Genomic DNA, 55,811 nt, shown 5'->3' with positions numbered 1-55,811 from the left:
GACAACCGCGGCATCGACGGGCTGGTCAATACCGTCGCCGCGGCCATCGGCGGGTTGTCGGCGCGCGCCCGGCGCGTGCAGACCGGATTCGTCCGGTCCTACGCCCTGTCCATGTTCACCGGCGCGGCGCTGGTCGCCGCCGCACTCTTGGCGGTGAGGATCTGGTGAGCGGATACGCGCAGTCCTTCGGCGCCTGCCGGTGGTACGGGGTTCCGGCCGAACATCGTTTCGGGGCACCGCAACCCGGGGCGCACCTCGTCGGGGTGGCCGGGATCGCTCCCCCGAATCCCGCCACGACCCGCGGGCGACGCCTGCGTGACGCCGTGGCGCGCCACCGCCCGGCCCGCGTGCGGAAAGTGTCCATGTTCACCGGCGCGGCCCTGGTGGTCGCGGCCCTGCTGGTGGTGAGGATGTCGTGAGCTCATACCCCTGGTTGACCACGCTGTGGCTGCTGCCCGTCGTCGGCGCGGTGGCCGTGCTCGCGGTGCCCGCCGCGCACAAGACGGTGGCGCGCGGGCTCGCGCTCACCGTGTCGGCGGCGGTACTGGCGCTCGGACTGGTGATCGCGACGCGGTTCGATCCGGGCGGCGCGCAATTCCAGCTCGTCGAATCCCACGAGTGGATCCCCGCTTTCGGCGCCGGGTACACCCTCGGCGTAGACGGCATCGCCATGGTGCTGGTGCTGCTCACCGCCGCGCTGGTACCGCTGCTGATCCTGGCGGGCTGGCACGACGACCGCGAGGTCGGCACCGGCAAGCGCGTCGCGCACACCTACATGGCGCTGATCCTGCTGGTCGAGGCCATGGTGCTGATGTCGTTCCTCGCGCTCGACATCCTGCTGTTCTACGTGTTCTTCGAGGCGATGCTCATCCCGATGTATTTCCTCATCGGCGGATTCGGGCCGCGCACGGTGGACGCGCAAGTGCGCCAACAACGTTCGCGGGCCGCGGTGAAGTTCCTGCTGTACAACCTGTTCGGCGGCCTGATCATGCTCGCCGCCGTGATCGGTCTGTACGTGATCACCGCGCGCGACGGACTCGGCACCGACGGGGCGGGCACCTTCGACTTCCGGACCGTCGTCGCGGCCGCCAACGCGGGCGAGCTGGGTGCGACACCGGCGGTGCTCAACGCGCTGTTCCTCGGATTCATGTTCGCGTTCGCGGTGAAAGCGCCGCTGTGGCCGCTGCATACCTGGCTGCCCGACGCGGCCGTGGCCGCCAGCCCGTCGAGCGCGGTGCTGATGATGGCGGTGGTCGACAAGGTCGGCACCTTCGCCATGCTGCGCTACTGCCTGCTGCTGTTTCCCGACGCGTCGTCCACCTACGCGCCGCTGGTGGTGACGCTCGCCGTCATCGGCATCATCTACGGCGCGCTGCTCGCGATCGGCCAGACCGACGTGATGCGCCTGATCGCCTACACCTCGATCTCGCACTTCGGGTTCATCATCCTCGGCATCTTCGCCATGACCAGCCAGGGCCAGTCCGGCGCCACGCTCTACATGGTGAACCACGGAATCTCCACGGCCGCACTGTTCTTGGTCGCCGGATTCCTGGTGTCGCGGCGCGGCACCCGGGTGATCGCCGAATACGGCGGCGTGCAGAAGGTGGCGCCCGTGCTGGCGGGCACGTTCTTCATCGCGGGTCTGGCGACGCTCTCGCTGCCCGGCCTCGCGCCGTTCGTCAGTGAATTCCTGGTGCTGGTCGGTACGTTCAGCCGCTACCAGGTGGCCGCGATCGTCGCGACGGCCGCGCTGGTGCTGGCCGCGGTCTACGTGCTGTGGCTGTATCAGCGGATGATGACCGGTCCGGTGAAGAAGGGCAGCGAGCACATCTACGACCTGGTGCCGCGCGAGATGGTGGTGGTCGCTCCCCTCATCGCGGCGCTGCTGTTCTTCGGCGTGTATCCGAAACCGGTGCTGGACTTCATCAATCCCGCCGTGGACCAGACGCTGACCACCATCGGCGTCGAGGACCCGGCTCCCACGGTGCCCGCTCCCGAAGCGGGCGCGGCCGACCTCCAGGAAGGAGGGCACAAGTGAGCGCCACCTCGCTTCCGCTCGCCGCGACGGTGCCCGCGCCGAGCATCGAGTACGGGATGCTCTCGCCGATGCTGATCGTGTTCGGCGTGGGTGTGGCCGGTGTGCTGGTGGAGGCGTTCGTCGCCCGCCGCCACCGCTACGGCACCCAGGTCGTGCTGAGCCTGGTCGGTCTCGGCGCCGCGCTGGCCGCCGTGATCGCCTTGGCCGGAACCGAATCCACCGCCATCTCCGGGGCGGTATCGATCGACGGCGTCACACTGTTCCTCCAGGGCACGATCCTCGTGGTGTCGATTCTCGGGGTGCTGTTCATCGCCGAGCGCGGCGCGGTGCCGCCGGTGCGGTCCGGGCCCGGCACCTGGAGTGTCGCGGCGGCGACCGTGGGCCGGGGTGTCGACGCGTTCACGCCGCAGGCGTCGGCGGTGCCGGGCAGCGCCGATGAGGCGGCCGCCTCGCGGGCGGGGATCGTCACGACGGAGGTGTATCCGCTCACGCTGCTCGCGGTCGGCGGCATGATGCTGTTCCCCGCGTCGAATGACCTGCTGACGATGTTCATCGCGCTGGAAGTGCTGTCGCTGCCGCTGTACCTGCTGTGCGGATTGGCGCGGCGCAAGCGGCTGCTCTCGCAGGAGGCGGCGCTGAAATACTTCCTGCTGGGCGCGTTTTCATCCGCGTTCTTCCTCTACGGTGTCGCACTGCTTTACGGGCAGGCCGGCACGGTGCGGTTGTCCGGGATCGCCGACGCCATCGCCCGGCAGCCCGGCGACGCCACCCTGGCGCTGCTCGGCATCGCGATGCTCGCGGTCGGGCTGCTGTTCAAGATCGGCGCGGTGCCGTTCCAGGCGTGGGTGCCCGACGTGTATCAGGGCGCGCCGACGCCGATCACGGCGTTCATGGCGGCGGCCACCAAGATCGCGGCGATCGGTGCGCTGTTGCGCATCCTGCACGTCGCCGTGCCGGGACTGTCCGACGACTGGCGGCCCGTCCTCGCCGCGATCGCCATCGCCACCATGGGTGTGGGCGCGGTGCTCGCCATCACCCAGACCGATGTGAAGCGCATGCTCGCGTATTCGTCGGTGGCGCACGCGGGTTTCCTGCTCGTCGGCCTGGTCGCGGCCAACGACGAGGGCGTCTCCGCGACGCTGTTCTATTTGGCCGCTTACGGTCTCGGCACGATCGGCGCCTTCGCCGTGGTGAGCCTGATCCGCGATGCCGATGGTGACGAGGCCACCGCGCTCCCTCGCTGGGCCGGGCTCGGCCGCCGATCCCCTTGGCTCGCCACGGTTTTCGCGCTCTTCCTGCTCTCCTTCGCGGGGTTGCCGCTGACCAGCGGGTTCGTCGCCAAGTTCGCCGTGTTCGGCGCGGCGGCCGCGGGTGATGCGACGTTCCTGGTGATCATCGGCGTTGTTTGCAGTGCCATCGCCGCGTTCTTCTATCTGCGGGTGATCGTGCTGATGTTCTTCACCGATCCGCCCGAGGATCCGCCGGTGATCGTCGCGCCGCCGTTGACGGGGGCGTTGGTGCTGCTGACAGCCGCGGCGACTGTGGTTTTGGGTGTGTTTCCGCAGCCTGTTCTCGATTTGGCCAATCAGGCGGCGAGTTTCGTGAGCTGAGTGGGATCGGCGCGGTGTTTTGTTTCTTCGGGCCGATTCACGTCGGTGAGAAGGATTCTCGGGACGATCACCGATGACCTGCCAGGTGGTGATCAGATCACCCACCGCGGTGAGGTCGATCGCGTCCACGCGCCTGCGCAGCTCCTCGACGCTCTCGTCTTCCCACACGTCCTTGTCGAGCACGACGCGCGGATGGAAATCCCCTTCGAAACCCACGCCGGCGGCTTTGTCCCGGACATCGGCCCGCTGCTGGTTGTACTCGCCTTGCACATCGCCGGGGCGCGTGCCCGGATCCAGCTCCTCGCCGGCGATCGCGTCGGTCAGGTTCCGCAGCATGGCCGAGCCGAGATCGCCGACGCTCCAGCCGAACATGCCACCGGTCGGACCGGTCATTGCTGATCCCCCACAGTATCGATGATGGCGTTGACGGACTCCGCGGTGGAGTAGTCCTGGCCGGTGAGGCGCGCGATCGAGATGGCCATGATCTCGCGCATATCGCGGACTACTTGCTTGTCTTTCTCGATGATCCTCGGCCTCGTGCTCCAGGTAACTCCGCGTGAGGTTCTTGACGAACACCCCGACGACCGCCACCATCAACCCGCGCATCTCCGCGGTCAGCGTCAGCCGCGCACGATCCTCGCCGAGAGGATCAACCCGATGCCCCGCCACACTGGTGACTCCCCCACTCTTCTGCGCCAACTCGAACGAGACCGGCATGTCCCACGCGGCGACCGACCACACCCCTTCCGGGAGCTTGGGCTGCCGCAGTCGCACGCTGCTCCCGACGCCGAGAGGCGGCGGCGTCAACACCTCGGCCTCCTCCACCGTCTCGACAATCCCCGCCTACCCCTCGATATCGCTCAACACTTCCCACACCCGCTGCGCCGACGCCTCGACCTCCACTGACTTCTCGAACCGCATCCCGAACCTCCTCGGCCGTGAACCACGCACCCCTGAGTGCACCGACTGTACTGCGCCACCACTCCCAACTCGCCGCTCCGCGCACCTCGTCGTTCCAGCCCGGCGATCTCCGCCGACACCACGCGGGCGACGCGCCGGTGCGGTCGAATTTGCCTCGAGTTCTATGGTGGGCTGGGCTCGGGCTCGCATGCGGACCGTGCAGAGCGGCCCCCACGCAGAAGGGATGCCCGAGCCGATGGGCGCGCACTCCCGGCAATAGGGCGAAGTGTGGACCTGGCTCGGATTCCCCTGGCGAAACTCGCTCGCGCCGCATAATGGGCCCATGAAGTACGTGCTGCTGATCTGTGACGACGAGCAGGTCTCACCGAGCAACGAAGAGTTGGCGGCCGACCCCGGCATCCGCGCGTACGAGGCGGAACTGGCGCGGCGGGGCGCGACCCTCGTGGGCGGGGCACGGCTGCGGCCGGTCGCGGACGCCACCACGGTGCGGGTTCGGGGTGGGGAGACGCTGATCTCCGACGGTCCGTTCGCGGAGACGAAGGATTTCGTCGGCGGCATCGACATCATCGACTGCGCGGATCTGGACGAGGCGATCGCCCTCGCGGCCGCGCACCCCTACGCGGGCTGGGGTTCCATCGAGGTCCGCCCCGTGTGGGAGTGACCACGCCGGACGCTGTGCGCACCGCCGTCGACCGCGCCTACCGCGACGAGTGGGGGCAGGTGGTCGCGACGCTGATCGGGCTCACCGGTGACTGGGATCTGGCGGAGGACTGCGCACAGGACGCCTTCGCCACCGCACTGGTGACGTGGCCGCGCGACGGCGTCCCGCCCCGTCCGGGCGCCTGGCTCATGACGACCGCGCGCAACCGCGCAACCGACAAACTGCGCCGCGATACGGCGGGCAAGGCGAAGTTGCGCCAGCTCGCGGTGCTCGCGCGGGATCCGGAACCGCCACGGGCACAAGAGATTCCCGACGAGCGATTGCAGTTGATCTTCACGTGCTGCCATCCCGCACTGCCCTTTCCGGCGCGGGTAGCCCTCACGCTGCGTACGCTGGCGGGGCTGACCACCGCCGAGATCGCCAAGGCGTTCCTGACCGGCGAGGCCACGATGGCGCAGCGCCTGGTGCGCGCCAAACGCAAGATCGTGGAGGCCGGCATCCCCTTTCGTGTTCCTCCTGCGGAGCTGCTGCCGGAACGCCTGGCCGCGGTCCTCGCGGTGCTCTACCTGATCTTCAATGAGGGGTACGACGAGCAAGGCGAACGCCGCGGACTCTCGGCCGAGGCGATCTATCTGGCCCGCGTGCTGGTCCGGCTGCTGCCGGGTGAGCCCGAGGCGCGCGGACTGTTGGCGTTACTGCTGTTGCTGGAGGCCCGCCGGAGCACCCGTACTGAAGACGGCGTGCTGGTCACACTGGAGAACCAGGACCGTTCCCGGTGGGATCGCGCGCTGATCGCCGAAGGGGTGGAGGTGCTCGACACCGCGCTGGCCGAGCGGCGTGCCGGGCCGTATCAGGTGCAGGCCGCCATCGCCGCCTGTCACGCGACCGCACCCGACGCCGCCGGGACCGACTGGCGCCAGATCGCCGCCCTCTACACCGAATTGGCGCGCCTGACGCCCTCGCCGGTGGTCGAGCTCAACCGCGCGGTGGCGGTGGCGATGGCCGACGGCATCCCCGCCGGCCTCGCCCTGGTCGAGGAACTCGCCGCGTCGGGCCGTCTCGACGGCTACTACCTGCTGCCCGCGACTCGCGCCGATCTCCTCCGCCGCGCCGATCGCCGCACCGAAGCCAGGGCGGCCTACGAGGAGGCCCTGGCGTTGGCCCCGACCGAGGCCGAACGCCGCTACCTGACCAGCCGCCTCCACGAGCTCTGAGAAATTTCTACGCCCGATGTCGATTCGGGGCGGGCTCCTTCGTAGGTGGAGTGAATTCACCCGACAGAAGGAGACGAGAACCATGTCGCACACCGACTACCTGACCGCCACGATGTCCGTCGACCGGTCCCCCGAGGAGGTCTTCGCCGCCGTCACCGACGTGCGCGGATGGTGGAACGAGAACATCATCGGCGACACCGCCGCCCTGCACGACGAGTTCGTCTTCACCGACGACAGCGCGTACGCGGGCGAGGCCGCCCACACCAAGGACGGCATCCGCTTCTGCCGCTTCCGGATCACCGAGGTCGTGCCGGGCGAGCGGATGGTCTGGCACGTCGTCGATGCCGACCTCACCTTCATCGCCGACCACGACGAATGGACCGGCACCGACGTCGTCTTCGATCTCACCCCCACCGCCGACGGCACCACCCTCCGCCTCACGCACGAAGGTCTGACCGCCTCCGCATCGGAGTGCTTCGACGCCTGCTCCAAGGGCTGGACCTTCTACGTCACCAAGAGCCTCCCTCAACTGATCACCACCGGCACCGGCCAGCCGATCCAGGGCTACCGGCGCTGACGTCACTCACGTCCGGATTCCGACGGATCGGTTCGCACCTCACGCGGTGAGACGCCGAACCGGTCCCGGAATGCTGTGCTGAACGCGCTCGCCGAGCGGAATCCGACGTCATGGGCGAGGTCGGAGATGGGGCGGTGGGCGTACGCGGGATGGCGAAGGCGGGTGTGCGCGAGCTGTAGTCGTTCCTCACGGATCAGTTCGCGCGGCGTGGTTCCCGCATGATGGAGCACGAGCTGGATCTGTCGCAGCGACCAGCCCAGCGCGTGCGCGATGGTGGTTCCGTTCAGATCCGGTGCGCCCGCGTTGGCCCGAACGTATTGCCGGATGGCGGATTCCACTTCGGTCAGGTGCCCGGGTGCGGTCGGTCGATCGTCTCCGGTCACCAGCAGGCAGAGCAATTCGACGGCGCGCTGCGCGACGGCGTCGAATTGCCGATGGGTGAGATGGCAACGCTCGCGGAACAGTCCCGCGACGAGATCGCCGACCACCCTCCCGAGCCCCACGGTCAGGTCGACGGAGTGCACGGCGGGCGCGGAACCCATTCCGCAGCGGTCGAACTCGGCCCGCGGCACAGTCAGCACCAAGGCGCGGGTGCCGTGGTTCTGACCGAACACGAACGGGGTGTCCATCGTCATCACGCAGCCGGCTCCCGGCCGGACGGTGATCGGATCAGCATGCCCGCGCAGGGTGACCTGGCCCTCCGCGACCAACAGCAGCCGGTAGTCGGGGTCGGAATCGGCTCGGACGTGTCCCGGGGTGCGGCGGTAGGTGACGGCGTCGGATTGCCAGCCCACCAGCTGGTAGGCGCCCGTGCGCCGTCGCGCCGTGCGCCCGTGGAAATCGCCCTGCCGGTCGAAACCGAAATCCATCCGGCGGTGATAGGAGCTCACCAGCTCGCTCCAGTACTCGGTGCGTTCCTCGGGAGCGACGTCGGACGTGCTCACCGACTCGACGACAACGGCCGCTCGCTCCACTGTCACTTCTCCCACCTGCCGCGTCAAAGGTCATCCGGGTTCAGCCTAGATCCGTTCGGCGTCGCGAGCGCACCCCTTTCGGTACAGCCGCAGACATCTCTGCGCGTTCCGCGAAGTTTCCTGCGCGTGGGCGAAACCGCGGCACCCCGCGCGTCACTAGCTTCGCTGGTAGTCACGCCGGAGCGGCGGGACGGCCGAAGGAGGACAGTGGTGAACCTGACGATGTCGTGCGCTCTCAACACCTCGCTGGAGAGCCCGGAACACGCGCGGATCGCCGAGGACCTGGGCTATAGCCGTGCTTGGTTCTACGATTCGCCCGCCATCTGCGCCGACGTCTGGATGCAGTTGGCCCGCGCCGCCGACCGCACCGAGCGCATCGGACTGGGCACCGGCGTGCTGGTGCCCGCGCTGCGCCATCCCATGGTGACCGCGACCGCCATCGCCGGATTGGTCGCGCAAGTGGGAACCGAGCGTGTCACCGTCGGTTTCGGCACCGGTTTCACCGGGCGGCTCACCCTCGGTCAACGGCCGAGTCGCTGGGCGTATGTCGCCCACTATGCCGAAGTGGTCAAGCGCCTGCTGCGCGGCGAGACCGTCGAGTGGGAAGGCGCGCCGATCCAGATGCTGCACCACGGCGGGTTCGCCGCCGTGCGCCCGATCGAGGTGCCGTGGGTGGCCGCCGCGATCGGGCCGAAAGGGTTGGCGGTGGCGCGGGAACAGGACGGTGTCTTCAGCGTTCCGGACCCACTGCCCGGATTCGACTGGTGCGTGAATCTCACGCTGGGCACCGTTTTGGACGACGGCGAGGACCCCGGCAGCGACCGCGCGATCGCCGCGGCCGGGCACGCGGCGAGCCTGTGGTTCCACTTCGCGATGGAGTTCGGCGGCCTCGACAACGTTCCCGACGGCGAACGGTGGGCCGCCGCCTACGCCGAGGTGCCGGCCGAGACCCGCCATCTGGAGCTGCACGACGGACACCTGTGGTCGGTCAGCGAACGGGATCGCCCGTTCGTCGACGGCAGGGTCCTCGCCGCGAGCGGAGCGGCCATGAGTGCGGCCGCTTGGCGCGATCGGCTGGCGGAGCTGGCGAGCAACGGCGCCACCGAGATCGCCTACCAGCCCGCCGGGCCCGATGTTCCTCGTGAACTCGAGGCGTTCGCCACGGCGATGCGCGGCTGACCATCCGGCACGGACCACGACGAAGGAGTCGGCAATGCGAAGAATAGTCATGGGGCACAACGGTTCCGGTCGCGCCACCGTCCTCGCGGACGGCATCGTCGACCCGATCACGGTGGCGATGCTGCCCGGCGTCCAGGTGCATCGGATGTGGGAGCTGGACGAGGCGCCCACGCTTCCGGTGGACAGCCCTCCCGGCCCGCCCACCGGCACGTTCTTCCCCGGGAACGGTGGCATTCGGTTCGGGTTCATCACTATTCCGCCCGGCCTCAGCTACGAGATGCCCGCCGACCTGCCCGCGGAGGCGGTCGAGGCCGCGCTGGCCGAGGCGGAGGCCGAGCTGCCCGGTATGGCCGCGACGTTCGACCCGGACCGTCCCGGTGTCCACACCACACGCACGGTGGACTACGTGGTCGCGATATCCGGGACCGGACGGATGCGCACCGATGACGATGTCGATGTCGTGCTGGGCCCGGGTGACTGTTTGATCCAGAACGGGACCGCGCACGCCTGGTTCAACGACGGGGATGTGCCTCTCGTCCTCGCCTACACCCTCTACGGTGCGCGATGAACCACGCGGGTACCGGGCCGGCGGCGGTGATCGAGATCTCGGAGGCTGCGAACACCGTGCCGAAACTTGTTGCCCACCAAGTGGAGAAGTACGGGGAGCGGACGGCGTTGCGGTGGCGCTCCGAAGACCTCTGGTGCGCTTGGACATGGCGTGACTACGCCGACCACGCGTCCCGCCTGGCCGCGGTGCTGGCTGCGCGAGGCATCCATCGCGGCGACACCGTGGCGATGATGATGCGCAATGGGGCCGAGTTCCACGCCGCCGACCTCGGCGTGCTGCTGGTCGGCGCGACTCCGTTCTCGGTGTACAACACGTCATCGGTCGAGCAGATCGTCTATCTGCTCGGGCACGCCGGGGCCCGGATCGCGATCGTCGCGAACGAGTTCGCCGAGCGTGTGCGCGCGGCGCGCGCCGCGTTGCCCGCGCTCGAGGAAGTTCTCGTGGTGGCCGACGAACCGCACGGCGTGTCGGGACTCCATGCCCTGACAAGTGCCGTCGAACCGGTCGACTTCCGGCATGCCGCACAGACCGCCGAACCCGGCGATCTGGTGACTCTCGTCTACACGTCGGGCACCACCGGGCCACCGAAAGGTGTCGCGCTGACCCATGGCAACGTCTGCTGGATGGTGGAGTCGCTCGCCACCGTGATCGGCGAGCTGCCCCCGGGGACGCGCATGGTCTCGTATCTGCCGATGGCGCACATGCTCGAGCGCATGCTCACCCACTATCTGGCGGCGCGCATCGGCGCGGACGTCACTTGCTGCCCGGACGCGGCGGCGGTGGCCGAGTATCTCCCGCTGGTGCGCCCGGAACTGTTCGTCGCCCCGCCGAGAGTATGGGAGAAACTGCGTTCGGCCTTGCTCGCCGACGCCGTCGCACCCGGGCGGGCCGCAGCCACCATCGGATTGGACGCGTGCCGGGTGGGGCTGGTCGGTTCCGCGCCCACGCCACCGGGCCTGATCGACTTCTTCCGCGGGATCGGGGTGCCGCTGACCGAGGCCTACGGAATGACCGAGACGAGTGGATTGCTCACCGCGGAGACGGCGCGTCCGCGCCCGGGGTCGGTCGGCCGGGCGGCCCCGGGGTGCGAGATCAAAGTCCTTCAAGACGGTGAGATCTGCTGTCGCGGCGGCAACGTCTTCTCCGGCTACCTGCGTGATCCGGAACGGACCGCGGAGACGTTCGACAGCGAAGGGTGGCTGCGTACCGGTGATATCGGGGCTCTCGACGAGGACGGCTACCTGTGGTTGCTCGACCGCAAGAAGGAGTTGATCATCACCGCCTCGGGGAAGAACATATCCCCCGCCAACATCGAGGCCGCGCTCAAAGAGATCCCGCTCGTGGGGCAGGCGTGCGTGATCGGTGAAGGGCGTCCCTACTTGACGGCGCTCCTGGTGCTCGACGCACCCGCCTGCCGCGCCTGGGCGGAGGAAAACGACTGCGCCGCAATGACGGCCGACGAGCTCGCCGAGTACCCGGCCGTGCGCGAGAGCGTGGCCGCCGGGTTGGCGGAAGTGAACTCGCGCCTGTCCCATCCCGAGCAGATCAGGAAGTTCCACCTGATCGGCACCGAATGGCTACCGGATTCGGAGTGCCTGACGCCGAAGATGTCCCTCAAACGCCGCGGGGTGCACCAGCGTTACGCCGGCGAGATCGCGACGCTGTACGGCGAGCCGGTGGGCGGGTCTCGATGAGCCTGCTGGACAGCTTCCGCCTGGATGGTTCGGTCGCCATCGTGACCGGGGCGTCGTCGGGTCTCGGTGTCGACATCGCGCGCGGACTCGCCGAGGCGGGCGCCGATGTCGCGCTCGGTGCGCGCCGCGCCGAGCGGCTCGCCGACACGGCGGCGCTGATCGAAGAGGTCGGGCGAACGGCGGTGTGTGTCGCCACCGATGTGACCGACCCTGGCCAGTGCCGGCGCTTGGCCGCCGCCGCCGGCGAACTGGGGCAGGTGCGCGTCCTCGTCAATAACGCGGGCGCCGCGTCCGCGGTGCCCGCATCCCGCGAGACCCCCGACCAGTTCCGCTCCCTCGTCGAGGTCAATTTGCTGGGTGCGTACTGGATGAGTCAGGCGGCTGCGGCCGTCATGTCCGGCGGTGGTGCCATCGTCAATGTGTCGAGCGTGCTCGCCCTGGTCACCGCCGGGCTACCCCAGGCCGCTTACGCTTCCTCCAAAGCGGGCCTGCTCGGCCTCACCCGCGACCTCGCGGCGCAGTGGAGCGGCCGCAAAGGCATTCGCGTGAATGCCGTTGCGCCGGGCTACTTCCCTACCGACATGGGTTCGGCATATCCACCGGGATACGTGGATCGTCTCCTCTCCGACCGCCCACTCCCCCGCCCCGGCACCGGACCCGAACTCGCCGCCGCCGTCTTGTTCCTGGCCTCCCCCGCCTCCGGATATGTGACCGGTGTGACACTGCCGGTCGACGGCGGATTGACGATCAGCTGAATCCGGCCGCCAGCAGCAAACTGGTCGGCATTCATCGTGCGTGGCAAGGTGCCCGCACCGGTTCGGGCCTGTCCTCCTGCGCGCCGGCTGGTGCGGGCAGGTCGCTGCGTGCCTTGACTGTGTCGCTACGGCACAGTTGAGACTGGGGTGGGTGGCGTGGATGCGTCGCCGGTGCGAGGAGGTTGTCATGGCGTGGAGTACCCGTCAGCTCGCCGAGCTCGCGGGCACCAGTCTGCGGACGGTGCGGCACTATCACGAGGTCGGGCTGTTGGCGGAGCCGGAGCGGTCGTCCAACGGGTACAAGAAGTACGGGGTGGGGCATCTGGTGCGGCTGCTGCGGATCAAGCGGTTGACGGATCTGGGGTTCTCGCTGGGGCAGATCGCCGAGATGGGTGACGCCGACGAGCATCCGCACGCCGCCCTCCGAACTCTGGACGCCGAGCTGGCCGCGACGATCGAGCGTTTGCAGCGGGCGCGGGCCGAACTGGCGGTGATCCTGCGGCACTCGGCCCCGACCGATCTGCCGCCCGATCTGGCGTCCGCCGTCACCGCGTCCGGAGCCTCCGAGAACGATCGCCGGTTCATGGTGGTGCTGTCGCGGGTGATGACCGCGTCGGCGATCGACGCCTACACCGAGGCCATGCGGAACACCGACTTCCTGCCGTCCAGCGCCGATTTCGACAGGCTGCCCGCCGATGCGGACGAACGTACCCGCGCCGCACTCGCCGCCCGCCTCCTTCCCGAAGTCCTCGAGCTCTACGCCGACTACCCCGCGCTCGCGAACGCCGCTTCGGCACTGGACCCGGAACGCACCGCCCAGGCCATCGGCACCGCCGTGACCGAGCTCTACAACCCCGCCCAGATCGACGTGATGCGCCGGCTGGGCGAGGCCTACCACCGAGCACGGACCGGAACCGACGCCGACCCGGCGTAAGCAACCCGCTCTCGCGCCGGCTCACGCAATTGCGGGCCGACAGCTGGGTCTCCGCGCACCGCGGAAGCCACCACCGCCCATTCGCCGACACCAGCCGCCGGAGTGACTGCCGAGCATAGAGAACGGCGAAGTATGACGGTGCGCGCGACCAGGCGCGTCGAACACACCGCCTCGGCGGGCGGCAACCTGTGCAGCCGCACTACTGACAGCGATCCGGACCAGCAGCGGCTCAGGAAATCCCCGGCACCACCTCGGCCAGCGAACGCTCCCCTCGCGCTACCGCGATCGCACTGCCCAGATCGAGGTGGAGTTCCGGGGCCGGGTCGGGTGCGGGACCGTCGTGGTGGGTGATCCCGTTCTCGTCGACGACCACGTGGAAGACGGTGTCGCCGATACGCACGGTGACCGTCCCCTTGTCGTAGCGCTCGGCGATGGCGCGGCCGAGAGGTAGCGCGAACCAGTGGGCGCGCACGGCGTCGGTGGGGCGACGTCCGCCGAGATGTGTTGTCCCCCAGGTCGACAGCGCCTCGAGCACGGGCCGCAGCGCCGCGCCTTCCGGGGTGAGTTCGTAGACCGTGGTGGTGGCGCGCGGCCCGGTGCGGTGACGGGTGAGGATGCCGTCCCGCTCCAGATCCTTGAGCCTGCTCGCCAGCACATCGGTGCTGATGCCGGGCAGATCGGCGAACAGATCGCTGTATCGGCGCGGGCCCGAACACAATTCGCGCACCACCAGCAGGCTCCACCGGTCCCCGACGACGTCGAGGGCCCGGCTGGCGGCGCAGTAGTGGTCGTAGCTTCGGCGTGGCACGTCCCCCACTGTAGGCGAACGCTTGGAAATTCCAAGTGCAAACTTGGAAAAACCAAGTAGAGTGGTCCGCATTCGCCGTGAGAAGGGACGTTCATGCAGGTCAAGCAGTCGAGCAAGCTGGCGGGTGTGTCGTACGAGATCCGCGGGCCGGTCGCCGAGCACGCGGCCCGGCTGGAGGCCGAGGGGCATCACGTGGTGAAGCTCAACACCGGCAACCCGCTGCTGTTCGGGTTCGAGGCGCCGCCGGAGATTCTGCAGGACATCGTCCGCAACCTGCCGCAGTCGAGCGGGTACTCCTCGTCCAAGGGCCTGCTGTCGGCGCGGCGCGCGGTGGTGCAGTACTACGAGACGCTCGGCGTCGCCGATCTCGACGTCGAGCGCGTCTTCCTCGGCAACGGCGTCTCCGAACTGGTCATGATGGCGATCACCGCCCTGCTGGAGAACGGTGACGAAATCCTGGTCCCCGCACCGGATTTCCCGCTGTGGACCGCCGCCACCGCGCTCAACGGCGGCCGCCCGGTGCACTACCTCTGCGACGAGGCGGCGGGCTGGTACCCGGACCTGGCCGATATCGAGGCCAAGATCACCGACCGCACGCGCGGCTTGGTGATCATCAACCCGAACAACCCGACCGGCGCCGTCTATCCGCCGGAGGTCCTGCGCGAACTGCTCGAGATCGCGCGCCGCCACAATCTTGTGGTGTTCTCCGACGAGATCTACGACAAGATCCGCTACGACGACTCCGAGCACGTCGCGACGGCCTCGCTCGCCCCCGACGTGCTGTGCCTGACGTTCTCGGGCCTGTCGAAGTCCTACCGCAGCGCGGGTTTCCGTTCCGGCTGGCTCGCGGTGTCGGGCCCGACGCAGCACGCCGAGAACTACCTCGAGGGCCTGACCATGCTCGCCGGCCTGCGCCTGTGCGCGAATGTGCCCGCGCAGCAAGCGATTCAGGCCGCGCTCGGCGGGCACCAGAGCATCTACGATCTCACCCTGCCGGGCGGGCGCTTGCGTGAACAGCGCGACCGGGCGTGGGACGCACTCAACGCGATTCCCGGCGTCTCCTGCGTGAAGCCGGAGGGTGCGCTCTACGCGTTCCCGAAGATCGATCTGGACATGTATCCGATCCACGACGACGAACAGTTCGTGCTCGACCTGCTGCTCCAGGAGAAGCTGCACATCGTGCAGGGCACCGGATTCAACTGGCCGCGCCCCGACCACTTCCGCATCGTCACCCTCCCGCACGCCGACGAGCTGGAGGCGATCATCGAGCGCATCGGCCGGTTCCTGGCGACGTACAAGCAGTAGCCGATGAATTCCGGGCGCTCGCCGGGTCTGCACCGGTAACGACCCTGGAGGAGCGCCATGACGATCGACACCATCAACCTCGACCACTACGGGCAGCCGCCGCTGCCCTGGGAGCGGGCGCGCGCGGCGCTGGAGGGTTTCGCCGCCGCACCGGACAAGCCCTCCTACCTCAGCACCGGTGATCCCGACGGCCGCCCGCACACCACCGGCATCGGGGCGTTCTGGGGTGACGGCGGCATCTACTTCACCAGCGGCCTCTCCACCCGCAAGTCCCGCAACCTCGCCGCCAACCCCTTCTGCACGATCGCCATCCCGCTGAGCGGCATCGATCTCGTGCTCGAGGGCACGGCCGCGGTGGTGACCGATCCGGAGCGCCTCGAGCACATCGCGGCTACGGCCCGGGCGGGCGGCTGGCCCGCGGAGGTGACCGGTGACGCGCTGACCGCGCCGTTCAGCGCGCCGAGCGCCGGCCCACCGCCGTGGCACCTGTACTTCGTGACGCTCGAATCCGCCGTGGGCGTCGCGACCGAGCCGCCGGACGGGGCCACCCGCTGGCGCTTCCACTGAGAAACGCCGCGAGACCCGGACAGCCTGCCGCCCGGGTCCGCGTAGTTCACCCGATGGCGACGGCTCCGGACACGATGTCCTGCTTCACCTTCTCCATCGCGGCGGTGATCTCCGGAGTGGTCTCGCACAGGACGATGTCGGTGGCTCCGGTGGGCGAGGCGAGCCCGAACGGCACCTGCGCCGCCTCGAAGGTGCCGTCGATCACCGCGCGCACGGCGTATTCGAGTTCGGCGCCGGTATCGCTCTTGACGTAGCCGACATAGCCGGGCTCGGATCCGCACGGCTTCACCAGCGGACCGCCGACCAGCGTGGCGTTGCCTTCCCTGGCGGCCTGGGCCAAGCCCTGTTTGCCGAGGTTGAGCTGCTGGCCGAACGAGCCCGCGCCCGCGCCGATATCGGCCTGGGTGGCCTGTTTGGCCTTGGCGACGTCGTTGAAATCGCCCACGTACTGCGGGGCCAGCACGGTCACCTCGGGCCGGACGTGTTTGGCACCTTGTTCGAAGGCCTTGGCGGTCTTGACGATCGCGGGCAGTTCCATGCCACCGATGAAGCCGACCTTGCCGGTGCCGGTGACCAGGGCGGCGTAGGCGCCGGCGAGGAAGCCGCCGTCGGCCTGGACCGGGTCATAGTAGGCGAGATTGGGCAGCGGGACGGCGTCGGCGGGGCCGCCGATCTCGACGAACTTCACGTCGGGGAACGAGGGCGCCACCTGGCGCAGCACCGAATCGGTCTGGCCGCCGAAGGAGACCACCAGATCCGAGCCGGTGGCCAGGCGGGTCAGCACCTGCTGGTAGTCGGCGGCGGGGACCTGCTCCACCTTCGTGAGCGCGACCTCGTCGGCGAGGTCGCGTTCGATGCGCTGGTAGCCCTCGTAGCCGGATTGCATGAATCCGTCGTCGGAGAGCGAGCCGGGGAACATGACGCCGACCCTGATCTTGCCATCGGCGTCGGCATCGGAGCCTCCGCAGGCGGTGAGCAGGCCGGCCGCGAGGCTGAGCAGAGCGGCGGCAGCGAGTTTCTTCATGGGTATTCCTTGTCGAACGGGAGGGATAAGGGGGGCCAAGGGATTTCAGGCGGATATCACGGCGCGACCACCTTTCCGGCGTGCATCACCAGCGCGCGCTCGCCGCAGGTGACCACCGCTTCGGCCGCGGTCGCGCCCGGCACGGCGACGAGGTCGGCGACGTCGCCTTCGCGCAGTCCGTAGCCGGAGTGACCGAGCGCGATCGCGCCGCCGAAAGTAGCCGCGCGCAGGGCGACATCGATCTCATCGTCGGCGTGGCAGTCGGCGCGATACGCGAGTTGCCTGGCGCGCGTGAGCATGTCGCCGTCGCCGTAGGGCGACCAGAGGTCGCGGATGCCGTCGCTGCCGGCGGCGAGGTTCGCGCCCGCCGCGCCCATGGCGTGCAAGGGCGGCAGCGGGTCGCTGTGGGCGGCGCAGGTGGCGATACTGATGCCCGCTTCGGCGAGTCCGGCGACCAGGTCGGCCTGGCGGGCGGGCTCGACGTCGCCGAGGGCGTAGGCGTGGCCGACGGTGACGCGCCCGTGCATGCCGGTCGCGCGGGCGCGCTCGATGATCAGCTCGAGCTGCCAGGCGCCGAGGGTTCCTCGGTCGTGCAGGTGCAGGTCGACGGGGGCGGCGTGGGTGGTGGCGAGGCCGAACACGGCGTCGAGGTGGCGCACCGGGTCGCGGTCCACGCCCGCCGGGTCGATCCCACCGACCACCTGCGCCAGACCGGTGCGCAGTGCGCGGTCCATCAGCTCGAGCGTTCCGGGGTTCGTGAGGAGACCGAATTGCGGAAAGGCGGCCTGCTGCACGGTGATTCGGTCGGCGACCTGTTCGGCGGCCTCGCGAACCGCGTGGCAGCCGTCGAGGCCGAGGTGGGGCGCCACGTCGGTATGGGTGCGCACGCGGGTGGTGCCGCGCGAGGACATGTGGCGCAGGAGTGCCGCGACGCGATCGGCGGACGGCACGCCGAACTCGACGCCTCGGCGCCGGACGTAGTCGATCTTGTCGGCCAGGCGCGGCCCGGCGGTGTTGGGCACCCAACGCGCGCCCCAGAGGGTCTTGTCGAGGTGGCAGTGCGCGTCGATCAGTCCCGGGAAGACCTGCGCGCCCGCCAGATCGATCACCCGGTCCGGCTCCCCCGCCGCGACGAATCGCCCGTTACGGATGTAGAGTTCGGTCGGTGTGCCTGTGCCCCAAGGGTTTCCGTCGCGCAACAGGGTGAGTTCGCCCATCTCACGCCCCCAGATCTATCTCGGTGCCGATCCCCTGTTTCCGCGCGGCGTCGACGAGCAGCCGGGCCGCCGCGAGGTCCTGCAGCCCGACGCCGAGGGAGTTGTAGAGGGTGATCTGGTCGGCGCCGGTGCGACCGGGTTTCGTGCCGGCGACGACCTCACCGATCTCGGTGTCGATATCGGCGTGCGCGATCGCGCCCTCCCGCAAGGGGATCAGCACGTCCCCGGATTCGCTCAGCGCCGTCAGCCTGCTGTCGACCACGACCTTCGCCCGCCGGATGCCCTCGGTGTCGATTTCGCGATGATCCGGCCGAGGCGGCGCGCCCACCGCGTTCACGTGCAGGCCGAGCTCGAACCACTTCCCTTGCACCACAGGTTCTTTCGCCGGGGTGAGCGTGCACAGCACGTCGGCGGTGCGGACCACCTGTTCCACGGAGTCCGCGACGTCGACGCCGGTGCCGGTCGCGAAGGCCCGCGCGGTCACCGTGCTGCGACTCCACACCAACACCTTGTCGAAATCGTGCACCGCGCGCAGCGCCTCGAGGTGGGTGTGGGCCAGCGCGCCGGCACCGACCAGGCCGAGCACCCGACTGTCGGGACGCGCGAGTTCGGCGGTGGCGACCGCCGAGGCGGCGGCGGTGCGGAACCGGGTGACGGCCGCGCCGTCGATGAGCGCGTCGCAGGACCCGTCGTCGGTGGCGACGGTGAGGATCGCGGAACGCTGTGCGGGCAGGCCGTATTCGCGGTTGCCCGGCATATCGGCGAGCAGTTTCACCGCGGCGAGCCCGGCGCGGCGGGACAGCGCGGCCATGGCCAGGAAGCGGGAATCCGTGCCGGTCAGCCGCATCGCCGGCGGGGCGGGCAGCACCGCGTCGCCGCGTGCCAGGTCGGCGTGCGCGTGCCGCACCGCGTCGATCACCTCGGGCAGCACGAGCAGGGCGAGCACCTCGGAGCGGGTGAGGATCAGGGTCATCGGGCCTTGGCCTCTCGGAGGAAGGGGACGGTGAGGGTGGCGGGGGCACGGCTCGCGCCAACCAGACCGCTCACGGCGAGCACCGCCAGCAGGTAGGGGGACATGACCAGCACGGCCGTCGGCAGGTGCAGTCCGAACGACGGCGCGGCGAACTGCAAGGCCTGGGCCAGCCCGAAGAACAGCGCGGCGGCCAGCGTGGGCCAGGCGCGCCACCGGCCGGCGATCACCGCGACCACGGCGAGGTAGCCCGCGCCCGCGGTGAGGTTGTCGGTGAACGCGTGCACGTCGGCCAGCGCCAGGTGCGCGCCCGCCAGGCCGGCGGTGAGGCCGGTGAGCAGGACGACGCCGTAGCGGATCATCCGCACGGGCAAGCCGGAGCGGTCGGCGGTGAGGGCGTCCTCACCGACGGCGCTCACCGCCAGCCCGAGCCCGGTGCGGTGGCTGAACAGCACCGCGAGCAGCACGGTGACGGCGATGGCGAGGTAGCCGAGCGCGGTCTGGCCGAACAGGGCCGGGCCGAGCAGCGGAATGTCGTGCAGGAGTGGGATTTCCAGTTTGTCGAAGCCGGGAACGCCACGGCCTTCGGTGAAGTAGAGGCGCGCGCCGTAGGTGGTCGCGCCGAGGGCCAAAGCGTTGGCGGCGATGCCGGTGACGATCTGGTCGGCGCGCAGGGTCACGCTCAGCACCGCCTGCAACACCGCGACCAGCAGCGCCGCCGCGGCCGCGCACAGCACCCCGCCCGCCGCGCTGCCGCTGGTGTGCGCGCCGATGGCCCCGGCGAACGCCCCGGTGAGCATCATCGCTTCGACGCTCAGGTTCAGGACGCCGGCGCGTTCGCTGATCAGTTCGCCCGCCGAGGCCAGAGCCAGCGGGATGGCCAGCCGCACACCGCCGTCGAGGAGTTCGCCGAGCGCGCTCATCGGGTGCCCTCCCCGCGCAGCAGGATCGCCGCGCCGGCGACCAGGATGATGAGCAGGCTCTGCACCACCTGCACGCTCGACGCCGGAACTCCCGCCGCCAGTTGCAGATTGATCCCGCCCGAGGACAGCAGGCCGAAGGCGAGGGCGACACCGCAGACGGCCGTGAGCGATCCACGTGCCAGCAGTCCGACGACGAGCCCGGCGAAGCCGTATCCCGAGGTGAAGTGCTCGGCCAGGATGAAGGGCACGGTCGCGACCAGGCCCGCCCCCGCGACGCCGGCCAGCCCGCCCGCGACGGACAGCGACCCGAACCGCAGCTTCCCGACCGGTAGGCCGAGCCGGGCCGCGGCCGGTTCCGAGTGCCCGACGGCGGTGAGGCGCGTGCCGGTTGCTGTGCGCCGCAACACGATCGCGGTGATCACCGCCGCGGCCACCGCGACGATCACCGCGACGGTCGCGGGCGATCCGGGTGTGCCGAGCAGTGGCAACCGAGCGCCTTCGACCAAAGGCGGTGACTGCGGGAGAGTTTCGGCCGAGGTGACCGGCTGGCGTAGCAGCCCTTCCTCGTGCACGACCAGCAGGACCAGGCCGAGTCCGACGAAATTGAGCAGCAGCGTGGTGATCACCTCGCTGGTGCCCCGCCACACGGTGAGCCAAGCCGCGATCCCCGCCCACGCCGCGCCCGCCGCGAACCCGGCGAGCAACACCATCGGCACCCCGACAGCGGTGGGGGTGTTCGCGGGCAGGTGGATGCCGACGGCGGTGGCGGCGATACCGCCCAGTGCCAGTTGGCCTTCCGCGCCGACATTCACCAGTCCGGCGCGCTTGGCGATGGTGAAGCCGGTGCCGATGAGGGCGAGCACGGCGGCCGCGTTGAGCGCGCTGCCGAATCCGTAGGGGGAGCCGAACATCCCCGCCCACAGCGCGTCGGCGGCGGTGACAGGGTCCGCGCCGCTGAGCACTACGAGCCCGAGTCCGGCCAGCAGGGCTATGAGCACCGCGCCGCCGTAGACGGCGAGGTCGCGCAGGGTGCCGGGGGAAGGTGTGCGGCGGAGGTCGAGCCGTGGCGCGGTGCGTGGCGGGTCGGTGGTGAGGGTGGTGGTCATGATCGGGTTCCGAACGTGTCAGGGCGTACTGGGGTGTCTGCGGGAGGTGTCTCGCTGGATGGCAATTGGCCGGAGCGCCACAGGAATTCGTGGTACTTCGGGTCGAGGGCTGAGCACGCCGAGGCGGTGGAGATCCCGCGCGAGCTGAGCGGTGGGCGCGCGCCGGCGGAGTGGACCGAGCGCTTCGCCACCCTGGCCGGGTTGTGGGCGCCGGATTCCCAGTAGGTGCTCGCCGACGCCCAGACCGAGGCGATGCCCTCTAGCGGCGGGGATGGATCGTCCGCCGGGTATGCGCGGGCCTGTGTGGCACGGCTGGACGGCCGCCGCATCTGGAGACCCCTGCCCGGTGTCCGCCGCGCTGTGCTCGCCCGAGCCGCGCGCTCTGTGCTCATGACGCGGTGCCCAGCATGAGGTGGGCGATGATGTCGGGCGCGCCGGGGTCGGTGGGATCGACCGGGCCGTGCAGGCGGCCGCGATAGGCGACAAGGATGCGGTCGCAGAGGGTCAACAGCTCCGGCACTTCGTGGGAGATGACCAGCACCGCCGCACCGGACGCCGCCGCGGCGCGCAGACGGCGCAGCACACTGTCCACCGCGCCGAGATCCAGTCCGCGCGTGGGGTGCGCGGCAACGAGGCAGCGCAGCGGATCGAGCGCGAGTTCGCGCGCGACCACCACCTTCTGCTGGTTGCCGCCGGAGAGCGTGCGCATCGGCGCGCGGGGGCCGGGCGCGGTGATGCCGTGGTGTTCGATCGTGCGGGCGGCGGCGGTGCGCAGGGCGCGCCGGTCGAGCAGACCGCGGCGGCGAAAGTCGGAAAGCCTGCCCAGATAGAGGTTTTCGGCGACGCTCATGGCGGGGATGCAGCCCTCGTGGTGCCGGTCCTCCGGGATGACACCGAGTCCGCGCGCGGTGCGCCGGGCCGGAGGGGCGTGCGTGATGTCGACGCCGTCGAGGGTGATGCTGCCGCCGCCGGGGCGTCGCGCGCCGCCGAGTACCACGACGAGTTCGCTCTGCCCGTTGCCCTCGACGCCCGCGATGCCGGTGATCTCCCCCGGTCGCAAGGTCAGATCCAGGTCGTCGAGGGCGCGGCCGCCGTCGCCGCGATCCAGCCGGAGGCCGGAGATGCGCAGCACCGGTTCGCCTTTCGGCATCGCGCGCGGCGCTCGGGCGGTGACCACGCCGGTGGTGAGCGCCGAGTCCAGCGCGCCCGCCTCGCGTCCGATCATCAACTCCACCAGCGTGTTCCGGCCGAGTTCGCGCAGCGGGCCCGATCCCGTCACCCGGCCGCCGCGCAATACCGTCGCGCGATCGCCGGCCCGCTCGATCTCGCCGAGTTTGTGGGTGACCAGCACGACGGCGCGATCGTCGGCAGCGATGCGGCGGCAGGTGTCGAGCAGCGCGTCCACCTCGGCGGGCGCGAGCACGGCGGTCGGCTCGTCCAGCAGCAGCAGTTCCGGTTCGCGCAGCAGGCATTTCACGATCTCGACCCGCTGGCGCTCCCCCACGCCGAGCGCGCCCGCGCGGGCGTCGAGATCGACGCGCAAGCCGTAGCGGTCACCGAGCGCGGCGGCGCGGGCGGCGAGTTCGCGGCGCGGCAGGCGCAGCCGCAGGCCCTCGCCGAGCAACAGGTTCTCCGCGACGGTGAGGTTCGGGACCAGGCTGAAATGCTGATGCACCATGGCGATTCCCGCACGCAGCGCGTCGGCGGGGCGGCGCGGCGCGTAGGGGCGGCCGCGCAGGCGCATGCTCCCTTCGTCCAGGGTCGCGCCGCCGTAGACCAGGTTGCACAGCGTGGATTTGCCCGCGCCGTTCTCGCCCAGCACGCAGTGCACTTCACCGGTGTGCGCGGTCAGGTCGACGCCGGCCAGCGCGCGCACCGCGCCGTAGGTCTTGCCGACGCCGGTCAGCTCCAGGGCAGCGACCACGAGCACCTCCTTATTGGTATACCGTTAAGTTGCCCTGCCGGTGTGGCGGACGGATTCCGTCCGTGTTTCGGCCACGAAAACCCGTCGCGGAGGTGGCTAATGTGGAATCCCGTGACCGCTCCCGCCTCCCTGCGCGACCGCGCCTACCAGACCCTCAAGCGCCGTATCGTCGAGGTGGACCTGCGCCCTGGGACCCGGCTCGTGGAGCGGGATCTGGCCGCCGACCTGGAGGTCTCACGGATTCCGCTGCGGGAGGCGCTGCGCATGCTGGCCGCCGACGGACTGGTGCTGCTGGTCCCGTCCAAGGGCGCGCTGGTCGCCACCTTCTCCCCCGCCGACGTCGCCGATCTCTTCGACGTCCGGGAAGCACTCGAATCACTGGCGGCTCGGCTGGCCGCCCAGCGCGCGACCGCGGTCGGGGTGTCGGCGCTCGCGCGGCGACTGGACGAGGCGCGCGCGGCGACGGCGGCTGGTGACCGTCCGCGCATCGCGGCGGCGAACGCGGCCTTTCACGCGGAGATCATCGAGATGGCGGCCAATCCCCTGCTCACCACGCTGACGGCGCCGCTGGCCGCGCGCACGGAGTGGTTGTTCCACCTCACGGCGTCGCGCGATCCGGGTGAGCAGTGCTCCGAGCACGAGCACCTGTTCGACCTGATCGCGGCCGGTGATGCCGAGGGCGCGGCCGCGTGCGCGTTCACCCACGTCACGGCCGGGCGCGAGCTGAGCGTCGCGCTGGCCGAATCCTGGTCGGACCCCGAGTTCGACCCGGTGCTGCTGGCCAGTGGCCGGCGTCGCACCCGCAAAGGCTGAGGCCGGCGTGGCACGATCACCCGATGACCACCTTCCTGAGCCCGGAGGATCTCGCCCGCCGCACCGCCGCCGCGGTGGACGCGGCCGTCGGCGCGGGGCGTGACCTGGGGCTCGAGGTCACCGACGCGGCCGTGCTGCACGACGTGTTCTCCGTCGTCGTGCATCTCGCGCCGGCGACCGTGGTGGCGCGGATCCCGACCGTGCTGCCGCCGTCCACGGATCCGGCGGCGCTGGCGCGGCGTCAGCGGGCCGAGTTGGCGGTGGCGCGGTGGCTCGCCGAGCGGGGCACGCCCGTGATCCCGCCCAGTTCGCTCGTGCCGCGGGAACCCGTGCGGCGCGGCGGGTTCTCGATGACGTTCTGGGAGTTCGTCGCCGAGGATCGCACTGTGACGCCCGACTACACGGCCAATTCCGACCTCACCGCCGAACTGCACGCCGCCCTGCGCCAGTATCCGGGTCCGCTGACGTTCCTATCCTCGGCCGAGCCCGAGTTCGTCACGGAAAGCCTTGCGGCGCTGGCGGATTTCCCCGACCTCATCGGTGCGGACGATCTGGATCGGGCGCGTCGCGAGTGGCAGATCCTGGAGCCGCTCGTGCGCTCGCGCGCCGCGTTCGAGAACGCTTTCCCGGGCGTCGATCTCCAACCGATCCACGGTGATTCCCCGCCCGCCAACGTGTTTCAGGGTGTGGACGGGTATCGCTTCTCCGATTTCGAGCTGGTGACGCTGGGTCCCGTCGAGTGGGATCTCGCGGGGCTGGGTCCCGAGCTCGAAGCGGCCTACAACCGTGGCGCCGAACACCGCGGACTGCGCACGCTGCGCGAGGATGTCCTCGGCTTCGCCAACGCGGTCGGCATGCTCCGCGCGATCGCCGTGCTCACCCTCGCGCCGCAGCTCCCGGCGATCATCGAGTACGTGAAACCCGCCCTCGACCAATGGCGGGCCATGCCGTTCGCCGGTGGGGTGCGCTGAGCCGCCGGGTCGTGGCCCCGCGCACGACGGCCTGATCCGGCAGGACGGTCGCCGCCGTCGCGAGCGTGGCCACCTTCGTCACCACCATGACGATGTTGATCGCCGTCGGTGTGCGGGTGTCGTTGTAGGCGTAGAACACTCGCATCTGCAACATCACCGGCGAACGGAGCGAGCCCGAACGCCGAGCAGGCTACCGCCAGGCCGATCAGCCGGGCGGCGTCGTCGTCGACCCGGCCGACGACGACGCCGATCTGGCTGATCACCGCGTATCCCAGGAGCCAGCCCAGGACCGGTATCCCCGATCGCACGGGACGCCACGTGTACGGCACGGGGCGCACCCGCCAACTCCATCGGAAGCCGTTGCGCCGTAACGCCGCGACCAACCAGACCGTTTGCCCCGCGATGCCGGCGGTGGTGCCGATACCGAGGGTAGTCGGGCACCACATCCCCTCGCTCGCGAACCGGACCCGCCCAGCCTGCGGATCGAGTCGCGGTGTGGTTCGGGCCGGAAACGCTGAATCGCTGCTCTCTCACTCTTTCCTCGCGTGGGCGGGTGCGGGTGTGCGCCATGGCGGCCGTTGGAGGTAGGTGGCGGCGCGGAGGAGCCATTCGATGGGGCCGTAGCGGTGGCGAGTCAACCACCAAGTGCTGAGGAGGAGCTGGGTGGCGTAGGTGAGGAGGGCGAGGGCCAGGACGCCGGCGGGTGGGATGGTGTCGGCGAGGGCGAAGCCGTAGCCGGTGTAGAGGACCATGAGGACGAGGGACTGGCCGATGTAGTTGGTGGCCGCCATGCGGCCGGCGGGGGCGAGCCAGGCGGTGGCCGACGCGTAGCGCGCCGCGCGCGCCAGCAGGATGATGCCCGCGATGTAGGCGAATGTCATGAGCGGGTTCACGAGTTGCTGGATCCCGAACCAGAATCCGGGGGCGTCCAGCCAGTCGACCTTGTCGGCGAAGGTGATCGCCGAGACGGGCAGGCCGACACCGAGGCCGAGGGCGAGCACGCGCGGGGCGAGCCGGTCAGTCGTCTCCCGATCCTGGAACAGTCCGCGCTTGCCCGCCGCCATGCCGAGCAGGAACATGGCGAGGCTGGTGACGCCCTGGCTGAACCAGATCAGCAGCAGGAACAGCGGCGCGGTCTCGAGCTGGACCTGCAGTGTGTCGGTGAAACTGCCCAGATATCGGTCACCGATCGCGGGCAGGTCCATGATCTCGCCGAACCCCTTCACGTCGGAGCCGGTGTCGGACGCGAAACCCCACAGCGACCACACCGCGTACAGCACCACACCGGTGATCACGGCCGTGCGCGGCCGCATCTTGCGCATCGTGATGAGCAGCAGGCACAGCACCGCGTAGAGCGTGAGGATGTCGCCCACCCACAGGAAGAACACGTGCGCGAGCCCGACCGCCAGCAAGGCCGCGCACCGGCGCAGCAGCCGCGCGTTGGCCGAGGCGCCCGCGCGCTGCGCCGCCGCGATCTGCAAGGTGAACGAGTAGCCGAACAGGAACGCGAACAGCAGGTAGAACCGCCCGGAGAACAGGGCGTCGACCACACCGATCACCGCGTTGTCGATCGGCCCCTGGAAGGTGGGCACCGGATGCTCGCGGGTCCCCTGGAAGGACCAGAGCGAGGTGGCCACGATGACGTTGGTGACGAGGATGCCGAACAGCGCGAACCCGCGCAGCATGTCGAGCTCGTCGATCCGCCGACCGGCGGAAGTGGCTGCGGGCAGCACGGATTCGGACATGGACCGACCGTAACGACGCCCGCCGCGCCGCCGCGTCCCCCACCGGAGCTATTTCGCGCACCGCGTGCACGTGCGCGTGTACTCCTCGAGAGGTAGCCCGCGTAGCCGAAAAGAGTGATCCGTCAGCTCAGATCGCCGACTTCCAGATGGATCTGCCGCTCGACCTCGAACTCGGCGAGCAGACCGCGCTGCCCGTCCGCGTCGGCCCGGAACGCCGCGACCACCACTTCCCCGGTGCGCAACCGCTGCCCGTGGAATTCGCGCTGCCCGAGGATCACCGGCTGCGCCACCGCGAAACCGCCGGCGAACACCTCGTCCGAGCGCGGTTCGCCGAGCAGATCGGTGACGCCGCCCGGCACCCGCCGGACCGCCGCGATCTGGTCGAAACTGGGCCGCCGCCCGATCCGATGCGCCAGGTACCAGTGGCCCGGCCGCCCGAAGCACAGGTGGGTGGGCCGTCCCGCGAGTCCGAACGGCTCCAGCCGGGCGGCGAAGACCACCGACCGCACGGTCGCCAGCACACCCGTGGCGATCATCGGACATCCCCGGCGCGGGTCACCGCGGAACAGGGTGCCGCGCAACTCGGTCACGGGCCGTTCGGATGCTGGGTCGAGGTCGGCGGGCACGAAACCGTCCCCGACGAAGGTGTGATTGCCGAGGTAACCGACGCGCAGATCGGCGCCGAGCGCGCCGCGTCCGCGTTCGTCCAGGTCGACCGACACGATCGCCTGCACGTCGGAGGGCGGTTCGAACGACGGGAGGTGCGAGAGGTAGCAGTCGGTACCGGTGCCGAACACCACCATCGCGGGCGCGACGGTGGTGGTGGACGCGGCGGGCGGCCGGGCGCGATCGTGGGTGTGCAGTCCGAACATGCGTGGCTCCTAGCGGCCGGTGACGATCCCTCTCATACGGGGGTGATCGTCACCGGCGGCCGGAACGCAACATTTCGGCTATCAGTTCAGGGTTTGGGTGACTCCGTCGAGCAGCCGGTCCTGCGTCTCGAGGGTGGGCGGGTCGATCACGTCGATCAGGTCGGCGGGCGCGGCCACACCCTGGGCGGCGGCGACGCGGGCGAACTCGGCGGTGTCGCCGGTGCGGAAGCCGTGTTCGGCCGCCAGGCGGCGCAGTTCCGGGTCGGTGGAGAGCAGGCGTCCGAGCCGGTCGCCCGCTTCGTCCAGCGGGACCAGGGTGTGCGTGGACAGGATCGTCGGTGACGGGTAGGTCAGGACCATGTCGGGCGTGATGCGTCCGTCGGCGGCGGCCTCGATGAACTGCGCTTCGTAGATCATCACCAGCGGCGAGGGACCCATGCCTCCCGACAGGTACTGCTCGAAGGGCCCCGCGCTGGAGTTCTCCGCGAACCCCTGCCCGGTGAACAGGCGCGCCATCAGCGGCAGTACCCGCTGCTCGGCCTCGGGCCCCTGCACGTTCGCGTGGTCATTGGCGACGAACGCGGCGATGGCCAGGTACATGGCGGCCGAGTTGGACGTGCGCGGATCGGTGGTGGAGACCAGGATGTTCTTGCGCACCGGGTAGGTGGTGTTGGCGGGCAGGTGCGCCCATTCGGTGTTGCGTCCGGCCAGCTCGAGGTAGCGCGCCATGTCGAAGGTGGGCGCCGGGCCGGGGCGCAGCACACCGGCGGCGGTGAGCAGGTCGGCGATCGGCCGGAAGGTCGCGATCGCCATGGGCGAGGAGAACGGCGTGTGCTTGGCGGTGAGGCCGCGCTCGCGCAGGATCCGTTCGGCGGCGGGCGCGCTGGCGGGGAACGCGAACCCGTAGCCGTCCAGCGCGGTACCGCTCATCTCGCGCGACCCGGCCGGAGTGGCGTCGACGGCCAGGCCGTGTGCCGCCAGCGCCTCGGCCACGCGCGGATCGGCGAAGAACGCCATCTTTTCCGAGCCGACGAGCCCGCGCAGGGTGATGACCGGCTCGGCGGCGGGTCCGGCGGCGGGCTCCGCGCCGGGCTGGCGCAGGACGAGCACAGCGATCACGACCGCGACCACCGCCAGCGCGCCCCCGATCAGGGCGAGGGAGCGTTTGGTGAGCGGGTTGGCGCCGACCACGCCGTGCTTCGGACCGGGGCGGGTTGTGTCGCGACGAGTGGAGCCGCGGTTCTCGGGTTCGCTGGAAAGGGCGGACGCCGTTCCGGATTCGACCTCGCCAGCGTTTGTCTGGCCGGGGGCGCCCGGAGCGCCGGTCTCCGAACCCTCGGCGCGCGAATCGGTTCCGGCAGGGTCCTCGGCGGACTCCGCGGGCTCGCCGGGTCGGGCGGACTCCGCCGCCGGGTCGACTGTCGTGCTTCCCTCGGCCGCACCGGGTCGGGCGACACCGTTCCCCGCAGCGGCCACTACAGCGCCGGCCGCGACCGGGCCGCTCGCCACCTGGTCGAACCGCGCCGTCTCCGCACCGTCCGCACCCGGACGTGACGCAGCGGTCGACTCGGACTCACCCGCCTCTGCGGCCCCGGATTCCGGCGACCCGTCCCCGGCGTCTCCCACGCTTTCGGACCGGGCACCGCTCCCGCCGGGCACCAGCACGCGGGTCGGCTCGTCCGAGGGATCCGGCTCTGGCGCGCTGTGCGTGTCGGCATCGATCGCCGAGGTGCCGAGGCTGATCCGTTCGGTCACCTCCTCCGGCTCGGCGGCGGGCTCCCCGGTTTCCAAGGTCCCGCGCGCGATCCGCTCGACCAGGACCGGCACGAACTCGCGCACGGGGCTGTCGGCGAAGCGGGCGTGCGCGCCGTCGATCACGGCCTCGACGTGTTCGGGGGTATGCGCGGGGGTGTAGGTGGCGACCAGGCTGTCGGTCAACCGGCGCATGGCCTGTTCTTCACGGGTGGTGTCGACAGCCACCAAATCTCCTCGGTGTCACGGCTCGATCGGGCTCGCGCGCCACCCACACCCGGGCCGCGCGCGCCGAAACCATACCGGCATTCCGGGCATGCCGACACTCGGCGCGAACCCGCATCACCTGCCGATTCGGGTGCGCGCGAACCCCTTCCGGCCGTCACCCCGACGGACCGCGCACTCCCCTATCGCCCCTGCTCAAAGCCCTGCCGCAGCCCGACATCCCGCCTAGGAACGATCCATCGCGACGCGAACCCCTCCCCACTCGGCAACGCCCAGAGTTCAATCCCGCCTCCACCGCGAGACATCACCCAGTACCCTCGTGTTCACCCACCAGGGCGGCGATATCGGGCAGCGCCCCGATCCGCTGTGTGGCCGGACGTCCCGGCGCGGCGGTCTGCGGGGAACCGGTGGCACGCAGCCGATCGCGGATCACCGACGGCGTCTGCCGGGTGCCGGTGATGCCTTGGTAGGCGGCGATCGCGCCGACGACGATCGGGGACGCGCTGGAGGTGCCGCTGAATTCGTCGGTGTACCAGTAGTCCTCGTCGCTGCCGCCCTGGAGGTCGCCGTAGCCGGTGGTGGTGACCTCCCGGCCCCAGCCCTGCGCGTCGACGCGGGTTCCGTAGTTGGAGAAGTCCAGACGCGATCGGGCCGGTCCGTGATCGCGGCCGTGCGTGCCCGGCGGTGGCGCGCCCGCGCCGACGAGGATGGCGCCGGAATCGTCGGCGCCGCCGCGGAACGGGTTGCGCCAGCTCTGGGGAAAACCGGTGGGCCGCAGGTCGTAGAGGGCGGCATCGAGGTCCTCGGCGCCGTTGCCCGCCGCCTCCACGACGATCACGCCGCGCGCGACGGCGTAGCGGATGGCGGCGAAATCGTCGGGCCACCACTCGATCGCGATGTAGCCGAGTTGGTCGGGCCGGGCGCGGTAGTTGCGGCGCGGGCCGGGACGGTGCAGTTCGAGCAGGATGATGTCGCCCGCCGACAGCGCGTCGGCGGCGGTGCGGATGGCGGCGGCCGATCCGTTGTCGAACACCGACACCGCGCGGATATTGGCCTCGGGCGCGATCCCGGTGATGCCGTAAGCGTTCACGTCGCCGCTGATCTCACCGGCCACCGCGGTGCCGTGGTCGCGCCAGCCCGGATCGTCGGTCTGCCCGCCGATCACGCCGCCCTGGTTCTGGGTGAGATCTTCGTGGGTGAACCGCCACGCCCCCTCGATATCGATCACCCGCACGCCGGTGCCGCGCCCGCCGGGTTTCGTCCATGCCCAGCGGGCGCCGATGCCGTTGGGCGCATCGTCCAGATAGCCTTGGCGGGCTTCGAAATTCGGGGTGGCCGGGGGCGTGTCGGCCTCGGACCGGGTGGGCGCCGACAACGGGGCGAGGGGTGGTTCGGCGGGCGGTTTGACGTAGGCGGCGGCGACCGCGTCGTCGTGGAGCAACGTGTCGGCTATCGCATCGAGGTGGTCGGCGCCGACGTCCTCCTGATCGGTGCCGCGCAGGCGGCCGGGCAGCCGGTTGGCCGGGCCGAAGACGCGCGCGAGACGCGCACCGGCGGGCAGCAGCGTGGCCAGATGCGATTCACCCGCAGCGTTCTCGCGCAATGCGATCGGGCCGATGGGCCGCGACTCGCCGTGCGTCACCACCACCAGTTCGGCCGGTGACGTGGTCGGACCGGCCGCCGGGGGCCGTGGGGTGCTGCGCCGCTGATCCGTGGGTGCCATAGAGACAGTGAACCCGCTGCGCGCGCGACCCGCCAGTTCAGTTGGGCGGCACCGCCACCCGTGGCGTGTCCGGCAGCGTCACCGCCCGCACGCGGACCCGGCCGAACAGCATCTCCAGCGCGCCCAGCACCACCAGTCCGCCGCCGATGACGAAACCGAGGGTCTCCAGCCGCTCCAGCGGCACCATGATCGCCACGATGCCTGCCACCATGCTGAACAGGCCGAACAGTTCGTGACGCCCGCCCGCGGCGAGGCCGTCGTCCCAGGCGGCGACGGTGGCGTGCACGACGCCGCGCACCGTCAGGCTCAGTCCGACCCACATCGCCAGCAGCGGCACGGAATTGCCGCCGCGCAGGCAGAGCACGGCCATCACGATCGACAGCGTCGCGCTCACCGCGATCAGCAGGCGCAGCGGCACCGCGAATTTCGCGCCGAACGCGAGCCACATCTGCGCGGCCCCGCTCATCAACAGGTACAGGCCGAACAGCAATTCCATGGTGGGCACGGACTTCTCCGGCCACACCGCCATCAGCACGCCGAGGGCGATCGAGCACAGACCCGCGACCAGAACCACTTCCCGTCCCCCACGGACCCGTGATTCGACACGCCCCTCACCTTCGTTTCCGGGCATAGGCACATGATATGACCGAACCACATAGTTAACCGTTGGTTAGCCACATTTCTGCGAAGAGGGTCACATCCGGCCGGTCAGGCGGTGCGGGGCGGCGTGTCGTGCTACCCGGCAGCGTGTGCCACGAGCACGACGCCGCGCTCAGTGGTCATTTCGCCTGTCCGCCAAGGGGCGTGCACGACCGTTCCCGACGGCTCGGAGGCGCGCAGTACTCGGGGCAGCGTCAACGACGCGTGCGGTGTGGTGATCACGGTCGAGGCGGCATCGTCGGTGACGGTGAATTCCGTCGGCGCGGGGATCGGCAAGGGATCGGTGACGGTCACCGTCGGGTCGGGTGCGTCACTCTCGTTCTGCGCCTGCGGCACCGCGCGTCCCGCGAGCAGGTCGGCCAGCACCGCGACCACCACCGGGTCGCGCGTGCCGTCGTAGATCCATCGTGTGCCGAGCACACCGTGCTCGGACGTGCCGATGAGTGAATCCGCGCCACCGTCACGCGGTACGCCGCGATAGGCCATGGGCAGGTTGTAGGTGACGGGTTCGCCACTCGACGTGTCCGTGACGAACACGAACTCGATGCCGACCTCCCCCGCCGGATCGTCCAACCGGAACCCGCCCGCCCTGGCGAGGACCGGCGTCGCGCCGCCGCGGAACCAGGGTCGCGCGGGTAGCCAGCGCGCGAGCAGTTCCGGTTTGCTGGGCGTCATGGTGGTGCGATGGATGACAGCCATCTCCGCACCCTATCCGCTCTCGCCGGTGAATACCGGTCGCGCCGTGTCGCTCTCGGCGAGCAACCGGTCGAGCTGTTGTTCGGCACGTTCGGCGCGCGCGAGGACTTGGGCGCGGGCGTCGTCGAGCGCGGCGATGCGTTCGGCGGCTTCGGAGCGGGCCCGGTCGAGCGCGGCCGCCGCCTCCGCGCGCCGGGTGTCCGCCTCGGCCGCGGCGGTCCGGCGCAATTCGGCGAGTTCGCTTCGCGTGCTGTCGAGTTCGGCGCGCAGGCGCGCGAGTTCGGCGCGGGTCTCGGCGAGCGCCTCGGTGCGTTCGGTGGCGACCTGTTCGGCGCGTTCGATGGCGCGTTCGGCGTCGGCGGCGCGCTGCACGGCCAGGTCGCGTTCGGCGCTCGCGGCGGTGATGCGCTGGGCGGCGTCGGTACGGACCTGTTCGATCTCGGCAGCGGCTTTGCGGCGCGCCTTCTCCACGTCCTCGGTGGCCTGCTGCCGCGCCCGCTCGATATCGTCGGCGGCCTCCTTGCGCGCCGCGCGGACTTCGGCTTCGGCGGCGCTGCGGGCGGCGAACACGTCGTCGGCGGCCTGCTTCGTGACGTGCTCCACTTCCCGCAACGCGTCCTCGCGGGCCGTATTCGCCTCGGCGACCAGCGCTTCGGCGCGCTCTGCGGCGAGGGTCGCGTCCTCGGCGGCGGATTCGGCGGCCGCCCTGGACTCTTCGGCGTCGCGGCGCGCCTGTTCCGCCGCGACGGCGGTCATCTCGGCTTCGGCGATGCGGCGCGCGGCGTCGGCCTGCACGGCCTGCACCTGGGCCTCGGCGACGGAAGGGTCGGCGAGCGTGGACAGTTCGGCGACCGCGGCGTTCAGATTCGCCGAGAGTTGTTCGGCCAGCCCGCGGAACTGGACCAGCAGCTCGTCGGCGCGCGCCCGCGCCACCGTCACCGGACCCGCGGGCGTCACAGTGACGGAACCCGCGGGTGCCTGCGACTCCTGTTGCTGCCGTTGCCTTTCCCGCCACGCCCGCCACCGCGTGTGCTCGGGATGGTCGCAGTACTCCGACGGACGACCGGGCCCTCCCCCGCGCGTGATGGGCCTGGTGCATCCCGGGTAGCTGCATACGCTCGACACCCGGTGAATCGTAGCGGGACGCGCGGGGCGTTCACCGTCACGACAGGTCCGGCGCCGCCTCGATCCCCAGCGCCGCCAGGAACGCGGTCGCCGCCGGTGTGCCGCCCGAGCGGCTCCACACGACGTACTCGACGCGGGCGGGGGCGTCGGTGACGTCGAGCCGCACCACACCGCTGGGCTGCGGTGACCACGCCGACGGCAGCATCGCCACGCCCAGGTTCTGCTGGACGAGCCGGACGATGAAACCCGGGCTGGTCACCTCGAACGCCACCTCCCGGTCGATGCCGGCGGCCGCGAACGCCAGGTCGGATTGGGCCCGGCCCGCCGATCCTGCCGGGAAGTCCACGAAGACCTCGGTAGCGAAGCGACGGATGTCGACGGAGGATTCCCCGGCGAGCGGGTGGTCCGGGGCGACGATGGCGATGAGCCGATCGCGCAGGAGTTCGTGGACGGCGACGCCGCGTGGTCGCGCGGTGGGCGGCAGGCCGAGGAACGCGACATCGAGGGCGCCGTCCTCGACCTGGGCGGCGAGTTCTTCGCTGGCGCCGACGCGCAGACTCACCCGCACGTCCGGATACCGCGCGCGGAAATCCCGCAGCGCGGAGGGGATGTCGACGGCGGCGACGGTGGGGATCACCCCGACGGCCAGACGCCCGCGCACCTCGCCGAGGGCCGCGGCGACCTCGGCGACCGCGCGGTCGGCCGCGTCCAGGCACTGCCGGGCGGCGGGGAGGAACGCCTCGCCGGCCGGCGTGAGCCGGACGCGACGGCTGGTGCGTTCGAACAGCCGCGCGCCGAGTTCGCGCTCCAGACGGGCGATCTGGTGACTGAGCGCGGACTGCACCACCAGGCAGCGTTCGGCGGCGCGGGTGAAATTGTTCGTCTCGGCGACGGCGACGACGTAGCGCAGTTGCTGGAGTTCCACCGATCAATCATGAATCACGATTGATACGGTGACAAACATGTGTTGGACTCATTGATACCGGCGGGCGAGACTTCGAGGGTGACCAGTCCACGTGCTTCCGCCGGGAACTTCCCGCTCATCGCGCTCACCGCGTATGCCCCGCTCGTCTGGGGCACCACCTACGTCGTCACCACCGAACTCCTCCCGCCGGGGCACCCCTTGTTTGCGGGGTTGCTGCGCGCGCTGCCCGCCGGGCTGATCGCGGTGGCGATCACCCGGATGCTGCCGCGCGGCGACTGGTGGTGGAAAGCGGCGGTGCTGGGGGTGCTCAATATCGGCGGTTTCTTCCCGTTCTTGTTCCTCGCCGCCGAGCGACTGCCGGGTGGTGTGGCGGCGACATTGGCGGCGGCGCAGCCGATGATCGTCGCCGTGCTGGCCGTGGTTGTGCTGCAAGAGAAGTGGTCGGCGTGGCGGTTGCTCTGGGGCGCGATCGGCGTGGCGGGCGTGGGGTTGGTCGTGATCGGGCCGGCCGCCCGGCTCGATGCCGTCGGCGTCGCGGCGGGGTTGGCCGGTGCGGCGTCGATGGCGCTCGGCGTGACGCTGACCAAGCGGTGGGGACGCCCGGACGGCGTGGGGCCCACGGCCTTGGCCGGATGGCAGCTCACGGCGGGTGGCTTGTTCCTGGTGCCCGTCACGTTCCTGTTCGAAGGTGCGCCACCGGCGATCGACGGCGGTGCCGCGCTGGGCTATGTCTGGCTCGGTCTGTTCGGCGGCCTGCTCGCGTACGTGGTGTGGTTCCGCGGTATCACCACCCTGCCGGTGAATTCGGTGGCCGTGCTCGGGTTGTTCTCGCCGCTGGTCGCGGCGGTGCTGGGAGCCGTGTTGCTCGGCCAGTCGCTCGGGCCGGTGCAGCTCGTGGGGTTCGCCTTGTCGCTGGCCGCGATCGTCGCGGGGCAGCTTCCCGCGCCCACTCGTCCGCAACTCGTTGTCGCCACCGTGGTGAAGGAAGAGGTATCCCGCTCGAAAATGCCAGTGGGCAAAGGCATTTCACGGTAGCCTACTAGACAGCTACCCGCCGAAGGAGAGCGCACTGTCGACCGCGAACCGGCGCGGACACGCGACCCCTGGCGGCGGTGGACGCGATGCGGGGTCGGCCGTAGTACGCCGCTGGTGTGTCACGCGCTGTTGCCGGACGAGGCGGACAACACCGACGTCTCCGAGCCGCCCACCCCTACCACGAAGACCTCCCCACGACCAGGGCACGCCACGTCCTGCAACCGCGCAAAATCCGGGCCTACTTTCGCCGACATGAGACTTCCACACACGAAAGGCGCGCGACGGCTGGGCGCCACACTCCTGCTGGCCGGGATGCTGGCGGCATGCGGCTCGGAACCCGCCCCCGCGACCCCCGACCGCTATATCGTGCCCGGGGATCGAGTGTTCCCGGGTGGGATCGCCTACCACGAGCCCACCGCCGAGTACTTCGTCGGCAGCACCCGCGACGGCACGGTCTTCCGCGGGCGGCTCGACAACCCGGAGGCCACGCCGTGGTTGCCCGGCGGATCGGGCGGGCGGACCACGACCAGCGGACTGGCGGCGGACGGGAACGGCCGGTTGTTCATCGGTGGCGGCCCGACCGCGCGGTTGTGGATCCACGACATCGCCACCGGTGAGCTCCTCGCCGAATTGCCCGGTGTGGCGGGCGGATTCGTCAACGACGTCGCCCTCGCCGAGGACGGCTCCGCGTACGTGACCGACTCGATGGCCAACGTGATCTATCGGGTCACCGAGCACAGCGGCGGCTGGGAGATGCGGCCGTGGCTGAACCTCGCCGATACGCCGGTGCCGCGCGTGGACGGTCACAACCTCAACGGCATCGTCGCGGCCGGCCGCGACGCCCTGCTGACCGTGCACAGCATGACCGGCGGCCTCTACCGCATCGACCGGAACACGCAAGAGGTCACCGAGCTCCATACGGGTGGCACCCGCGCGTACGGCGGCGACGGCCTGGTCCTGGACGCGGACACGCTCTACGTCGTCCAGGGAGGGCTCTCACCGCTGAATCCCCGCCCACAGGTCTCGGTCCTGCGGCTCGCTCCAGATCTCGCCGCAGCCGAACAGGTGTGTGCCCGTACCGATCCCGGTTTCCGTCACCCCAGCACCGCCCGCTTGGCCGGGGACCGGCTGCTGGTGGTGAACAGTCAGTACAACACCGGACTGCGCGACGAGACACCGGAGCTGCCGTTCACCGTCTCGGCCCTCGACACCACCGCGGGCTGCACCGGCTGATCACCAGGGCAGGGGGCGCGTGGTGGTCGCGGTCGGCACGATCGTCTGCCCGCTCACGAAGCGGCTCCACAGTCCGAACCGAAGTTGCTGCCCGGGCAGGGCGTGCGATTCGACGAAGCTGTGGGTGCCGCGGGCGTCGGTGTGGGTGGCGCCGAAGGAGACCCGGAACCGCGTGGTGGCCGAGCGTTGCGAGGGCGGCAGCGCCGAGGGCAGGATCTCGTCCGATCCCCACGCGTACTCGCCGTCGTAGGGTGCCGCGACGGGTTCGAAGGTGTTGGCGAGGATCGCGCCGGTGGCCGGGATCGTGATCAGGACGCCTCGGCCGCCGTCGGCGTGAATGGTGTTGAACACGAAGACGTCCGCCTCGCCCTGCGAGTAGATCTCAGCGTGTCCCTCCCCCACCTTCGAGCCCGGCGGGCACGCACCTATCCCGTCGGCGGCGATCACCTCCCGCGCGCACACCGGGAACGCCTCGGGGTTGAGGTGGATCGAGCGATCGAAGAGGAACACGAACTGCGTTGCGGGTGAGGGCTTCTCGCCCGACTCTGTCCGGCTGGTGCGGTCGAATTCCACCGTCACACCGGCCACGGTGCCCCGGTCGGGACGGACGGTCGCCGCGAGAGCGTCGAGGTTGGCCGGCCCTTCGGCGTGGTCGGCGGGCGCTTGCGGGCCGTGCGGGGTGGGGTGCGGGGCCGTCTCGCCGTGCGCGGCCGGCGCGCTGACGGCGAGCGCGGCGGCCGCGAGGACGAGTGCGCGCTGAGCGATGGGGGTCTTCATGGGGCCATCGTCGTCCGCGCGCACGCCCGCATCCTGGTCATATCGTGACCAGGTTGGGGACGCGCATCGGCTCTAGGGTGGCGGCAGATCGGCTCGGCGGTAGCCGACGTATCGAAGGGACCACCCGTGTTCAGAACTCTCGCGAAACCGATCCTGTTGCTCGGCCTCGCCGTCGGCGCGACCCTGACCCCGGCCACCTTGTCGTCGGCGGCGCCCGACCTCACCGGACCCGTGCTTCCCGTGGCCTACGGCGCCGCGGGCCCCTACGACAGCAAATCGTCCTGCGAGTCGGCTCGCAAGTCCGCGATCGACGACGAGAAGGTCAAGTGGGCCGGGCCCTGCTTCGAGAAGGGCGGCACCAAGGCGAATCCACGGTACTACTTCGAGCACTACTGATCGCCGCCCGGACAATCCCTCGAGCAGGTGAATAGCGTTGAATCACAGCATAACTCGCGCACGGCACGCCGCTTCGCAGCAAGGTCACTCCGTCCGGCGGCACGGTCGGCGTCGACGACACGCGAGGAATCCCGACGGACTCGCCGGTAGCCCGACAGTGTCGTCCCCCGGCACGAGGGCACGTCGTCTGGTCTGCGCGGCTTTGGTGGTCGTCGCCCTGGCCGGATGCGGAAGCGCGGAGGAGCACGACGTGCGCGATGTCGCCGACGCCGCCATGGACCGTTTCGACGCCGGGTGGCGCAGCGGGGACTGGGATCCCTTCCTCGCCGTCCTCACCGACGAGTTCAGCTTCCGGTTCCCCGAGGAGCCGGCCCGCGGGGCCTTCGAGGGCACCGAGGGCCGTCGCCGGATCGAGGACTGGGCGCTGCACCACGGACGCTCCGGAAACCGGGTGTCGGGCACCAGGATTCGCACCGATGTCGTCGGGACGCGGGTGATCTACGAATACCGATCCCAGGGCATCTCACCGTCCACGGCCGCCTATCGCAATCGCGAGATCATCATCGTCGAGACCGAGGGAGATCGCCTCAGCGCCCTGCACGAGTACTGGGGAGACGCCCGTCCCGCCGACTCGTGACACCCGGCGAGTACTACGACGTTCGCGGACCGGTGTACCGGAGGATCCACAGGCCCTGATTCTTGTCGGTGATGTAGAGGTAGCCGCGGCGATCCACGACGACGTCTTCGGTCTGCGTGACGAGTGCGCCTTCGGGCATGGGGCCGTACCGGTGGGTCGGATCGGGCGGCAGGAAGTAGCCGGTCTCGCGGATCGCGTAGGGGTTGGCGACATCGTAGACGCGCAGTCCCGCGCTGAAGTGGGCGATGTAGAACAGGTCACCCTGGCGCTGCACGTCAGGGTGGTGCTGGTGGTGGTTGATGTTGTGCGGGCCGCGCCAGCCGCCGCGCGTGGCGAAGTCGCGGAAGGGCGCGTCCGGCGGTGGCACCGGTTCCGGGAACAGCGACAGCAGATACGGATTCGATGGATCGCGGATGTCGACGATCGAGGCGTGGTGCGCGGCGCCCTCGGCGTAGTGGGTGTGTTCGGAGTTCACGAACGCGATCCCCCGCTCCGGGACCGGGAGGATGCCGTGCACGCCGAAGCGGGAGTGGAACGGCGGGCTGAACGACAGATGCCCAACCTGTCGCGGGCGCGACACGTCGGCGATGTCCAGCACGACCATCCCGGCGCCGCCGTAGGGCAGGTAGGCGTGGTGGCCGCTGACGTAGGCGGGTCCGTGCAGCGACACGTCGTGTCCGGCCGAACAGCACGGGCTCCCCGTGGCGAGGTGGCCGTCTTCGGCCGCCCGGCCGGGTGGCATGGCTTCGCCGCCCGCCGCGTGCTGGCCGGGCACCCACCACCGGCCCGCCTCGACCGGGTTTCTCGGGTCGGCGATGTCGACGATGAGATAGATATTGCCGCGATAGCCGGGCATCCCGGCCGCGAGGTGGACGTAGCGGCCGCCGGGATAGTGGTTGCGGTGGGTGCCGGTGCCGCCGGTCCGGAAGTGCCCCAAGCGCGCCGGCCGCACCGGATCGCTGATCTCCCACAGGTAGATGCCCTCCTCGAACGCGGCCTCGGGGACGCCGCCGAAGTTCGGGAAGATCTGTTCGAGGGCGGTGACCATGAGGTCGCCGTGCAGGTCGACCTGCAGGGTCCACGTGTTGTCCGGACTGGGCACGAAGGCCGCGACTTCGGGGCGTTCCGGGTCGGTGACGTCCACGACGCTCCAGCCGGAGTGCCAGAAGTGGCCGAGGTAGAGGTACCAGCGCCCGCGCGACTCCCGGACGGCCATCTTGAATCCGGGCCGGCCTTCCAGATCGCAATAGCCGACCGCCTCGATGTTGTGCGCGTAGGCGCCGGGAGTCGCGACCGGTGCCGCGCTGTCGGGTGCGCAGGCGGTCACCACTCCGGCACCGAGAGCGAGTGCCGAGGCCCGGAATACATCGCGCCGGGAGAAGGGAGAGCTGGTCATTCGGTGTCCTCGTTCGTCGATTCCACTTGCGGTTCCGACGATTCCGCGCACCGCCCACCCGGCCAACACCCGCCCGAGCGGAAGGACATGCCTACCGTAGGTTCATCAGGACCACCTTTACGGGGCGGCGATGTCAGCCGGTGAGGTAGCCGCCCGAGGCGTCGAGGTCGTGGCCGAGCACCGCGCCGGCGTCGTCGGAGGCCAGGAACATCGCGACGGCGGCCATCTCCTCGGCGCGCACGATGCGTCCGACGGGGTAGTCCTGGGCGATCTGGTCGTACAGGGACTGGTGGATGTGGCGTTTCTGTGGCTGCCCGCGGACACCTCCGGGCTGCACACCGCCGTGGTCGCCACCGAGGAACGCATGGTGGCCAGGTCGGCGTCGCCTCCGCTGGCCGCCCGGCCGGCCCTGACGCTGGCCGACCTGCGCGACGAGCCGATCCTGTGGAACCTGGGACCCGCCTCGATGGCGGCCTACACCCACCCCGAGCTGATCTGGCGTCCCGTCACCGACCTCGACCCGTTGCGGATCGCGGTGGCCTGGCCGCGGACCTCGGTCAACCCGCTGGTGCCCGCCTGTGTGCGGGCCGTCCGAGCGCTGGCGACGGAAGGTTGATACCCGCTCCGAGCCCGTCGCGGGGCGCGATGCGGGTCCGCACGGGCCGAGAGCCGGCTCGATGCCGCCGATTTCCGGGCAAGTGGTTCGAGGACGCCGCTGCGTGCTCGGCGGCCGTTTCGAAAGGTGTTGTGCTCATTCAGGAATGGACCCGACACCTACCGCCAGTTCGCGCAGCTTGTCCGACTCGGACCGCGTCCGGGGTGAGTAGACCACGAGGATCTGATCCGGGCTGCCCGGCAGCTCGAGGGATTGATACGAGAGTTCGAATTCGCCGGCGCGCGGATGGTCGAACTTCTTCACGCCGCTGCTCTTGCGGCTCACGGTGTGCTGACTCCATTTCCGGCGGAATTCGGCACTGCCCGCGTTCAATTCCGCGACGAGGGCGCCGAGTTCGGCATCGTCGGGGTGCAGGCCGAGGTCGCGGCGCAGGAATCCCGCGGCGTTCGACACCGCGAGTTCCCGGTCCGGGTAGAGGCGGCGGACCTGTTCGTCGAGAAGGACCAGGCGGGCGAGGTTGCGCCGCGCGGGTGCCAGCGTGCCGAAGTCGGCGATCAGCTTGCGGGCCAAAGAGTTCCACGCGAGGACGTCCATCCTGCGGCCCAGCACGAATGCCGGGCGCTCCGGGAGGTCGCGCAGCAGCAGTCGCAATCCGGTGTGCACGCCCGGCGTCGGAGACGGCCGCCGTCTGGGCGGATTGGCCAGCCGGTGCAGGTGTTCGCGCTCGACGTCGTCGAGCAGCAGGGCGTCCGCGATCGAGTCGAGCACGCTGTCGGACACCCGCTCCGCGCGCCCCTGTTCCAGCCGCGTGTAGTAGTCGACGCTGACCGCGGCCAGCTGGGCGAGTTCTTCCCGGCGCAATCCCGCGACCCGACGCCGGTTCCGCGTGGTCACCACCCCCACGTCCTCGGGCTTGACGCGGGCGCGGCGCGATTTGAGGAAATCGGAGATATCCGGGTGAGCGGTCGCCATGCGCCCACTATCGGCCGGTGCGCCCGGCGTCGGCAAGGGTGATCGAGGACAGATTTCGCGGGATTCCGGCCAGATTCGGTGCCGCCTGGCACACGAAAGGCGCTGGGTAAGCTCGCGCGTATGCCTCGCGTCGCGGTGGCGGCCTTCTACGGCGCCGTCGGATTCGATCTCACCACCGTCTGCCAGACTTTCGCCCTGGCGAGCCGGCCGGACGGGTCACCCCTCTACGAGGTGCGCGTCTGCGGTGACAGCCCTTCCGCCTCTGCGGCCGGCGCGGACACCGTGTTCCAGCTCGTGCCGCCCTATCCGCTCGACGACATGCTGACGGCGGACACCGTCGTGGTGCCCGGCATCCGGGATGTGGAGGGCGACATCGCGGATGCGGTGGTGGAGGTGATCGCGAAGGCGGCCGCGTCCGGTATCCGGGTGGCGTCCATCTGCACCGGCGCGTTCGTGCTCGCCGCGGCCGGTGTGCTGGACGGGCTGACGGCCACCACACACTGGCGCGCCGCCCGGTCCTTGGCCGCGCGCTACCCGGCGGTGCGCGTCCGGTCCGACGTCCTGCTCGTGGACAACGGCCGGGTGCTCACCTCAGCCGGGGTGTGCGCGGGATTGGATCTGTGCCTGCCCCCTTGGAGGTCTTCCACTACGCCTCGCGGCTCGGCAGGCGCGGACGGGTGGAGGTGTCGTCTCGATGCCCGCAACGTCGGTCGTGACGTTGATGTCCGGGTTGGCGATCACGCCGCAAGCGGTGCTCGATCCCGCTCGGGCGGATCTGCTCATCGTCCCCGGCGGCGGCTACGGTCTGCCCGCGGGCAGTCCGGGGGTGCCTGCCGAGATCGCGCGCGGCCGGACTCCCTCGGCACTGGCCGATATTCGGCGCGGCGAGCTGACGATCGCCGCGGTGTGCACCGGAGTGATGTTGTTGTCGGCGGCCGGGATCACCCGGAATCGGGCGTGCACCACGCATCGCCGTGTGCGCGCCGATCTGGAGGGCGGAATCCTCGTCGACGCCCGGGTGGTCGACGACGGCGACCTGGTCACGGCGGGCGGGGTGACCTCCGGACTGGATCTCGCGCTGTGGCTGGTGGAACGCGAACTCGGTGCCGAACTGGCCGTTTCCGTGGAGGCACTGCTCGAATACGAACGCCGAGGCACGGTGTGGCGTCGACGGTGAACCGGCGATTCCCTTGTCCCGGAACGGGTAGGGCGATTCTGTTCAGCTCGTGACCGGCCGGGAATCGCGGTCGCCCGCGCGTAGCCGCTCGAGGCCGTCGAGGATGATGTCGAGGCCGAACTCGAATTCGGACTGGTCGTCGCACCAGCCGAGGGTGGACCCGGCGTCGCCGTGTTCGTGGGCGCCGGCGGCGATCATGCCGGCGATATTGGGGAAGCGGTCGGCCATGGCGGCCAGTTCGGCGGTGGCGGCTTCGTCGTCGGGGGCGCCGGAGGACTCGAAGAGTTCCTGGGTGAAGCCCAGTGCGCGGCTGCCGAGGGCGTGCATGGCGTGGTGGGCCAGGTCGTAGGAGAAGCCGCCGGTGCGCAACAGGCCGAGCAGCGCGTCGAAGTAGGTGATGAGTGACAGGGTCATCGGTGAGCGGGTGCTGATCAGCGCGGGCGCCCAGGTGTGGCGCAGCAGGACGGCGCGCGCGGTGAGAATTCGCCGGCGCAGCACCGGTTTCCATTCGGCGGGCGAGTCGGCGGACAGCGGTTCGACCGCCTCGTTGATGGTCTCGACGATCACCTCGACCATCCCGTCGAGCAGTTCGGCCTTGTTCGCCACGTGGTGGTAGAGCGACATGGCCTCGACCCCGAGGTCGGCGGCGACGTTGCGCATGGTGACCGCGCCGACGCCGTCGCGGTCGGCCCGCGCGACGGCGGCCCGCAGAATCTGCCCCCGGCTCAGGCGGGGCCGTTGATCGGTGCCCATACCGAACCAACTTACCGTACGCGGTAAGTCTCCCAGCTCTTGACAGCCTTACCCCGTAATGATTCCCTTACGAGGTAAGACTTACAAGGTAAGAGAGAAGGGTGTGGCCATGTGGATATGGATCGCGATCGGCGCGGGTGTGCCGATCGCGTCGGCGCTGCTCGGGGGCCTGATCTTGGTCCTGGTATTGCGCACGGGATACGCGCCCGGCGTAGCGGCGGTCCGTCGCTTTCATCGGCGCTTCACCAACCGGCAGGTGCTGAAGACCGCCGGGCAACCGGGCGCTTCGGCGGCGGTCATCCGGCACACGGGCCGGTCCAGCGGGAAGCTCTACGAGACGCCGATCGGCGTCGCCGAGGCCGGGGCGGACTTCATCGTCGCCCTCCCCTACGGCCCGCGCACCGACTGGCTGGCGAACCTCTTGGCGGCCGGGTCCGCCGAAGTCGTGCACGAAGGGGACACCTACCGGGTCAGCGAGCCCGAATTGGTCACGACCGCTTCGGTGTCCCGGTACCAGTCCGCGGGCGAACGCCTGACGCTGCGGCTGTTCGGCGTGGACGAAGTACTGCGCGTGCGCAAGGAACAGATCGGGGAAAGCGCATGACACCCTTGGCGATTCACGCCGAAGGACTGCGCAAGCAGTTCGGTGACACGGTGGCGGTCGACGGTGTGGACCTGGCGGTCCCCGCCGGCGGCATCTACGGATTCCTCGGCCCGAACGGCGCCGGGAAGACCACCACCATCCGAATGCTGGCAACCCTGCTGCGGCCGTCGAGCGGGCGGGCGCGGATCTTCGGGCACGATGTCGTCACCGACACCGACGAGGTGCGCTCCCGCATCAGCCTCACCGGCCAATACGCCTCGGTCGACGAGGATCTCACCGGCATGGAGAACCTCGTGCTGATGGGACGGTTGCTCGGCCACAGCCGGCGCGGGGCGGCCGATCGGGCACGAGAACTGTTGTCCGCCTTCGGCTTGACCGAAGCCGCCGACCGGCCCGCGAAGCGCTACTCGGGCGGTATGCGACGGCGGCTGGATATCGCGGCGAGCATCGTCGTCACGCCCGATCTGCTGTTCCTGGACGAGCCGACCACCGGCCTGGACCCGCGCAGTCGCGGTCAGGTGTGGGAGGTGGTGCGGGAGCTGACGGCGGGCGGCACCACGGTGCTGCTCACCACGCAGTACCTCGAGGAAGCCGACCGGCTGGCGGATCGGCTGGCGGTGATCGATCGCGGGCGCGTCATCGCGGAGGGGACGGTGGCCGAGCTCAAGGAATCCGTCGGCGCGGGAGCGGTGCGTGTCCGGCTGCGGGACCCGAAGCGACGCCCGGAGGCCGAGCGCATCCTGGCGGAAGTGCTGCGCACGTCCGTGCAACACGAGGACGACCCGGTGGTGCTGTCGGCGCGACTCACCGATCCCGAGCGGGCCGGTGCGGCGCTGTCCGAACTGGTACGTGCGGGGGTCGAGGTCAGCGAATTCGGTGTCGGCCCACAGAGTCTCGACGAAGTGTTCCTGGCCCTGACCGGCCGTTCCTCGTCCGGAGAGAAGGTTCCCGCATGACTTACGCGTTCGCGAGTTCGGTGCGTCCGCCTCGTCCGAGTGCCGTGGCGACGGCGCGGGCGTTCGCGTGGCGGGCGATGCTGCGGATCAAGCACGTGCCGGATCAGCTTTCCGATGTGACCGTGTTCCCGCTGATGATGCTGGTGATGTTCACCTACCTGTTCGGCGGGGCGCTGGCGGGGTCCACGGGCGACTATCTGCAATCGGTGCTGCCGGGCATTCTCGTGATGACGGTGGTCATGACGACGCAGTCGACGGCGGTCGCGCTCAACGCCGACATCGGCAAGGGGGTGTTCGACCGGTTCCGGTCGCTGCCGATCTGGCAGCCCGCCGCGCTCGTCGGCGCGCTGCTGGCCGACCTCGGCCGCTACGCGATCGCGGCCGCGGTGGTGGTGGGTGCCGGTGTGCTGCTGGGCTTCCGGCCCGACGCGGGCGTCGCGGGCCTGCTCGCCGGAGCGGGCTTGGTGCTGCTGTTCGCGTGGAGCCTGTCGTGGGCGTGGACCGCGCTCGGCCTGCTCGCGCGCACCCCGCAGTCGGTGATGTTCCTCGCCATCCTCGTGACATTCCCGCTGAGCTTCGTCAGCAACGTCTTCGTGGACCCCGCCACCCTGCCCGGCTGGCTCCGGGCGTTCGTCGACGTCAACCCGATCACCCACCTGGTGGGCGCCGTGCGCGGGCTCATGCACGGCACTCCCGTCACCACCGACCTCACCTGGGTCTTCCTGGCCTGCGCTGTCCTGGTCGCGGTGTTCGGGCCGCTCACGATGTATCTGTATCGCCGCGAACGGTGAAGGGGCGCAAGGGTTCACGCCGGAGCGGGACCGTCCTGAGCCCGGCGAGTTTGTCGGGGTTGACCTGGAATCGCAGGCCCTGCAAGCGGCCGTCGAGGAGGTCGAAGGTGACGACGCCGATCGGGTATCCACCCATCACACCGAGCACGGCCAGTTCGCCATGGGTGGGCGTGGGCGCCGTCGCCCATCATCGCGCCGAGTTCCGTCGTGGCGAGGAGTGTGACCGTCAGGCCGGGGTGGCTGTCCGCGATCTCGGTCGCCGCTTCGATACCGGTCAGTCCCCCGCCGACCACCGAAACGGCGCCGCCGGTCGCGGCGATCTCGGTGAGGCGCCGCGCGAACCGGTGGGCCCGGCGCGGATCGTTCAGCGTCCACGCGTGGTCCGCGACACCCGGCACCAGCGTGGTGTCGGTCCCGCTGCCCACGGGCGTAGACGAGGGTGTCGTAGGTCAGGATCGCGTCGTCGTCGAGCGTGACGCGCCGCGTGCCGGGATCGATCGCGGTGGCGCTCGCCCGGTGGAACCGCACCCCGGTCCCCTCGAGCACCCGTGGGATCCGGTGATCGGCCAACTCCTGTCCGGCCGCGACCTGGTGCAGGCGCAGGCGCTCGGTGAACCGGTCCGACGGATTCACCACCGTGATGCGCACCCGCAGCTTCCGCGCGGTACGCCAACCGCACGGTGGCGAGCATGCCGGTGCAACCGGCGCCCAGCACGACGATGTCGTGGGTTTCGGTGGTGTCCACGACGGTGCCTCCGTTTCGCTCGTTCTTCGAGGTCGGTCATGGGACAACGGTCCTTCGCCCGGGTTGCCCCGGATAACAGCGCATTACCCGGGGAATCGCCGAGCCTTCGGGCGACGCTGCTGAACCCGCAGGCATGAGCAGATATCCATCGGAGGCGCCACCGGGTTGACCGGCACAGCACATGTTTTGCCACCAAGTAGTGCACCGGGTGCGCGATCACAGGAAAAGTGATGCGGCGTCGCCTGCCGGACCGATCACCTCGGCGTGCTGGCGACCGCGGTGGCGGGTTGGAACAGTTCGATCAGGTTGCCGGCGGGGTCGGCGAGCAGAATTTGGCGGCCGCCTGGGCCGCTGACCAGGTCGCTGCGGAATTCGACGTCGATTGCGCGGAGGCGTTCGATCTCAGCATCGAGGTCGGCGACGATGAGGTGGATGCGATTGCCGCCCGGTCCGGCGGTGTCGGCGGGGGTGGCGCGTGCGCCGGAACTGGTTGGGCCTGAAAGCAAGAGGCGCAGTGGGCCGCGGACGACGTCGGCGAAAGCGGGCGTGGCGTTGGTGTGCAGGGTGAAACCGAGGTGGCCGGTGTAGAAGTCGGCGGCTGTCTGGACGTCATCGACGAGGTAGCGGACGCTGGCGTATTCGGTGGTGGATGTTGTCATCGGACGGTCCTTTTCGCAAGGGTCGGCAGCAGATAGTGGATGCGGATGTCGATTTCGGCGGCCGTGGCCCGAAATCTCGGGTAGACGTCCTCGTCGCTGCCGTGTGCGGCTGCGGGGTCGGGGATGCTCCAGTGGATCCATCGAGGATCGTCACCGAATTCCGGACAGACCTCACGGGCCTTGTCGCACAGGGTGATCACCGCATCGAAGTGCTGATCGGCCAGAGTTTCCAGGCGGCGAGGTACGCGGCCGCACCGGTCGATGCCGTATTCCTCCCGCAGCACTCGCACCGTGTCGGTATGCATGGCGGGTTTCGGGTTGCTACCGGCGCTGAACACCTCGACTCGGCCGCCGGTGCGCAACCGCAACAGCTCTTCGGCGATCGCGGAGCGGGCGCTGTTGCCGGTGCAGACGAACAGCACCGCCAGCGGTGCCGAGGGTTCGAATGCGACGGGCGCGGACGCCATTCGCAGGGCCGGGTGCAGTACCTTCCCGGCTCCGGCGAGCATCTCGACGCTGCGGTCCAGGTCCAGGTGGTAGTAGCTGTCTCGGCCGTCGTGACTGCTGCGCGTGGCGGTGACAAGGCCACCGTCCCGCAGCAGCCGGAGGTGGTAGGAGACCAGGTTCTGCGGCTCGCCCACGCGGGCCACCAGCTCGCGCACGCGATAGTCACTGTCCGACAGCGCGGTCAGCAGCTGCCAGCGCAACGGATGCGCGGCGAGATGAACAAACGGTGGGACCGCTTGACGGGTCGACGTCATAGGCCGAGGGTAGCATCGATTACATCAACTGCTTTTGATGTATTTTCGGAATCGGTCCGCGTCAGGAGCATGGTGTCCAGGAAATCGGGGTCGGTCGCGACGGAAGAGCCGCGCCACCGCCACCGGCAGAGCGGGCGCCACGCGATCGGGCACGAACACGGCAACGGGTACGCGGTGCCGCGCCACCCGGGTCCGTGCGACAGCGGTGGGGGTCTGACGCCGCTGTTCCGGTCGTACGTACTGCCGTACGGCGAAGTCGAACCCACCATGAAGGTCCGCCTCGCGCGGTGCCCCGATCGGCGGCCACCAACTACCCCCGGTCCCGCGGGACTCATGGTGCCGCGGCGGAAGAAGCATCGTGGTGCGGCACCCGTTCCACGGGCATGCCCGCCAGCGTCCATTCGAGCATGTTTCGTTTCGCTATTTCGTTTGCCGCACACGTATGTCACGAAACGAAACTGCGCCTGACCTTCGGAGGCCGGAGCAGAGCCGTCGCCATCCTGACCACCGATAAGTGAACCTTATCGGTGGTCAGAGTGAGGCGTTCCCCTGGTCACGCCTCTGCTCTATTTCGTTTCGTTTGGTCACCGACAACGCTACGAAATATACGAAAAGGCCGCGAGAAAGTGGGGTCGTAGGTACGCCCGTGCCGAACTGTCTCGCAACGGCACGGGAGGCCAGCTCCGAGAAGATCCGGGGGAGGGACCCGTGCGCTGCCGTAACGGTGAATCCTGTTGATGCTGGGGCGGATTCGTACCTATCGACTGGCACATCGACCCACAGGTGATTCCGGCCGCCAAGCGGGCGCCGTCGAGCACCTGAGCGGCGGCGAGGACGGTCTGGATGCGACGTTGGGCGTGAGCGACTTCGGAGGCGCGCGGGCCGGTGGCCGTGCCGCCGGCCTCGCTCCTGCTGCTCCTTCTCGGCGTGGTCAACGGCCGAGGGTTCACCCAACGTCAGCCGCGGTGCGGGCGTGGTCGAGAAGTTGCCTTCGCCCTCGGCCGCCAGAGCTTCGCCCAGGTCGACACAGCAGGCGCCATCACCGGCGTGGCGGGTGTCGGGGGCGTCGTAATCGGGAAGCGCGCGACCTGGGGCGCGACGACCCAGCCCTCGGCTTCGGTGGGAACCGCGACGGTCACCGTCTGCCGGGCTCGGCGCGATGGTGGTCGGGAACAGCGTCGGACATCGCGCTCGGCGGCGGGGAAGACGGTGTATTCGAGCCCCACTGCCACAGGGCCTGTAGCACTGGGACCAGCGTGCGGCCACGTTCGGTGAGCGTGTAAGACACTCGCGGCGGCCACCCGGGTGTGCGGGTGCGGTCGATGACCCCCGCCTTGGTCAGCTGGGTCAGCCGATCGGTGAGGACCTTGTCCGACAAACTGGGCAGCGCCCGGGCGATGTCGCTGAATCCGCGTGGGCCGCGCAGGAGTTCGAGCACGACCAGCGGGGTCCACCGCCCGCGCAGCGCGGCGAGGGCTATCTCCACCGGGCACGCCGGGTCGGGCGCCGCGTCCGGCGCACGGCAACTGTTGAGGAAATCCATCGAGGCGTAACCAACCGTTTGGTGAGCCACGGATGGCCTCCTTAGCGTCGTCGTCACGAACACAACCCACGGCGCCGTCGTTCGCCTCCGCGATCTCGAGGCCGCGTCCGGGTTGCGGTTCGATCATAGGAACCACGTACGGCCCGCCGATACGGGCCGGAGCAGGAGACGGCATGACGATCGAGCAGCAGAAGTACGCGGTCGCGGAAACGGTCGCCAGGATCTTTCACGCGCTCGACGACCACGATTGGGACACGATCGGGGCGCTCACCGCCGACCCGGTCGATATCGACTACCCGTCCAAACAAGGAGGCGTGGAGACACTGCGCACCGGCGACTTTCTTGCCGGGCTGCGCGGGTTCCTCCCCGGGTTCGATGCCACCCAGCATCTGCTCGGTCCCATCGTCGTCACGATGGATTCCCCGGTCACGGCGACGTCACGCTTCCACGCCCGAGTCACCCACCTGCTCACCGACGCCGCGGACGAGAGAATCTGGGTGATCGGGTGCCATTACACGGTCGGCCTCGCACGCACGGACAACGCGTGGAAGCTGACGTCGTCCCGGGTTCGGGTGTCCTATGAGGAGGGCAGCCGCGAGCTCGAGACCAGAGCGCGCCGGCGCGTGAGCGGGTAATCCAGCCGGTGCCCGCGGCCGGACCCGTCCGCCGCGCATTCGCCCGGTGTCCGGCACTGATGCGGCGTTCCTGCACACCAGTGCGGGCCGGCGAGGTGATCGGTGACGAGGATGCGCCAGGCAGTGATCGGTCCAGATCCGGCGCCGCAGTCGGGCATCACGACCCGCGCTGCGGCACTACGAACCGTCGGGCAGGCGCGTCGCACTTAGGGTGTAGGCGTGGACGGTGTCGTGGTGGTGCCCGAGGTGGTGCGCAGTGCGTTGCGGCGCGGGGTGGGGAGTGTGCTCGTGGACGCGGCGGCGTTGCGGCGGGTGCGGGAGCGCTTCGACGAGGGGCAGGCGGCATCGCTGGGGCGGTATCTGGAGGCGTCCCAGTCGGCGAACACGGTGCGGGCCTATCGCAGTGACTGGGTGGCGTGGGCCGCGTGGTGCGCGGCCGAGGGGCGGACCGCACTGCCCGCCGACGCACTCGACGTGGCGGTGTATCTCGCAGCTGTCGCGGATGCGCGAAAAGCGAACGGGGCGTGGGCTTTCAGTCCGGCGACGGTGGAGCGCAAGTCGGCGGCGATCGCGGCCGTGCACGCGGCGAACGGGTTGCCCTCCCCCACGCGGACCGACGTGGTGCGGTTGACGTTGCGCGGTATCCGGCGCACCCGCCGCGCCGCGCCGACCCGCAAACGCCCCGTCTTGCTGCACACCTTGGACCAGTTGCTGGCGGAGTTGCCCGAATCCGGATGGCCCACCGAGCCCGCGCGCCGTCGCGACACGCTGATGCTGCTGGTCGGGTTCGCGGGGGCGTTGCGGCGCAGCGAGTTGGCGGGGCTGCGGGTGCGGGACGTGCGGGTCACGCTGGATCACGCGACCGGGGAGCCGGTGCTGATCGTCCAGTTGCCCTCGACCAAGACCGACCCGACCGGCGCGTCCGAGCAGCGGGTCGCCCTCCCGCGCGGGCAGCGTCCACGCACCTGTCCCGTATGCGCGTTCGCCGATTGGGTACGCCTGCTCGAAATTCACACCGCCGCAAGAGAACTCCGCGAGTTCTGCGAGCGGCCGCTCGACCACACGATCCACCGCTGCCACGGCTTCACCGGCACTCCCCTCGCCGACCACCCCGACCTCCCGCTGTTCCCGGCGATCAACCGGCACGGCGGGATCGGCGCGCGCTCCATCTCCGGCCGCGCCGTCGCCGAACTGATCAAGCGCTACGCCGCCCGCGCCGGCCTCGACCCCGCCCTGTTCTCCGGGCACTCACTGCGCGCCGGCTTCGCCACCCAAGCCGCCCTCGGCGGCGCCAGCGACCGCGAGATCATGCGCCAGGGACGCTGGTCCAACCCCCGCACGGTCCACGGCTACATCCGCACCGCCAACCCCCTCGAAGACAACGCGGTCACCAAACTCGGTTTGTGACCGGTCGAGACGACAGCTCGGCCGGACAAGACTTTCGTCGTTCGCCTCCGGTACCCCCCTCCCTCGTCTACTATCAGTTGTAGTAGACGAGGGAGGGGTAGGACATGCAGACGACCACCGTCGAGCGGGTCATCGCGGCGCCGATCGGAGAGGTCTTCGACTGGTTCGCGGATTCGCGGAACTACGCCCGGTCGCCATTCGTGGTGCGCAACCGCTGGGCCCGGCCGGGGGATGATGCGCCGTACGGGGTCGGTGCGGTGCGGGTGCACCTGTGGACGATCGGAAGGTTTCGGGAACGGATCACCGCGTACCGCGCGCCGCACGAATTCGATTACCTCGTCGAGCGCAGTTTTCCGCCCGCGCGTCATGACGGCGGCCGCATGACGTTCACCGAGGTGCCCGGCGGCACGCGAGTCGTGTGGAGCACGACTTCCGAACTGCCACTCCCCTTTCCGGCCCTGCGCGCGGCGGCGGGCCGGCTCGCCGGCCGGGTGATCGCCACGGCGTTCAGCTCGATACTCGACGCCGCGGAAACCGCGCTCGCACAGCCGATCTCGGCCGGAGACGCGCAGCCCTGAAAGGAGTGCGATACCTCCTTGCCCCTTTCAACATATAGCGCACCCCGGGGCTTGCGGCAAGACCCCGGTCGTGCTGCACAATCGTCCGCCTGAGTCGACTACCTGCGGAAATGTGTCCGTGGGGTCGGCTGGACTACGACGGATCGGGGTTTCGATGATTGACGTGATCATTGCCGGTGGTGGGCCGACCGGGTCGATGTTGGCGGGTGAGTTGCGGCTGCGCGGCGTGGGTGTGGTGGTGGTGGAGAAAGATCTGGAGTTGCCGCTGTTCGTGCGGTCGCTGGGATTGCATGTGCGCAGTATCGAGGTGATGGATCAGCGCGGGTTGCTGGATCGTTTTCTCGCGCACGGGAAGACGTATCCAGTGGGCGGGTTCTTCGCCGCGATGGACAAGCCCACGCCGGCGGGCCTCGATACCGCGCACCCGTACGTTCTCGGCATCCCGCAGAACGTGACGGACCGCCTGCTGGCCCAGCACGCGGCCGAAGCGAGGGCCGAGATCCGTCGCGGCGCCGAACTGGTCGGGTTCAGCCAGGACGAGGACGGTGTCACGGCCGAGCTGGCCGACGGGACGCGCCTGCGCTGCCGCTACCTCGTCGGCTGCGACGGCGGGCGCAGCACGGTGCGCAAGCTGGCCGGAATCGGCTTCCCGGGGGAACCGTCGCGGGTGGAGACGCTGATCGGTGAGATGGCGAGTGACGCACCGCTCGAGGAGATCATGGCGGTGGTGCGCGAGGTGCGCGAGACCGAGAAGCGCTTCGGCCTCGGGCCGGTCGGCGACGGGGTGTATCGGGTGGTGGTGCCCGCCGACGGCGTGGCCGAGGATCGCGCGGTGATGCCGACGCTCGATGATTTCCGCCGACAGTTGCGCGCTTACGCCGGAACGGATTTCGGTGTGCGTTCGCCGCGCTGGATGTCGCGGTTCGGCGACGCCACCCGCCTCGCCGACCACTACCGCGCCGGACGCGTCCTACTGGCCGGTGACGCCGCGCACATCCACCCGCCCACGGGCGGGCAGGGACTCAACCTCGGTATCCAGGACGCGTTCAATCTCGGCTGGAAGCTCGCCGCCCAGCTGGCGGGGTGGGCGCCCGACGGTCTGCTCGACACCTACGAGAGCGAACGCCGCCCGGTCGCCGAGGACGTCCTCAACAACACCCGCGCCCAGATGGCACTGCTCGCCACCACGCCGGGCGCGTTGGCGCTGCGCCGCCTGGTGTCGGAGCTCATGGATTTCAACGAGGTCAACCGCTATCTCATCGAGAAGATCACCGCGATCTCGGTGCGCTACGACTTCGGCCCCGGCGACGACCTGCTGGGCCGGCGCCTGCGCAACATCCCGCTGAAGCACGGCCATCTCTTCGACCTCCTGCACGAAGGCCGCGGCCTGCTCCTCGACCAGACCGGCGACCTGGCGATCGAGGGCTGGGCCGACCGCGTCGACCACGTGGTCGAGGCCAGCGAAGAACTCGACACGCCTGCCGTTCTGCTCCGCCCCGACGGCCACGTCGCCTGGCTCGGGGACGACCGAGAGGGGCTGCGCGCCGCGCTCGCGAGATGGTTCGGCGAACCCACCGGCTGAACGGCCGACAGCGCCGGACGTCCGCGGTGGAACACGATGCCCGCGACGTAGACCAGCACTCCGGCCAGCGGCGCGCGAGGGTGTCTATCGGTAGCCCGCGAGGCCGTCGGCGAGTTCTTCCTCGTCACCGTCGCGATGGGCCGAAAGGGCTTGCTGGAGAGCGAAAGTGGCGCGGAGGGTGGCGATCCTGGTGCGGGTCGGCGGATCGGTGCCGAGCAGGGCGAGCAGAGGCTCGAGGACCGCAGGCGGGTAGGTGGCCGAGAGGGCGGCGAGGTCTTCGGCCGGGTCGCCCAGGCAGGCGTCGTCCCAGTCGACGACGCCGAGCAGGCGGGGTGGGTTGCCCGTGTCCCACAGGAGGTTCTCGCCGCCGAGGTCGCCGTGCACTATCGCGGTGGTGAGGTGGGGCAGGGTGTCGAGGGCGTCCAATTCCCTTGTGGCGCGTACTCGTCCGGCGGCGGACATCAGGGGGAACAACTCGGCGCGCACCTCGTCGGCGAACACTTCCCAGCGGTCGGCGGGCGCTTCCGGGAGGGGCGCGGTGCCGGCGGAAGCCAGCGAGGAGAGGAGTTCCGCGAGTTGCCGGGCCACCGCTTCCGGCGCGCCGGGCCGCGACAGGGCGGATTCCGGCAGCGGCTGCCCTGGAATCCGGGTGAGCACCAGGTAGGCGGGCTCCTCGGATTCGGCGATCGGTTCGGGTGTCGCGACGCCGAGCCCGAGCCCCGACAGTGCCCGCAGGACGGCGGCTCGGGCGGGCAGGCGCGCGGCCGCCGCCTCGGTGCGCGGGAAGCACACCACCCGGTCCCGCCCGAGCACCACATGATGGAACTGTCCTTGCCGCACTTCGCATTCCGCCACGGCGTCGTCCGGGAGGAGGCAGGTGAGCAGGGATCGGTGCTCGTCCAGAACGTCCATGCGCTTCCTTCCGTGGGCCGGACACCAACAATGCCCGACCCACGCGCGCTCACACCGCCAGGGGTGCGCCCAGCCCCTCGCGCGCGATCACCGCGAGCGCGTTCGCCACCGAGTCCGGCGCGGCGGGCAGCAGCGGCAGCCGCACGTCGGGCGTGGGGATGAGGCCCTGGGCGTGCAGGACGCCCTTGATGACGGTCGGGTTCGGCTCGGCGAACGCGGCCGCCGACAGCCGCGCCAGACGACCGCCCAGCGACCGCGCGAACGCGAAATCGCCCGTGCGCCAGGCGCGTTCCAGCGCGATATAGCCGTGCGGGTCGAGCTGCGCGGTCGCCAGGATGCCGCCCTGGGCGCCGAGCGCGAACATCGGGCCCGCGAACGTGTCGTCCCCGACGAGCACCGCGAAATCGGTGGGCGGGTCACCGAGCAGATCGACCGCGTCCGCGTCCACCGCGCCGACCGCGTACTTCACACCGACCACGCCGGGCAGCGCCGCGATCCGCCGCATCGACTCCGCACCGAGCGTCCGGCCCGTCCGGTACGGGATGTGGTAGGCCACCACCGGCACCGGCGACGCCGCCGCGACCTGCGCGAAGTGCGCCACGACACCGGCCTCGCTCGGGCGCGTGTAGTACGGCACCGGCACCATCGCCGCGCTCACGTGCGACCACGCCGCCAGCTCCGCCACCGCGCCTGCACTGGTGCGGGTGTCGTTGCCGCCCACGCCGACGATCAGCGCGGCGCCCGACACCGCGCACACCCGCGCGCACAGGTCGATCACACCGCGCCGCTCGTCCGGCTCGAGCGCGGCCACCTCGGCGGTGGTGCCCAGCGCCACCAAGCCCGACGCGCCCGCGTCCAGCACCGACCGCGCCAGCGACTCCAGCGCGTCCCACGCCACCGACCCGTCGGCGGCGAACGGCGTCACCAGCGGTACGAAAATACCCTGCAAACCATCCATACCCTCAGCTTCGCGCACAACCGACATCAGAACCAGTTCACATCTTTGACGTCGAGCGTAAGCTGAGCTGATGCTCGACGTGCGCAGGCTGCGGTTACTCCGCGAACTGGCCCGGCGCGGCACCATCGCCGCCGTCGCCGACGCGCTGGCATTCACCCCGTCGGCCGTCTCCCAGCAACTGTCCGCGCTCGAACGCGAAGCCGGCGTGCCAC

58 protein-coding genes and 1 pseudogene (2 of these 59 only partly in view) are annotated in these 55,811 nt (G+C 70.2%); 33 read left to right on the top strand and 26 right to left on the bottom strand.

The window, feature by feature from the left end; all coding sequences use genetic code 11:
* The 8 genes from nuoL to OHB21_RS28805 all read left to right on the top strand — a co-directional run.
* Window positions 1-168: the end of an NADH-quinone oxidoreductase subunit L gene (gene nuoL, locus OHB21_RS28840; protein WP_067501691.1), read on the top strand. 1,719 nt of this gene lie to the left of the window's left edge; only the last 168 of its 1,887 coding nucleotides appear in the window; the start codon falls outside the window, past its left edge; its stop codon occupies window positions 166-168.
* Entirely contained in the window at window positions 165-419 is a 255-nt protein-coding gene (locus OHB21_RS28835) for a hypothetical protein (RefSeq protein WP_067501694.1), read from the top strand. Before nuoL ends, OHB21_RS28835 begins: the two co-directional genes overlap by 4 nt.
* Window positions 416-2,038, top strand: coding sequence for an NADH-quinone oxidoreductase subunit M (locus tag OHB21_RS28830; protein WP_195124220.1), 1,623 nt, complete (start codon window positions 416-418; stop codon window positions 2,036-2,038). Before OHB21_RS28835 ends, OHB21_RS28830 begins: the two co-directional genes overlap by 4 nt.
* Before the next feature lie 56 nt (window positions 2,039-2,094).
* Window positions 2,095-3,648 carry an NADH-quinone oxidoreductase subunit NuoN gene (nuoN, locus tag OHB21_RS28825; protein ID WP_228788604.1) on the top strand — a complete coding sequence of 518 codons (1,554 nt, stop codon included), beginning with the start codon at window positions 2,095-2,097 and terminating at the stop codon, window positions 3,646-3,648.
* A 45-nt stretch (window positions 3,649-3,693) separates the two neighbouring features.
* Window positions 3,694-4,047, top strand: a complete 354-nt coding sequence (locus OHB21_RS28820) for a hypothetical protein (RefSeq protein WP_067501703.1) — start codon at window positions 3,694-3,696, stop codon at window positions 4,045-4,047.
* Between the two features lie 844 nt (window positions 4,048-4,891).
* Window positions 4,892-5,230: a YciI family protein gene (locus OHB21_RS28815; protein ID WP_195124219.1), complete on the top strand. Its 339-nt coding sequence runs from the start codon at window positions 4,892-4,894 to the stop codon at window positions 5,228-5,230.
* Window positions 5,227-6,444 (top strand): RNA polymerase sigma factor, encoded by a 1,218-nt coding sequence (locus OHB21_RS28810; RefSeq protein WP_195124218.1) that lies wholly within the window; start codon window positions 5,227-5,229, stop codon window positions 6,442-6,444. Before OHB21_RS28815 ends, OHB21_RS28810 begins: the two co-directional genes overlap by 4 nt.
* Window positions 6,445-6,526: 82 nt before the next feature.
* The gene (locus OHB21_RS28805) at window positions 6,527-7,021 is read left to right on the top strand and encodes an SRPBCC family protein (RefSeq protein ID WP_067501712.1); all 495 of its coding nucleotides are present in this window, start codon (window positions 6,527-6,529) and stop codon (window positions 7,019-7,021) included.
* Between the two features lie 2 nt (window positions 7,022-7,023).
* Here the strand turns inward: OHB21_RS28805 and OHB21_RS28800 are convergent, their stop codons facing one another.
* A complete protein-coding gene (locus tag OHB21_RS28800; RefSeq protein WP_084537211.1) occupies window positions 7,024-8,001 on the bottom strand; it encodes a helix-turn-helix transcriptional regulator in 978 nt (325 codons plus the stop codon).
* A gap of 204 nt (window positions 8,002-8,205) precedes the next feature.
* Here OHB21_RS28800 and OHB21_RS28795 point away from each other — a divergent pair, with 204 nt between their 5' ends.
* From OHB21_RS28795 to OHB21_RS28775, 5 genes are all read left to right on the top strand, one after another.
* Entirely contained in the window at window positions 8,206-9,174 is a 969-nt protein-coding gene (locus OHB21_RS28795; RefSeq protein WP_324191955.1) for an LLM class flavin-dependent oxidoreductase, read from the top strand.
* A 34-nt stretch (window positions 9,175-9,208) separates the two neighbouring features.
* Window positions 9,209-9,742, top strand: coding sequence for a cupin domain-containing protein (locus OHB21_RS28790; protein WP_067501718.1), 534 nt, complete (start codon window positions 9,209-9,211; stop codon window positions 9,740-9,742).
* Window positions 9,739-11,436, top strand: coding sequence for an AMP-dependent synthetase/ligase (locus tag OHB21_RS28785; protein ID WP_195124217.1), 1,698 nt, complete (start codon window positions 9,739-9,741; stop codon window positions 11,434-11,436). The genes OHB21_RS28790 and OHB21_RS28785 overlap by 4 nt, the downstream gene beginning before the upstream one ends.
* Entirely contained in the window at window positions 11,433-12,191 is a 759-nt protein-coding gene (locus OHB21_RS28780) for an SDR family NAD(P)-dependent oxidoreductase (protein ID WP_195124216.1), read from the top strand. The genes OHB21_RS28785 and OHB21_RS28780 overlap by 4 nt, the downstream gene beginning before the upstream one ends.
* Window positions 12,192-12,378: 187 nt before the next feature.
* Window positions 12,379-13,125, top strand: a complete 747-nt coding sequence (locus tag OHB21_RS28775; protein WP_195124215.1) for a helix-turn-helix domain-containing protein — start codon at window positions 12,379-12,381, stop codon at window positions 13,123-13,125.
* A 229-nt stretch (window positions 13,126-13,354) separates the two neighbouring features.
* Here OHB21_RS28775 and OHB21_RS28770 read toward each other — a convergent pair whose 3' ends face one another.
* On the bottom strand, window positions 13,355-13,933 hold the full coding sequence (locus tag OHB21_RS28770; RefSeq protein WP_324191954.1) for a winged helix-turn-helix transcriptional regulator: 579 nt from the start codon (window positions 13,931-13,933) through the stop codon (window positions 13,355-13,357).
* 93 nt (window positions 13,934-14,026) lie between these two features.
* Here OHB21_RS28770 and OHB21_RS28765 point away from each other — a divergent pair, with 93 nt between their 5' ends.
* Together OHB21_RS28765 and OHB21_RS28760 are read left to right on the top strand one after the other, a co-directional pair.
* Entirely contained in the window at window positions 14,027-15,238 is a 1,212-nt protein-coding gene (locus OHB21_RS28765) for a pyridoxal phosphate-dependent aminotransferase (RefSeq protein WP_067501731.1), read from the top strand.
* 57 nt (window positions 15,239-15,295) lie between these two features.
* Complete coding sequence (locus OHB21_RS28760) at window positions 15,296-15,805, top strand: pyridoxamine 5'-phosphate oxidase family protein (protein ID WP_067501734.1); 510 nt, start codon at window positions 15,296-15,298, stop codon at window positions 15,803-15,805.
* Window positions 15,806-15,851: 46 nt separating this feature from the next.
* On the opposite strand, the gene OHB21_RS28755 is transcribed toward OHB21_RS28760, so the two are convergent.
* Genes OHB21_RS28755 through OHB21_RS28735 form a run of 5 tightly spaced genes read right to left on the bottom strand, consistent with a single transcriptional unit; the run spans window position 15,852 to window position 21,045 of the window.
* A complete protein-coding gene (locus OHB21_RS28755; protein ID WP_195124213.1) occupies window positions 15,852-16,829 on the bottom strand; it encodes a BMP family protein in 978 nt (325 codons plus the stop codon).
* 56 nt (window positions 16,830-16,885) lie between these two features.
* Window positions 16,886-18,046, bottom strand: a complete 1,161-nt coding sequence (locus tag OHB21_RS28750; RefSeq protein ID WP_195124212.1) for an amidohydrolase — start codon at window positions 18,044-18,046, stop codon at window positions 16,886-16,888.
* Between the two features lies 1 nt (window position 18,047).
* The gene (locus OHB21_RS28745; protein ID WP_067501743.1) at window positions 18,048-19,019 is read right to left on the bottom strand and encodes an ornithine cyclodeaminase family protein; all 972 of its coding nucleotides are present in this window, start codon (window positions 19,017-19,019) and stop codon (window positions 18,048-18,050) included.
* Window positions 19,016-19,939, bottom strand: coding sequence for an ABC transporter permease (locus OHB21_RS28740; protein ID WP_195124211.1), 924 nt, complete (start codon window positions 19,937-19,939; stop codon window positions 19,016-19,018). Before OHB21_RS28740 ends, OHB21_RS28745 begins: the two co-directional genes overlap by 4 nt.
* Entirely contained in the window at window positions 19,936-21,045 is a 1,110-nt protein-coding gene (locus OHB21_RS28735) for an ABC transporter permease subunit (protein WP_067501749.1), read from the bottom strand. Before OHB21_RS28735 ends, OHB21_RS28740 begins: the two co-directional genes overlap by 4 nt.
* Before the next feature lie 33 nt (window positions 21,046-21,078).
* Here OHB21_RS28735 and OHB21_RS28730 point away from each other — a divergent pair, with 33 nt between their 5' ends.
* Window positions 21,079-21,270, top strand: coding sequence for a hypothetical protein (locus tag OHB21_RS28730; RefSeq protein ID WP_067501751.1), 192 nt, complete (start codon window positions 21,079-21,081; stop codon window positions 21,268-21,270).
* Window positions 21,271-21,433: 163 nt separating this feature from the next.
* On the opposite strand, the gene OHB21_RS28725 is transcribed toward OHB21_RS28730, so the two are convergent.
* On the bottom strand, window positions 21,434-22,969 hold the full coding sequence (locus OHB21_RS28725; RefSeq protein WP_067502145.1) for an ABC transporter ATP-binding protein: 1,536 nt from the start codon (window positions 22,967-22,969) through the stop codon (window positions 21,434-21,436).
* Window positions 22,970-23,080: 111 nt separating this feature from the next.
* Between OHB21_RS28725 and OHB21_RS28720 the strand changes: the two genes are divergently transcribed.
* Window positions 23,081-23,782: a GntR family transcriptional regulator gene (locus OHB21_RS28720; protein ID WP_232331582.1), complete on the top strand. Its 702-nt coding sequence runs from the start codon at window positions 23,081-23,083 to the stop codon at window positions 23,780-23,782.
* A 23-nt stretch (window positions 23,783-23,805) separates the two neighbouring features.
* Entirely contained in the window at window positions 23,806-24,753 is a 948-nt protein-coding gene (locus OHB21_RS28715; RefSeq protein WP_195124210.1) for a phosphotransferase, read from the top strand.
* Window positions 24,754-25,283: 530 nt separating this feature from the next.
* On the opposite strand, the gene OHB21_RS28710 is transcribed toward OHB21_RS28715, so the two are convergent.
* From OHB21_RS28710 to OHB21_RS28675, 8 genes are all read right to left on the bottom strand, one after another.
* Window positions 25,284-26,498, bottom strand: a complete 1,215-nt coding sequence (locus OHB21_RS28710; RefSeq protein WP_195124209.1) for a DUF418 domain-containing protein — start codon at window positions 26,496-26,498, stop codon at window positions 25,284-25,286.
* A 122-nt stretch (window positions 26,499-26,620) separates the two neighbouring features.
* Window positions 26,621-27,370: a hypothetical protein gene (locus OHB21_RS28705; protein ID WP_067501762.1), complete on the bottom strand. Its 750-nt coding sequence runs from the start codon at window positions 27,368-27,370 to the stop codon at window positions 26,621-26,623.
* Between the two features lie 81 nt (window positions 27,371-27,451).
* Window positions 27,452-29,350, bottom strand: a complete 1,899-nt coding sequence (locus OHB21_RS28700) for a three-helix bundle dimerization domain-containing protein (RefSeq protein WP_324191953.1) — start codon at window positions 29,348-29,350, stop codon at window positions 27,452-27,454.
* A gap of 301 nt (window positions 29,351-29,651) precedes the next feature.
* Window positions 29,652-31,070 carry a S8 family serine peptidase gene (locus OHB21_RS28695; RefSeq protein WP_328436195.1) on the bottom strand — a complete coding sequence of 473 codons (1,419 nt, stop codon included), beginning with the start codon at window positions 31,068-31,070 and terminating at the stop codon, window positions 29,652-29,654.
* A 37-nt stretch (window positions 31,071-31,107) separates the two neighbouring features.
* Window positions 31,108-31,701, bottom strand: coding sequence for an HdeD family acid-resistance protein (locus OHB21_RS28690; RefSeq protein ID WP_195124207.1), 594 nt, complete (start codon window positions 31,699-31,701; stop codon window positions 31,108-31,110).
* 104 nt (window positions 31,702-31,805) lie between these two features.
* Window positions 31,806-32,429: a maltokinase N-terminal cap-like domain-containing protein gene (locus OHB21_RS28685; protein WP_195124206.1), complete on the bottom strand. Its 624-nt coding sequence runs from the start codon at window positions 32,427-32,429 to the stop codon at window positions 31,806-31,808.
* Between the two features lie 9 nt (window positions 32,430-32,438).
* Complete coding sequence (locus tag OHB21_RS28680; protein WP_195124205.1) at window positions 32,439-33,383, bottom strand: coiled-coil domain-containing protein; 945 nt, start codon at window positions 33,381-33,383, stop codon at window positions 32,439-32,441.
* Between the two features lie 205 nt (window positions 33,384-33,588).
* A complete protein-coding gene (locus OHB21_RS28675) occupies window positions 33,589-34,476 on the bottom strand; it encodes a LysR family transcriptional regulator (protein ID WP_195124204.1) in 888 nt (295 codons plus the stop codon).
* Window positions 34,477-34,554: 78 nt separating this feature from the next.
* Here OHB21_RS28675 and OHB21_RS28670 point away from each other — a divergent pair, with 78 nt between their 5' ends.
* Together OHB21_RS28670 and OHB21_RS28665 are read left to right on the top strand one after the other, a co-directional pair.
* Complete coding sequence (locus OHB21_RS28670; RefSeq protein WP_195124203.1) at window positions 34,555-35,511, top strand: EamA family transporter; 957 nt, start codon at window positions 34,555-34,557, stop codon at window positions 35,509-35,511.
* 252 nt (window positions 35,512-35,763) lie between these two features.
* On the top strand, window positions 35,764-36,744 hold the full coding sequence (locus OHB21_RS28665) for an NHL repeat-containing protein (protein ID WP_195124202.1): 981 nt from the start codon (window positions 35,764-35,766) through the stop codon (window positions 36,742-36,744).
* Here OHB21_RS28665 and OHB21_RS28660 read toward each other — a convergent pair whose 3' ends face one another.
* Window positions 36,745-37,521: a hypothetical protein gene (locus OHB21_RS28660; protein WP_067502154.1), complete on the bottom strand. Its 777-nt coding sequence runs from the start codon at window positions 37,519-37,521 to the stop codon at window positions 36,745-36,747.
* A 126-nt stretch (window positions 37,522-37,647) separates the two neighbouring features.
* Between OHB21_RS28660 and OHB21_RS28655 the strand changes: the two genes are divergently transcribed.
* Window positions 37,648-37,917 carry a hypothetical protein gene (locus tag OHB21_RS28655; RefSeq protein WP_195124201.1) on the top strand — a complete coding sequence of 90 codons (270 nt, stop codon included), beginning with the start codon at window positions 37,648-37,650 and terminating at the stop codon, window positions 37,915-37,917.
* A gap of 250 nt (window positions 37,918-38,167) precedes the next feature.
* On the top strand, window positions 38,168-38,554 hold the full coding sequence (locus OHB21_RS28650) for a nuclear transport factor 2 family protein (protein ID WP_147265756.1): 387 nt from the start codon (window positions 38,168-38,170) through the stop codon (window positions 38,552-38,554).
* A gap of 13 nt (window positions 38,555-38,567) precedes the next feature.
* Here the strand turns inward: OHB21_RS28650 and OHB21_RS28645 are convergent, their stop codons facing one another.
* On the bottom strand, window positions 38,568-39,950 hold the full coding sequence (locus OHB21_RS28645) for an LVIVD repeat-containing protein (protein WP_195141958.1): 1,383 nt from the start codon (window positions 39,948-39,950) through the stop codon (window positions 38,568-38,570).
* Between the two features lie 133 nt (window positions 39,951-40,083).
* A complete protein-coding gene (locus OHB21_RS28640; protein WP_198161646.1) occupies window positions 40,084-40,287 on the bottom strand; it encodes an SDR family oxidoreductase in 204 nt (67 codons plus the stop codon).
* On the opposite strand from OHB21_RS28640, the gene OHB21_RS28635 reads away from it, so the two are divergent.
* A complete protein-coding gene (locus tag OHB21_RS28635; RefSeq protein WP_228801654.1) occupies window positions 40,213-40,566 on the top strand; it encodes a LysR substrate-binding domain-containing protein in 354 nt (117 codons plus the stop codon). The two genes, OHB21_RS28640 and OHB21_RS28635, sit on opposite strands and share 75 nt — an antisense overlap.
* A gap of 135 nt (window positions 40,567-40,701) precedes the next feature.
* Here OHB21_RS28635 and OHB21_RS28630 read toward each other — a convergent pair whose 3' ends face one another.
* Window positions 40,702-41,538: a helix-turn-helix transcriptional regulator gene (locus OHB21_RS28630; RefSeq protein ID WP_195124199.1), complete on the bottom strand. Its 837-nt coding sequence runs from the start codon at window positions 41,536-41,538 to the stop codon at window positions 40,702-40,704.
* 120 nt (window positions 41,539-41,658) lie between these two features.
* Between OHB21_RS28630 and OHB21_RS28625 the strand changes: the two are divergent.
* Window positions 41,659-42,102 (top strand): annotated as a pseudogene (locus OHB21_RS28625) (DJ-1/PfpI family protein); the annotation flags it as partial.
* Between the two features lie 130 nt (window positions 42,103-42,232).
* Window positions 42,233-42,715 carry a DJ-1/PfpI family protein gene (locus OHB21_RS28620; RefSeq protein ID WP_084537222.1) on the top strand — a complete coding sequence of 161 codons (483 nt, stop codon included), beginning with the start codon at window positions 42,233-42,235 and terminating at the stop codon, window positions 42,713-42,715.
* 42 nt (window positions 42,716-42,757) lie between these two features.
* On the opposite strand, the gene OHB21_RS28615 is transcribed toward OHB21_RS28620, so the two are convergent.
* Window positions 42,758-43,468, bottom strand: a complete 711-nt coding sequence (locus OHB21_RS28615; RefSeq protein ID WP_067501800.1) for a TetR/AcrR family transcriptional regulator C-terminal domain-containing protein — start codon at window positions 43,466-43,468, stop codon at window positions 42,758-42,760.
* Between the two features lie 109 nt (window positions 43,469-43,577).
* On the opposite strand from OHB21_RS28615, the gene OHB21_RS28610 reads away from it, so the two are divergent.
* Genes OHB21_RS28610 through OHB21_RS28600 form a run of 3 tightly spaced genes read left to right on the top strand, consistent with a single transcriptional unit; the run spans window position 43,578 to window position 45,819 of the window.
* Window positions 43,578-44,072, top strand: coding sequence for a nitroreductase family deazaflavin-dependent oxidoreductase (locus OHB21_RS28610; RefSeq protein ID WP_067502157.1), 495 nt, complete (start codon window positions 43,578-43,580; stop codon window positions 44,070-44,072).
* Window positions 44,069-45,028 carry an ATP-binding cassette domain-containing protein gene (locus OHB21_RS28605; protein WP_067501803.1) on the top strand — a complete coding sequence of 320 codons (960 nt, stop codon included), beginning with the start codon at window positions 44,069-44,071 and terminating at the stop codon, window positions 45,026-45,028. Before OHB21_RS28610 ends, OHB21_RS28605 begins: the two co-directional genes overlap by 4 nt.
* On the top strand, window positions 45,025-45,819 hold the full coding sequence (locus OHB21_RS28600) for an ABC transporter permease (protein WP_067501805.1): 795 nt from the start codon (window positions 45,025-45,027) through the stop codon (window positions 45,817-45,819). The genes OHB21_RS28605 and OHB21_RS28600 overlap by 4 nt, the downstream gene beginning before the upstream one ends.
* Before the next feature lie 999 nt (window positions 45,820-46,818).
* On the opposite strand, the gene OHB21_RS28595 is transcribed toward OHB21_RS28600, so the two are convergent.
* From OHB21_RS28595 to OHB21_RS28585, 3 genes are all read right to left on the bottom strand, one after another.
* The gene (locus OHB21_RS28595) at window positions 46,819-47,223 is read right to left on the bottom strand and encodes a VOC family protein (RefSeq protein ID WP_067501808.1); all 405 of its coding nucleotides are present in this window, start codon (window positions 47,221-47,223) and stop codon (window positions 46,819-46,821) included.
* Entirely contained in the window at window positions 47,220-47,984 is a 765-nt protein-coding gene (locus tag OHB21_RS28590; RefSeq protein WP_195124198.1) for an arsenate reductase/protein-tyrosine-phosphatase family protein, read from the bottom strand. The genes OHB21_RS28595 and OHB21_RS28590 overlap by 4 nt, the downstream gene beginning before the upstream one ends.
* A 1,135-nt stretch (window positions 47,985-49,119) precedes the next feature.
* Window positions 49,120-49,557, bottom strand: a complete 438-nt coding sequence (locus OHB21_RS28585; RefSeq protein WP_067501814.1) for a winged helix-turn-helix transcriptional regulator — start codon at window positions 49,555-49,557, stop codon at window positions 49,120-49,122.
* A gap of 143 nt (window positions 49,558-49,700) precedes the next feature.
* Between OHB21_RS28585 and OHB21_RS28580 the strand changes: the two genes are divergently transcribed.
* From OHB21_RS28580 to rox, 4 genes are all read left to right on the top strand, one after another.
* Complete coding sequence (locus tag OHB21_RS28580) at window positions 49,701-50,162, top strand: nuclear transport factor 2 family protein (RefSeq protein ID WP_170160713.1); 462 nt, start codon at window positions 49,701-49,703, stop codon at window positions 50,160-50,162.
* Window positions 50,163-50,381: 219 nt separating this feature from the next.
* Window positions 50,382-51,569 carry a site-specific integrase gene (locus tag OHB21_RS28575; RefSeq protein ID WP_195124197.1) on the top strand — a complete coding sequence of 396 codons (1,188 nt, stop codon included), beginning with the start codon at window positions 50,382-50,384 and terminating at the stop codon, window positions 51,567-51,569.
* 104 nt (window positions 51,570-51,673) lie between these two features.
* Entirely contained in the window at window positions 51,674-52,147 is a 474-nt protein-coding gene (locus OHB21_RS28570; protein ID WP_195124196.1) for an SRPBCC family protein, read from the top strand.
* Between the two features lie 154 nt (window positions 52,148-52,301).
* Window positions 52,302-53,729 carry a rifampin monooxygenase gene (gene rox / locus OHB21_RS28565; RefSeq protein ID WP_195124195.1) on the top strand — a complete coding sequence of 476 codons (1,428 nt, stop codon included), beginning with the start codon at window positions 52,302-52,304 and terminating at the stop codon, window positions 53,727-53,729.
* Between the two features lie 84 nt (window positions 53,730-53,813).
* Here rox and OHB21_RS28560 read toward each other — a convergent pair whose 3' ends face one another.
* Together OHB21_RS28560 and OHB21_RS28555 are read right to left on the bottom strand one after the other, a co-directional pair.
* Entirely contained in the window at window positions 53,814-54,641 is an 828-nt protein-coding gene (locus tag OHB21_RS28560; RefSeq protein ID WP_195124194.1) for a phosphotransferase family protein, read from the bottom strand.
* Window positions 54,642-54,690: 49 nt separating this feature from the next.
* The gene (locus OHB21_RS28555) at window positions 54,691-55,599 is read right to left on the bottom strand and encodes a dihydrodipicolinate synthase family protein (protein WP_067501826.1); all 909 of its coding nucleotides are present in this window, start codon (window positions 55,597-55,599) and stop codon (window positions 54,691-54,693) included.
* 70 nt (window positions 55,600-55,669) lie between these two features.
* On the opposite strand from OHB21_RS28555, the gene OHB21_RS28550 reads away from it, so the two are divergent.
* Window positions 55,670-55,811, top strand: partial view of a LysR family transcriptional regulator gene (locus tag OHB21_RS28550; protein ID WP_195124193.1) — the 5' end (the start) only. Its footprint extends 752 nt past the window's final position; 142 of the gene's 894 nt are visible here — the first part of the coding sequence; the start codon lies at window positions 55,670-55,672; its stop codon lies off the right edge, out of view.

This window comes from Nocardia puris (assembly GCF_036051655.1).
GTDB lineage: Bacteria > Actinomycetota > Actinomycetes > Mycobacteriales > Mycobacteriaceae > Nocardia > Nocardia puris.
Note: the sequence above shows the minus strand (reverse complement) of the source record. Positions and strands in the feature narration are given on the sequence as shown.

Bases quoted from the DNA above. Each gene is read 5' to 3' on its own strand.
- nuoN (WP_228788604.1), top strand. From the start codon at position 2,095: ATGCTCTCGCCGATGCTGATCGTGTTCGGCGTGGGTGTGGCCGGTGTG.
- OHB21_RS28815 (WP_195124219.1), top strand. From the start codon at position 4,892: ATGAAGTACGTGCTGCTGATCTGTGACGACGAGCAGGTCTCACCGAGC.
- OHB21_RS28805 (WP_067501712.1), top strand. From the start codon at position 6,527: ATGTCGCACACCGACTACCTGACCGCCACGATGTCCGTCGACCGGTCC.
- OHB21_RS28790 (WP_067501718.1), top strand. From the start codon at position 9,209: ATGCGAAGAATAGTCATGGGGCACAACGGTTCCGGTCGCGCCACCGTC.
- OHB21_RS28785 (WP_195124217.1), top strand. From the start codon at position 9,739: ATGAACCACGCGGGTACCGGGCCGGCGGCGGTGATCGAGATCTCGGAG.
- OHB21_RS28780 (WP_195124216.1), top strand. From the start codon at position 11,433: ATGAGCCTGCTGGACAGCTTCCGCCTGGATGGTTCGGTCGCCATCGTG.
- OHB21_RS28775 (WP_195124215.1), top strand. From the start codon at position 12,379: ATGGCGTGGAGTACCCGTCAGCTCGCCGAGCTCGCGGGCACCAGTCTG.
- OHB21_RS28765 (WP_067501731.1), top strand. From the start codon at position 14,027: ATGCAGGTCAAGCAGTCGAGCAAGCTGGCGGGTGTGTCGTACGAGATC.
- OHB21_RS28760 (WP_067501734.1), top strand. From the start codon at position 15,296: ATGACGATCGACACCATCAACCTCGACCACTACGGGCAGCCGCCGCTG.
- OHB21_RS28755 (WP_195124213.1), bottom strand. From the start codon at position 16,829: ATGAAGAAACTCGCTGCCGCCGCTCTGCTCAGCCTCGCGGCCGGCCTG.
- OHB21_RS28750 (WP_195124212.1), bottom strand. From the start codon at position 18,046: ATGGGCGAACTCACCCTGTTGCGCGACGGAAACCCTTGGGGCACAGGC.
- OHB21_RS28745 (WP_067501743.1), bottom strand. From the start codon at position 19,019: ATGACCCTGATCCTCACCCGCTCCGAGGTGCTCGCCCTGCTCGTGCTG.
- OHB21_RS28740 (WP_195124211.1), bottom strand. From the start codon at position 19,939: ATGAGCGCGCTCGGCGAACTCCTCGACGGCGGTGTGCGGCTGGCCATC.
- OHB21_RS28735 (WP_067501749.1), bottom strand. From the start codon at position 21,045: ATGACCACCACCCTCACCACCGACCCGCCACGCACCGCGCCACGGCTC.
- OHB21_RS28715 (WP_195124210.1), top strand. From the start codon at position 23,806: ATGACCACCTTCCTGAGCCCGGAGGATCTCGCCCGCCGCACCGCCGCC.
- OHB21_RS28710 (WP_195124209.1), bottom strand. From the start codon at position 26,498: ATGTCCGAATCCGTGCTGCCCGCAGCCACTTCCGCCGGTCGGCGGATC.
- OHB21_RS28705 (WP_067501762.1), bottom strand. From the start codon at position 27,370: ATGTTCGGACTGCACACCCACGATCGCGCCCGGCCGCCCGCCGCGTCC.
- OHB21_RS28695 (WP_328436195.1), bottom strand. From the start codon at position 31,070: ATGGCACCCACGGATCAGCGGCGCAGCACCCCACGGCCCCCGGCGGCC.
- OHB21_RS28690 (WP_195124207.1), bottom strand. From the start codon at position 31,701: ATGCCCGGAAACGAAGGTGAGGGGCGTGTCGAATCACGGGTCCGTGGG.
- OHB21_RS28685 (WP_195124206.1), bottom strand. From the start codon at position 32,429: ATGGCTGTCATCCATCGCACCACCATGACGCCCAGCAAACCGGAACTG.
- OHB21_RS28665 (WP_195124202.1), top strand. From the start codon at position 35,764: ATGAGACTTCCACACACGAAAGGCGCGCGACGGCTGGGCGCCACACTC.
- OHB21_RS28660 (WP_067502154.1), bottom strand. From the start codon at position 37,521: ATGAAGACCCCCATCGCTCAGCGCGCACTCGTCCTCGCGGCCGCCGCG.
- OHB21_RS28645 (WP_195141958.1), bottom strand. From the start codon at position 39,950: ATGACCAGCTCTCCCTTCTCCCGGCGCGATGTATTCCGGGCCTCGGCA.
- OHB21_RS28630 (WP_195124199.1), bottom strand. From the start codon at position 41,538: ATGGCGACCGCTCACCCGGATATCTCCGATTTCCTCAAATCGCGCCGC.
- OHB21_RS28620 (WP_084537222.1), top strand. From the start codon at position 42,233: ATGCCCGCAACGTCGGTCGTGACGTTGATGTCCGGGTTGGCGATCACG.
- OHB21_RS28615 (WP_067501800.1), bottom strand. From the start codon at position 43,468: ATGGGCACCGATCAACGGCCCCGCCTGAGCCGGGGGCAGATTCTGCGG.
- OHB21_RS28610 (WP_067502157.1), top strand. From the start codon at position 43,578: ATGTGGATATGGATCGCGATCGGCGCGGGTGTGCCGATCGCGTCGGCG.
- OHB21_RS28605 (WP_067501803.1), top strand. From the start codon at position 44,069: ATGACACCCTTGGCGATTCACGCCGAAGGACTGCGCAAGCAGTTCGGT.
- OHB21_RS28600 (WP_067501805.1), top strand. From the start codon at position 45,025: ATGACTTACGCGTTCGCGAGTTCGGTGCGTCCGCCTCGTCCGAGTGCC.
- OHB21_RS28595 (WP_067501808.1), bottom strand. From the start codon at position 47,223: ATGACAACATCCACCACCGAATACGCCAGCGTCCGCTACCTCGTCGAT.
- OHB21_RS28590 (WP_195124198.1), bottom strand. From the start codon at position 47,984: ATGACGTCGACCCGTCAAGCGGTCCCACCGTTTGTTCATCTCGCCGCG.
- OHB21_RS28580 (WP_170160713.1), top strand. From the start codon at position 49,701: ATGACGATCGAGCAGCAGAAGTACGCGGTCGCGGAAACGGTCGCCAGG.
- OHB21_RS28570 (WP_195124196.1), top strand. From the start codon at position 51,674: ATGCAGACGACCACCGTCGAGCGGGTCATCGCGGCGCCGATCGGAGAG.
- rox (WP_195124195.1), top strand. From the start codon at position 52,302: ATGATTGACGTGATCATTGCCGGTGGTGGGCCGACCGGGTCGATGTTG.
- OHB21_RS28560 (WP_195124194.1), bottom strand. From the start codon at position 54,641: ATGGACGTTCTGGACGAGCACCGATCCCTGCTCACCTGCCTCCTCCCG.
- OHB21_RS28555 (WP_067501826.1), bottom strand. From the start codon at position 55,599: ATGGATGGTTTGCAGGGTATTTTCGTACCGCTGGTGACGCCGTTCGCC.